The sequence below is a fragment of the Mucilaginibacter sp. genome (assembly GCF_965277465.1).
Classification (GTDB): domain Bacteria; phylum Bacteroidota; class Bacteroidia; order Sphingobacteriales; family Sphingobacteriaceae; genus Mucilaginibacter.
On sequence record NZ_CBDICW010000002.1, the window covers coordinates 1,499,461 to 1,557,131 of the forward strand.

41 protein-coding genes and 3 rRNA genes (2 of these 44 only partly in view) are annotated in these 57,671 nt (G+C 41.0%); 18 read left to right on the forward strand and 26 right to left on the reverse strand.

Going from position 1 to position 57,671, the window contains the following annotated elements:
* Positions 1 to 2,609: the 5' portion of an amino acid adenylation domain-containing protein gene (locus ACQY4U_RS18985; RefSeq protein ID WP_428331034.1), read on the reverse strand. 3,985 nt of this gene lie to the left of the window's left edge; 2,609 of the gene's 6,594 nt are visible here — the first part of the coding sequence; it begins with the start codon at positions 2,607 to 2,609; its stop codon lies off the left edge, out of view.
* A 358-nt stretch (positions 2,610 to 2,967) separates the two neighbouring features.
* On the opposite strand from ACQY4U_RS18985, the gene ACQY4U_RS18990 reads away from it, so the two are divergent.
* Positions 2,968 to 4,449, forward strand: a complete 1,482-nt coding sequence (locus ACQY4U_RS18990; RefSeq protein WP_428331035.1) for a tetratricopeptide repeat protein — start codon at positions 2,968 to 2,970, stop codon at positions 4,447 to 4,449.
* On the opposite strand, the gene ACQY4U_RS18995 is transcribed toward ACQY4U_RS18990, so the two are convergent.
* Genes ACQY4U_RS18995 through ACQY4U_RS19030 form a run of 8 tightly spaced genes read right to left on the reverse strand, consistent with a single transcriptional unit; the run spans position 4,443 to position 10,079 of the window.
* The gene (locus ACQY4U_RS18995) at positions 4,443 to 5,108 is read right to left on the reverse strand and encodes a lysophospholipid acyltransferase family protein (RefSeq protein ID WP_428331036.1); all 666 of its coding nucleotides are present in this window, start codon (positions 5,106 to 5,108) and stop codon (positions 4,443 to 4,445) included. The genes ACQY4U_RS18990 and ACQY4U_RS18995 overlap by 7 nt on opposite strands.
* Positions 5,105 to 5,926 carry an alpha/beta fold hydrolase gene (locus ACQY4U_RS19000; protein WP_428331037.1) on the reverse strand — a complete coding sequence of 274 codons (822 nt, stop codon included), beginning with the start codon at positions 5,924 to 5,926 and terminating at the stop codon, positions 5,105 to 5,107. The genes ACQY4U_RS18995 and ACQY4U_RS19000 overlap by 4 nt, the downstream gene beginning before the upstream one ends.
* 6 nt (positions 5,927 to 5,932) lie before the next feature.
* Complete coding sequence (locus ACQY4U_RS19005; protein ID WP_428331038.1) at positions 5,933 to 6,334, reverse strand: holo-ACP synthase; 402 nt, start codon at positions 6,332 to 6,334, stop codon at positions 5,933 to 5,935.
* A complete protein-coding gene (locus ACQY4U_RS19010; protein ID WP_428331039.1) occupies positions 6,324 to 7,136 on the reverse strand; it encodes an enoyl-ACP reductase FabI in 813 nt (270 codons plus the stop codon). Before ACQY4U_RS19010 ends, ACQY4U_RS19005 begins: the two co-directional genes overlap by 11 nt.
* Positions 7,137 to 8,486 carry a beta-ketoacyl-[acyl-carrier-protein] synthase family protein gene (locus ACQY4U_RS19015; RefSeq protein WP_428331040.1) on the reverse strand — a complete coding sequence of 450 codons (1,350 nt, stop codon included), beginning with the start codon at positions 8,484 to 8,486 and terminating at the stop codon, positions 7,137 to 7,139.
* A 5-nt stretch (positions 8,487 to 8,491) separates the two neighbouring features.
* The gene (locus tag ACQY4U_RS19020) at positions 8,492 to 8,758 is read right to left on the reverse strand and encodes an acyl carrier protein (protein WP_428331041.1); all 267 of its coding nucleotides are present in this window, start codon (positions 8,756 to 8,758) and stop codon (positions 8,492 to 8,494) included.
* Positions 8,759 to 8,760: 2 nt separating this feature from the next.
* Positions 8,761 to 9,354, reverse strand: coding sequence for a hypothetical protein (locus ACQY4U_RS19025; RefSeq protein WP_428331042.1), 594 nt, complete (start codon positions 9,352 to 9,354; stop codon positions 8,761 to 8,763).
* A 2-nt stretch (positions 9,355 to 9,356) separates the two neighbouring features.
* Entirely contained in the window at positions 9,357 to 10,079 is a 723-nt protein-coding gene (locus ACQY4U_RS19030) for an SDR family NAD(P)-dependent oxidoreductase (RefSeq protein WP_428331043.1), read from the reverse strand.
* A 201-nt stretch (positions 10,080 to 10,280) separates the two neighbouring features.
* On the opposite strand from ACQY4U_RS19030, the gene ACQY4U_RS19035 reads away from it, so the two are divergent.
* The 7 genes from ACQY4U_RS19035 to ACQY4U_RS19065 all read left to right on the forward strand — a co-directional run bounded on the left by ACQY4U_RS19035 (position 10,281) and on the right by ACQY4U_RS19065 (position 22,809).
* Positions 10,281 to 11,237, forward strand: a complete 957-nt coding sequence (locus ACQY4U_RS19035) for an MBL fold metallo-hydrolase (RefSeq protein ID WP_428331044.1) — start codon at positions 10,281 to 10,283, stop codon at positions 11,235 to 11,237.
* Positions 11,238 to 11,470: 233 nt separating this feature from the next.
* Positions 11,471 to 12,919 (forward strand): TolC family protein, encoded by a 1,449-nt coding sequence (locus ACQY4U_RS19040; RefSeq protein WP_428331045.1) that lies wholly within the window; start codon positions 11,471 to 11,473, stop codon positions 12,917 to 12,919.
* A gap of 27 nt (positions 12,920 to 12,946) precedes the next feature.
* Positions 12,947 to 14,119, forward strand: coding sequence for an efflux RND transporter periplasmic adaptor subunit (locus tag ACQY4U_RS19045; RefSeq protein WP_428331046.1), 1,173 nt, complete (start codon positions 12,947 to 12,949; stop codon positions 14,117 to 14,119).
* Positions 14,120 to 14,171: 52 nt separating this feature from the next.
* A complete protein-coding gene (locus tag ACQY4U_RS19050; protein WP_428331047.1) occupies positions 14,172 to 17,432 on the forward strand; it encodes an efflux RND transporter permease subunit in 3,261 nt (1,086 codons plus the stop codon).
* Entirely contained in the window at positions 17,429 to 20,719 is a 3,291-nt protein-coding gene (locus tag ACQY4U_RS19055) for an efflux RND transporter permease subunit (RefSeq protein WP_428331048.1), read from the forward strand. The genes ACQY4U_RS19050 and ACQY4U_RS19055 overlap by 4 nt, the downstream gene beginning before the upstream one ends.
* 73 nt (positions 20,720 to 20,792) lie before the next feature.
* Complete coding sequence (locus tag ACQY4U_RS19060; RefSeq protein ID WP_428331049.1) at positions 20,793 to 22,049, forward strand: putative DNA modification/repair radical SAM protein; 1,257 nt, start codon at positions 20,793 to 20,795, stop codon at positions 22,047 to 22,049.
* Position 22,050: 1 nt separating this feature from the next.
* Positions 22,051 to 22,809 carry a TIGR03915 family putative DNA repair protein gene (locus ACQY4U_RS19065; RefSeq protein WP_428331050.1) on the forward strand — a complete coding sequence of 253 codons (759 nt, stop codon included), beginning with the start codon at positions 22,051 to 22,053 and terminating at the stop codon, positions 22,807 to 22,809.
* 10 nt (positions 22,810 to 22,819) lie between these two features.
* Here ACQY4U_RS19065 and ACQY4U_RS19070 read toward each other — a convergent pair whose 3' ends face one another.
* Positions 22,820 to 24,316, reverse strand: a complete 1,497-nt coding sequence (locus ACQY4U_RS19070) for a gluconokinase (protein ID WP_428331051.1) — start codon at positions 24,314 to 24,316, stop codon at positions 22,820 to 22,822.
* A 243-nt stretch (positions 24,317 to 24,559) separates the two neighbouring features.
* Here ACQY4U_RS19070 and ACQY4U_RS19075 point away from each other — a divergent pair, with 243 nt between their 5' ends.
* Positions 24,560 to 25,453 carry a hypothetical protein gene (locus ACQY4U_RS19075; RefSeq protein WP_428331052.1) on the forward strand — a complete coding sequence of 298 codons (894 nt, stop codon included), beginning with the start codon at positions 24,560 to 24,562 and terminating at the stop codon, positions 25,451 to 25,453.
* A 63-nt stretch (positions 25,454 to 25,516) separates the two neighbouring features.
* Here the strand turns inward: ACQY4U_RS19075 and ACQY4U_RS19080 are convergent, their stop codons facing one another.
* On the reverse strand, positions 25,517 to 26,746 hold the full coding sequence (locus ACQY4U_RS19080) for an MFS transporter (RefSeq protein WP_428331053.1): 1,230 nt from the start codon (positions 26,744 to 26,746) through the stop codon (positions 25,517 to 25,519).
* A 257-nt stretch (positions 26,747 to 27,003) separates the two neighbouring features.
* On the opposite strand from ACQY4U_RS19080, the gene ACQY4U_RS19085 reads away from it, so the two are divergent.
* The 7 genes from ACQY4U_RS19085 to ACQY4U_RS19115 all read left to right on the forward strand — a co-directional run bounded on the left by ACQY4U_RS19085 (position 27,004) and on the right by ACQY4U_RS19115 (position 37,564).
* Positions 27,004 to 28,968 (forward strand): sialate O-acetylesterase, encoded by a 1,965-nt coding sequence (locus ACQY4U_RS19085; protein ID WP_428331054.1) that lies wholly within the window; start codon positions 27,004 to 27,006, stop codon positions 28,966 to 28,968.
* Between the two features lie 666 nt (positions 28,969 to 29,634).
* Positions 29,635 to 31,156: ribosomal RNA gene (locus tag ACQY4U_RS19090) — 16S ribosomal RNA — on the forward strand.
* 417 nt (positions 31,157 to 31,573) lie between these two features.
* Positions 31,574 to 34,449, forward strand: a 23S ribosomal RNA gene (locus ACQY4U_RS19095).
* A 249-nt stretch (positions 34,450 to 34,698) separates the two neighbouring features.
* Positions 34,699 to 34,810, forward strand: a 5S ribosomal RNA gene (gene rrf / locus ACQY4U_RS19100).
* Together the 16S, 23S and 5S rRNA genes form the textbook arrangement of a ribosomal RNA operon.
* Before the next feature lie 163 nt (positions 34,811 to 34,973).
* On the forward strand, positions 34,974 to 35,273 hold the full coding sequence (locus ACQY4U_RS19105; protein ID WP_428331055.1) for an RNA recognition motif domain-containing protein: 300 nt from the start codon (positions 34,974 to 34,976) through the stop codon (positions 35,271 to 35,273).
* A 68-nt stretch (positions 35,274 to 35,341) separates the two neighbouring features.
* Positions 35,342 to 37,189, forward strand: a complete 1,848-nt coding sequence (locus tag ACQY4U_RS19110; RefSeq protein WP_428331056.1) for a DNA topoisomerase 3 — start codon at positions 35,342 to 35,344, stop codon at positions 37,187 to 37,189.
* Positions 37,190 to 37,258: 69 nt separating this feature from the next.
* The gene (locus ACQY4U_RS19115) at positions 37,259 to 37,564 is read left to right on the forward strand and encodes an RNA recognition motif domain-containing protein (RefSeq protein WP_428331057.1); all 306 of its coding nucleotides are present in this window, start codon (positions 37,259 to 37,261) and stop codon (positions 37,562 to 37,564) included.
* Between the two features lie 35 nt (positions 37,565 to 37,599).
* Here ACQY4U_RS19115 and ACQY4U_RS19120 read toward each other — a convergent pair whose 3' ends face one another.
* A complete protein-coding gene (locus ACQY4U_RS19120) occupies positions 37,600 to 38,076 on the reverse strand; it encodes an Lrp/AsnC family transcriptional regulator (RefSeq protein ID WP_428331058.1) in 477 nt (158 codons plus the stop codon).
* 145 nt (positions 38,077 to 38,221) lie between these two features.
* On the opposite strand from ACQY4U_RS19120, the gene ACQY4U_RS19125 reads away from it, so the two are divergent.
* Positions 38,222 to 39,214, forward strand: a complete 993-nt coding sequence (locus ACQY4U_RS19125; protein ID WP_428331059.1) for an NAD-dependent epimerase/dehydratase family protein — start codon at positions 38,222 to 38,224, stop codon at positions 39,212 to 39,214.
* A gap of 189 nt (positions 39,215 to 39,403) precedes the next feature.
* Here the strand turns inward: ACQY4U_RS19125 and ACQY4U_RS19130 are convergent, their stop codons facing one another.
* From ACQY4U_RS19130 to ACQY4U_RS19175, 10 genes are all read right to left on the reverse strand, one after another.
* Positions 39,404 to 39,643, reverse strand: a complete 240-nt coding sequence (locus tag ACQY4U_RS19130; protein WP_428331060.1) for a hypothetical protein — start codon at positions 39,641 to 39,643, stop codon at positions 39,404 to 39,406.
* Between the two features lie 3 nt (positions 39,644 to 39,646).
* Positions 39,647 to 40,096, reverse strand: a complete 450-nt coding sequence (locus ACQY4U_RS19135) for a cold-shock protein (protein WP_428331061.1) — start codon at positions 40,094 to 40,096, stop codon at positions 39,647 to 39,649.
* 5 nt (positions 40,097 to 40,101) lie between these two features.
* The gene (locus ACQY4U_RS19140) at positions 40,102 to 40,293 is read right to left on the reverse strand and encodes a cold-shock protein (RefSeq protein ID WP_428331062.1); all 192 of its coding nucleotides are present in this window, start codon (positions 40,291 to 40,293) and stop codon (positions 40,102 to 40,104) included.
* A gap of 217 nt (positions 40,294 to 40,510) precedes the next feature.
* Positions 40,511 to 41,515 (reverse strand): LLM class flavin-dependent oxidoreductase, encoded by a 1,005-nt coding sequence (locus ACQY4U_RS19145; RefSeq protein ID WP_428331063.1) that lies wholly within the window; start codon positions 41,513 to 41,515, stop codon positions 40,511 to 40,513.
* A gap of 117 nt (positions 41,516 to 41,632) precedes the next feature.
* A complete protein-coding gene (locus ACQY4U_RS19150) occupies positions 41,633 to 43,159 on the reverse strand; it encodes a glycoside hydrolase family 32 protein (protein WP_428331064.1) in 1,527 nt (508 codons plus the stop codon).
* Positions 43,160 to 44,689 (reverse strand): glycoside hydrolase family 32 protein, encoded by a 1,530-nt coding sequence (locus ACQY4U_RS19155; RefSeq protein WP_428331065.1) that lies wholly within the window; start codon positions 44,687 to 44,689, stop codon positions 43,160 to 43,162.
* Between the two features lie 93 nt (positions 44,690 to 44,782).
* Positions 44,783 to 46,504, reverse strand: coding sequence for a RagB/SusD family nutrient uptake outer membrane protein (locus ACQY4U_RS19160; protein ID WP_428331066.1), 1,722 nt, complete (start codon positions 46,502 to 46,504; stop codon positions 44,783 to 44,785).
* Between the two features lie 14 nt (positions 46,505 to 46,518).
* Positions 46,519 to 49,605, reverse strand: a complete 3,087-nt coding sequence (locus ACQY4U_RS19165; protein ID WP_428331067.1) for a SusC/RagA family TonB-linked outer membrane protein — start codon at positions 49,603 to 49,605, stop codon at positions 46,519 to 46,521.
* A gap of 25 nt (positions 49,606 to 49,630) precedes the next feature.
* A complete protein-coding gene (locus ACQY4U_RS19170) occupies positions 49,631 to 50,536 on the reverse strand; it encodes a carbohydrate kinase family protein (protein WP_428331068.1) in 906 nt (301 codons plus the stop codon).
* Between the two features lie 7 nt (positions 50,537 to 50,543).
* Complete coding sequence (locus ACQY4U_RS19175) at positions 50,544 to 51,857, reverse strand: sugar porter family MFS transporter (RefSeq protein WP_428331069.1); 1,314 nt, start codon at positions 51,855 to 51,857, stop codon at positions 50,544 to 50,546.
* 370 nt (positions 51,858 to 52,227) lie between these two features.
* On the opposite strand from ACQY4U_RS19175, the gene ACQY4U_RS19180 reads away from it, so the two are divergent.
* On the forward strand, positions 52,228 to 54,978 hold the full coding sequence (locus ACQY4U_RS19180; RefSeq protein ID WP_428331070.1) for a substrate-binding domain-containing protein: 2,751 nt from the start codon (positions 52,228 to 52,230) through the stop codon (positions 54,976 to 54,978).
* A gap of 67 nt (positions 54,979 to 55,045) precedes the next feature.
* On the opposite strand, the gene ACQY4U_RS19185 is transcribed toward ACQY4U_RS19180, so the two are convergent.
* From ACQY4U_RS19185 to ACQY4U_RS19200, 4 genes are all read right to left on the reverse strand, one after another.
* Positions 55,046 to 56,344, reverse strand: coding sequence for a DASH family cryptochrome (locus ACQY4U_RS19185; RefSeq protein ID WP_428331071.1), 1,299 nt, complete (start codon positions 56,342 to 56,344; stop codon positions 55,046 to 55,048).
* Positions 56,345 to 56,487: 143 nt separating this feature from the next.
* Complete coding sequence (locus ACQY4U_RS19190) at positions 56,488 to 56,889, reverse strand: GlcG/HbpS family heme-binding protein (RefSeq protein ID WP_428331072.1); 402 nt, start codon at positions 56,887 to 56,889, stop codon at positions 56,488 to 56,490.
* A gap of 14 nt (positions 56,890 to 56,903) precedes the next feature.
* On the reverse strand, positions 56,904 to 57,197 hold the full coding sequence (locus ACQY4U_RS19195; protein ID WP_428331073.1) for a putative quinol monooxygenase: 294 nt from the start codon (positions 57,195 to 57,197) through the stop codon (positions 56,904 to 56,906).
* Positions 57,198 to 57,282: 85 nt separating this feature from the next.
* A protein-coding gene (locus ACQY4U_RS19200; protein WP_428331074.1) for a helix-turn-helix domain-containing protein crosses the window boundary here: on the reverse strand, positions 57,283 to 57,671 show its 3' portion. Its footprint extends 454 nt past the window's final position; only the last 389 of its 843 coding nucleotides appear in the window; its start codon lies beyond the right edge, outside the window — the gene reads right to left on this strand; the stop codon is at positions 57,283 to 57,285.

Here is a 57,671-nt window from a genome sequence, read left to right on the forward strand (position 1 = left end):
ATGGTATCACCATCGCGCCGGGCATCTTCCAGGTTTTTTAAAAGTACGACCCCTGCGCCATCGCTAAATACAGTACCGGTTGCTTCCGCATCAAACGGCCTGCAATGGCCGTCAATACTCATAATTGAGCCTTCTTCGTAAAAGTGTCCGCTGTTTAAAGGAGATGTTATAGACGCTGCGCCAGCAATGGCAATATCGCATTGCCCAACCCTGATGCTGCTTACCGCCTGTGCAATTGCCAGTAACGATGTTGAGCAGGCAGAATGAACCGCCACAGCCGGCCCTTTAAGGTTTAGCTGGTAGGCAGTGCGGGTAGCTATATAGTCTTTCTCGTTCAGGGTACGGGTATTGAATTGACCGAACCTTTCAACAAGTGCATTATTTGTTAAAACATTGTTGGTGTAATAGGTATTATAACCTGTGCCTGCAAAAACGCCCACTGCCCCTTTATATTTTTGAGGTAGATAGCCGCTGTCTTCCAATACTTCCCAGGCTATTTCTAAAAACACACGTTGCTGCGGATCCATTAATTCGGCAGACCGTGGATTAAAACCAAAAAATTCTGCATCAAATTCATCAGCCTTTTCAATTACACCACGGGCTTTTACATAAGCAGGATCATTTTTTACGCTTTGCGGGATAGAAGGATCAAGTTCGGCATCACTAAAAAAACTGATGGCCTCACGGCCTTCCGAAAGTAGCTCCCAAAACTCAGCAATAGTATTAGCTCCGGGAAAACGGCCGGCCATGCCAATAATGGCCACATCACTATTTTCTTTTTTATCCCTGGATTTTTTAGTTGTAAGGATAGGTGCGGTTTTATTTGATCCGCTTATTAAACCGGCAATGCCGCTAACGGTAGGGAATTGGTACAGTTTGGTGATCGGTATATCATAATTAAACAGGTGTTTTAGCTGAGCAACTGTTTTTAATGCAAGTAATGAATTACCGCCTAACTGAAAAAAGTTATCGTCAACACCAATTTTATCTAAAAGCAATAGTTCCATCCATATACCGGTAATATTTTTTTCGGTAGGAGTGGATGGTGCTTTGTATAATGTACTTAGTTCGGGCCTTTGCAAATCAGGTTTTGGCAGGGCTTTTCTGTCAACCTTTCCGCTGGTGGTTTTAGGTAGTTCTGTCATCCAAACATAGGCAGATGGCAGCATAAAATCAGGCAGTTGCTGCTCTATGCTTTTGCGTACATACTCCGTATCAGGCTTGTTTTTAGCCGATACCAAATAGGCAACCAATCGCTTTTGACCAATCACATCTTCGCGTGCTATTACTATAGCCTGCTGTATATCGTTTAGCTGGTTTATTAAAACTTCAATCTCACCTAATTCAACGCGGTTACCGCGTATTTTTACCTGGGTATCCCTGCGGCCCAGGTATTCAATATTGCCATCGGGCATATAACGGGCAAGGTCGCCGGTGCGGTAAATGCGGGTAGTTTGTGTGTCAGTTTCCTGCCACTCTACAAATTTTTCGGCAGTCATTTCGGGGCGGTTCAGGTAACCATCAGCAAGGCTGATGCCTGCTACACATAATTCACCCGTTTCGCCATAAGGCAGTTTTTTTAATTCTTCATCAAGAATCAATATTTCTGTTTCATCAATAGGTGTACCTATAGATGGTAATGCCGGCCATTTGGAAGCGTCGCCATCCAATATCAATTGGGTAACCACGTGAGTTTCGGTAGGACCGTATTGGTTAATTAATACACAGCCGGGCAGGGCCGAAAAAAAGCGGACAATCTGCGGGGTTATCTTTAGCTGTTCGCCTGCGGTCATCACTTCCTTAAGGCAAGCCGGAAAATATTTTTCGGCATCGGCAGCTTCGGTTAAATACTGAAGTACCACAAAAGGTAAAAAGATCCGGTTAACCACATATTGATCAATATAACGCAGCAAGCGGTATGGGTCAACCCTTAAATTATCATCCACCAAAACCAAAGTACCGCCGGTGGTTAAAGTGGCAAATATTTCCTGGAAGGATACATCAAAACTTAAGGGCGCAAACTGAAGTGTGTTTACACCTATTGCAGATATAGAGTTTTTTTGTTGCCACGATAATAAATTAGCCAAAGCCGCATGCCCCATTGAAACACCTTTTGGTGTACCTGTTGAGCCTGAGGTATACAATACATAAGCGGCTGATCTGCTATCTTGTGATTGTAGTTTTTGCTCCGGATATTCTTTATCTGATGATAAGACTTTTATTGATAATGGTTCAAAAAAATGTTTTTGATCTGTTACGGATAAGCAAAGATCAATGCCCGAATCGGTTATTATTTGTTGTAAACGATCTTGCGGGTAATCAGGATCGAGCGGCATATATGCTTTTCCCGATTTTAGGATAGCCAGCACACTTATAATAGTTTCAACAGAGCGGTAAGTACTTACGCCTGCAATTAAAGTATCTGGGGAGTTTGCAGTTATTTGGGCAGCTAAATTATCAGCTTTTTGACCCAGTTGGCTATAAGTTAGTTTTTGATCTCCAAAAATAATGGCAATTGCATCAGGTGTTTTGCTCTTTTGCAACTCAAACAGTTGATGTATCAGCATACTTTTATATTCTTCTTTATATGATCGGCTTAGGATACCCATTTGTTAATGAGGATAAAATTTATTGCCGTTAACGATAATGAAAACGGAACATCAGTAAAGTAATTTGTTTTTATATTTTGAAATTTTTGCATCAGCTAAATATTCAATTTAATTCAAACTATAGTTTATTATTAAAGCGCTTTATATTTATAACTGTGATAAAGGGGTAAAAAACATTTATGCCTTTTGTACGTTCGGATACTTGTTTAGGTTTTAACTATCGGGATTGATGGGGTTTCAGACCTGATATAGCTAATTGTTAACAAAAACTTTCCATTAAATAAGGCGGTTTTAAAGCCCTTAAATTAGCAAAAGACTTTGTATACCTCATCAATGTTTTCAATATATTTGGCCCGTAATGATCAAAAAACTACTATTTTTCTTTATCTTACTTTTAATCAGTCAGTTAAGTGCTAAGGCGAATTTTAACTATGATGCAAATTGTGTAGCGGCTTATAAGGCTATTATGAGCTTAAAGATGGATGAGGCAAAATTGCTCATCAAAAAGGAAAAACAACTGAATCCTCAAAACGGTATTACTATACTTTTAGATAATTATGTTGATTATTTTAGCCTGTTAGCATCCGAAAATAAAACGGAGTATAACCGGTTAAAGGATAATAAAGGGGCCCGGATCACTGCATTGGAGGGCAATGATAAAAATTCGCCCTATTATCTTTTTTCGCAGGCAGAGATCTATTTGCAATGGTCGTTTTTAAAGGCAAAGTTTGGTGATTACATGTCTTCGGGCTTTGATGCAAAAAAGGCAGGGAGCTTATTGAAAGATAATAGTCAAAAGTATCCTGATTTTTTACCTAACCAAAAAAGCCTGGCTTTGGTAAACGTTATTTTTGGTTCAATACCGGCCAGCTTTAAAAGTGTAACCCGCTTTTTGGGTATGAACGGTAATGTGCAAACCGGCATTAAACAATTAGAGGTTTTACGAACCGAGCTCCCAAAAACAAGCTACAGCTTTTATAATGATGAGGTGATATTTTTTATTTGCAGCATAGATATAAACGTGCTGCATAGCAAAAACAGCTATAACAAGCTGATCTCCTATTTATCGGGTATGGAGAACGGAAGCTTGCTCAAGGTGTATTTGCAGGGCTATGTATCTTCAAAAACGGCCCATAATGATGAAACCATTGCTTACCTGGATACCAGCCCAAAATCAGCACAATACATAGCTTTGCCGGCTATTAACTACATGCTGGGCTGCGCAAAACTAAACCGGATGGAAAATGATGCGCCGCTTTACTTAACCAAATATGTTAATGAATATAAAGGCACAAGCTTTATTAAGGATGCCTATTTAAAGATAGCATACTCATACCTGCTGCAGAATGAGCCTGAAAAGTATGAGTATTATTTATCAATGGCCAAAAACAAAGGGTATGTGATTGACGAAAAGGATAAACAGGCTTTAAAAGAAGCCAGTGATGCCAGGCCTGATGTTGATCTGTTACGGGCGCGCTTTTATTTTGATGGCGGTTATTATGCTAAGGCATTGGCGCAGTTAAGCAATAAGGATGTTAACAGCCTTAAACTGCAAAGAGATAAAATTGAATACTATTACCGTATAGGGCGTATTTATGATAATACGGGTAAGGATTACGAAGCGACGTTGAGCTATCAGAAAGCGATAAACCTGGGTAAGGCAACCAGTTATTATTATGCATCGAGCGCTGCACTGCGGATTGGTAATATTTATGAAGGGATAAAGGATTTTAAAAAGGCGGCTGAATACTATAACCAGGCTTTGGATATGAAAAACCATGAATATCAGACCAGTACTGATAATGATGCCAAAGAGGCTTTGAAAAGGATAGGTCAGTAAGTAAGGTTTCCGGGTTCTTTGGTGAAACGTACGGTTTTGCGCATGGATTGTAAATGGTGTTCGTTTACCTTTTTCTTCAGCGAATCAAAATCAAAATCCTTATTGGTGCCGCAATCTAAAAGGTTAAAATAGGCCGATGGTTTGGTGCTTTCAAAATATTCGGTGATGTTACTGCTCCAGATGAGTTGGCAATTGCCTTTTATCTGATTAACAATTTCAAAAATACCATCCTTAAATTCAATATAACGGATATGGGTCGATTCTAAATTCCCCTGCGGGTAGTAAAGCAATATATTGCCCGGTGTGTTCAACAGTTCAGCTGCGTATTCCAGGCTTTCCTGTACAGATCGCTTGCCCGGGTCAACAGAAAATGAGCCACAATATTTTAACCACCAGTTTTTTTCCATCTGTTTTTTAACCGACATGGTGTATAAGCCGCCTAACTTCTGCTTTTTGTCGATATACTTAAAGCACAAATAATAAGCAAAAAAACCATCCAAAAAACCAAAGTGGTTTGACATTAACAGGTAGGAGTGACCGGGCTTGATCTCTATATCATTAAGGATCATTTTATTGAACCGTTTTCTGAAAAACCAGATCAATAGCAACGCGCCCCATTTAATAAAGGTAATAGGAAGTGGTTTAGCCTTTATTATCATGATAGTAATTTGGTTAAGGTAGCTGCAAAATCCTTTTTGATCATTTCGTGGCCCTCGTTCAGTACAATTACCTGTGCATTATTCAGTTTGGCAATAAATTCAGCGCCGATGCCTGGTGGAAAAGCCTTATCGCGTTTGCCAAATATAAAGATGCTTTTTATGTTTTGATCTTTAAGGGCGTGTAATAAACGCTCCTCGTCGGTTTCAAAAAACCGCAGGTAGGTAAAACAGGCGTAAAAATTAAATCTTAATTCGGCTGTGCCTATCTCGTTGTATAATATTTTATAGCCCTCACTATCAATAAATCTTAAGCGTTTAAATAATTTAAGCAGCCTTATCAAAGCTTTTTCATTAAGCGCCAGTTTCTCTAATATTTTATTCCCCATTCTGTTTTTACTGAAAAATGGGATAAGCCTACCCGGATTTAAAGCAGATGGTGCAGCAATAATAAAAGTATCGATCATTTGCGGTAATTCTTCTGCAACAACGGTAGCATAATGGGTGCCCATTGAATACCCTATCACCGAAAAATGGGTTATCCCTTCGTGCCTGCAAAAATCAAGTATAAAATCGGCGAACTCATTTTTGATGATCCCTTTTTTTATAGTTGGTAAGCTTTGATCTTTTAGTTTGGTTTCTTTATGGAAAAACAGATCAAAGCCGATAAAGGTATATTTTGATCCTAATGATGATTCTAAAAGTTTAAACTGCTTACCATGCATCCCATAACCATGAAAACACAGCATTGTATTTGGCCCGCTACCATATTTATAGTAGTGCAGGTTAATAAATTGGTTTTCAAAATAATGTTCAGTCATTCGGAATTATGAAGGTATTGCTATCATTGCTATGGCCCATACATAATCTCCATCATGCGATAGAGTTAAGCTTATGGTATAGGCTGCGTTTTTTTTATGGAGGATAACAGAAGGCTTACCCGCTGTTTTTTCACGAACGATCTCGATTTTTTTAGGGCCTAATGCCGAAGCATCCAACTGTTTAACAGCCTTATAGACCGCTTCCTTTGCCGCCCAGGTTGATGCATAGCGTAAGGTTGAATTATCAAACTGTTCGCAATAAGTTATTTCTGCCTGATTGTAAGCTTTTTTTATGAAAAGGTCATTCAGCGATTTTTCAAAATCAGGTATAAAAACAAGATCATTTCCGATAGCAAATTTATTTGCTGAAGGGAGTTGAGCAATTGCTTTTAAAATATCATTCTCCATCAACTCCAAGGCCCATAATGTTAAACCCGCCATCAACAAAATGAATATTACCGCTTACCCTCTTTGATAGATCTGAAAAATAGTAAAGAGCGGCATCACCCACATCGCCCGAGTCTATATTGCCCAGCGGAGCAGTAAACTTGCCCATTTTTCTTAACCTGCGTACACCTAAAATCCCACCTGAAGAGGTGGTCATTACCAAGCCTGCTGAGATGGCATTTACCCTTACACCTGCATCTCTGAAATGACTGGCAAGATACATTACTATGTTTTCGAGCGCTGCTTTGCTGATGGCCATGCCTGCATACCCCGGGAAAACCCTTTGTGATGCATTGTAGGTAAGCGTTAATACCGAAGCATTTTTAGCAAAAAACGGCTGTGCCACCCTACATATCCTGAGCAGGGAGTAAGCACTGATATTAAAGGAATCCATCAACTCATCAAAAGGAATATCGATGTAAGATGGTGGTGCTTCGTTACTGCCCGGTATGCTGTAACACATTACGGCCTGGCTGCCAAATGCAACGCCGTGTAAAATATAATCTACAGGGCCGGCCTGGTCATAAACCAATTGCATAAATGCGGTAATAGCTGCCTCGTCCCTAACATCAACTTCGGCGCTCAGGCTGCTATCCATGCCTTTTTGCTGCATAAGGTATAAAACCTCATCCTTAGTATCGGCCATATAACTTAAAGCAACCTTACAACCCGACTGGTGTAACTTTACCGCAATATCATAAGCGATGGAGCTTTCATTCCTCACACCAAATATTACGGCAACTTTATCCTTATTATCTATCATTTAAATATCCCTTGATACCATCATTGCACTGTTGGTGCCACCAAAACCATAGTTAAGGCAGGCAATACGGTTAATTTCTTTAGCAAATGCTTTTTGCGGAACCAGGTGCCTGTAAGCCGCCAATGGCTTATCCGGGCCGTTCCAAATATCGGTTTTTTGAAAACCTTCCAGCTCGGTATTAAGTGTTTCGGAGTTTAAGCAAGGCAATACCTGCTGGTTTTTAAGCATCAGTAAAGCGGTAATAAACTCAACAGAACCTGCACCTCCAAGCATGTGCCCAAATTGTGATTTGGGTGCAGAGATATGGTAACCTTCTTCGCCCAAAGCATCTACCACGCTAAGCAGTTCAACCGAATCACCTACCGGAGTTGATGTTCCGTGCATTTTTACTACATCGGGTCTTAATCCTTTATCGGGCATTAAGCCTTTCCATAGCCTTTGCTGGCCAGCAAACGATGGATAAAACATATCGCCATCACCGTCAGAGTTGTTGAAATACTCATCAATAACACCAATGATATTAGCACCACGGGCCTTTGCCATTTCATACTCTTCAAGGGCCACAATACCGGCACCGAATGAGCATACAAAGCCATTCCGGTTCATATCAAAAGGACGCGAACTTTCGGCAGGGCTAAAGCCCTTGCTCAATATCATCATGCCATCAAAACCTATAAAGGTTTCAAGTGCTGTGCCTTCAACACCACCGGCAATTGCTCTGTCCTGCAAACCGAATTTTATTAAACGGTAGGCATGGCCAATATTACCAAGACCTGTAGCACAGGCAGAGGTAATGGACTCACAAACACCTTTTGTTTTTAACAGGCAGGATATATTAGCCGCCTCGCGGTATGACATGCTGCGGTCAACCGTGTGGGCACCTGCAATACGGGCCTTTTTACCCATCTGGAAAAAGTAATGCCAGGCCACCCTTAATATTTGGTTACCCGCACCACCCGAGCCTACAACAACACCTGTTTGTTCAGATTCGATCTCGCTTTTTGTCCAGCCAGCCATTTTTGCTGATTCCTGTGCGCCAAGCATGGCCCATATACTACCCATATCGGCTGTAGACAGGTTGCCATCAGGTATTCTGCCTAAGGTATCAATATAAGTTTCAGGATATTTTTCGGTGATAGGAGCCCAAACGGCCTCCAAACCCATTTCTTCTTCAGTAATAAACCCAGATACCGTTGATCTGATTTGTTTATTGTACTGTAAGGCCAAATCCCATTCCCTAACCAGGCTCTGGTTATTGAATAATTTTTGGTCAAACTGATCAAGGCTTGAACAGGTGGGGAAAGCTCCGCCCATACCAACAACTGCTACCTTTCGTCCGGCTACCTGCATAAATATTATTTTTCTCCGCGTTCCTTAACCATTATGATCAGGTCAATAATGTCTTTTACTTTTGACCCCATGTGGTCAATGTCATCATCCTCAAACTCAATATCAAACTTGTGCTCAACTTTGGCAGCAATATTTATCAGTTCTGTTGATGGGGTACTCAAATCTGTCAGGAAATCTGTTTCCTCTGTTACACCAACTAATTTTTCAGGATCAATTGTTCTTATAGTTTTTAAAACTTCTAATAACCCATCAAGTATTTCTTGTCTTTCCATTTTTATTCTGTTTTTTTAAAAAGTTCAATTAATATGGCTCTGCCAGTAATATCTGTTAATTGAGCTACTTGTACAAAATCTTTGCTAATATCATACTTTAATAATCTTTCTTCGGTAAAATCTTTAAAGTATTCATCCAGGTCAAGCCCCTTTGGCACTTTATAGATCCTGCCATCGCAAACCATCTGGCGCCATTTATAAAATGTAATGTTTCCGATGCTTATAAAAGTATCGCCAACCTCAAGGTAGTTATGGAAACTTACATTGCCTACGCTAATAAATGCAGGTATAAACTTGTCTTTCAGCTCATCGGGGGTACAGTTCAGCTTTCGGCATTCTAAAAATGTAGCGCACGATACTATAGTAGCCTGTGCAAAAGCCTCTATCTGGTCAACACCGCGGAAGATGCCGAAATGATCCTTAACATCTCTTTCTTTAGGCGAATAGCTTGCAACAATACCTTTTTTAGGCGAATGCCAGTGAAAGGTATCCAGCAATAATTTTGTAGGGCCATGCAGCAAAAGCTGGTCAGGACTTACACCTACCAAATTGCCGTTATGAATAATATCCAGATAGGTTTCTTTGTCTTTTATCATATTTAAATCAGGCCACCGTTAATATGAATATTTGTACCATTAATATACGATGCCTTGTCTGATACCAAAAATGCAATAGTGTCTGCTACGTCATCAACCTTGCCAAACCTTTTTGCAGGTATCATATTCAGATATTTATCTTTGATAGATTCTGGAATGGTGGCTGTCATATCAGTTTCAATAAACCCAGGCGATACACTCAGCACCCTGATAGTATGCTCCTGATTTAGTGCAGCTGCCTCTTGCGCCAATGATCGTGATAATGCAGCCAAACCGGCTTTAGTAGCTGCATAAACAGCCTGAAAAGCGTTCCCGCTTTCGCCAACTACCGAACTTATATTGATAATTACCCCCGTGTTTTTTAAACCGAAGATCTTCATGGCCGTTTTACAGATCATGATGGGTGTGCGCAGGTTTACATTCAGCATGGCATCAATCTCCCGCTCGGGCTGAAAGTTCAGCGGTTTATCATAGGTTACGCCTGCGTTGTTAATAACGGCATACAGATCGTCGCCATGTTCTTTTTTTAACTGCTTGCAAAAGTTAGCTACCTGTTCCGCGTCCGAAAAATCTGCACATAGCAAATGGCTTCCGGGCTCAATATGGGTAAAGCTTTCCTTTTTTGATGCATGTAATATTAACGTGTATTCGCCCGATAGTTTCTTAGAAATGGCCAGTCCTAAACCTTTACTGGCGCCGGTAATCAGTATTTTTCTTTTCTCCATCAGGGTTGATGCTCAATTGTAATAAGTGATTGCAATATAATAAATTAAAATAAACAGTTTAAAATTGACTTTTGTAAGCTATAATGGTAACAATAAAGCTGCAAACATGTTGTTTTATTATTAATAATTTAGGCAGCTTTATTTAAATATTAATTTTACAGCATTAACAATTGCTATATCAGCAAGATAAAATTTAAACGGATGTTTGGTAAACGTATTTTTTTGCCTGTTTTAGTGCTAATATTACCATTTTTAGGCTTCGGCCAACCTGAAAACAAAGCGTTTAGGATTGTACCGCTTGGAGTTATGGGCGGTATTGACGAAAGTAACCTATCGGCCTATATGGTTGCAGCAAAAGGTACCAATAATTATATCTGTTTGGATGCCGGCACCTTGCACTACGGGATTGAAAAAGCCATAACAAATAAGGTGTTCTCCATACCGGCTGAGCGCGTTTTAAGGCAATATATAAAAGGTTATTTTATATCACACGCACACCTTGATCATGTATCAGGTCTCATTATTAACTCGCCCGATGATACTGCCAAAACTATTTATGGGTTATCCAGCTGTTTGCAAACCATCAAAACACATTACTTTACCTGGGAGAGCTGGGCCAATTTTACCGATGAGGGTGACGCTCCGCAGATTAAAAAATACCATTACCAGGTACTTACCCCGGATAGTACCATCAGTATTAAAAACACAGAAATGAAGGTGAGGGCTTTTCCTTTAAGCCATTCAAACCTGCAGAGCACGGCATTTTTAGTAAATAGCGGTGATGCCTATGTTTTGTACTTAGGTGATACCGGCTCCGATAAAATTGAAAAAAGCCATAACCTGCATGCTTTATGGCAGGCCATTGCCCCATTAATAAAAAGTAAAAAGCTAAAGGCAATTATGATTGAAACTTCGTTTCCGGATGAACAGACTGATAAAACCTTATTTGGGCACTTAACACCTAAATGGCTGATGAGGGAAATGGACAACCTGGCCGCTTTAACCGGTAAAGACGCCCTTAAAGGTTTTAATGTTGTGGTTACCCACGTAAAACCGCCATTGGTTAATATAGCCAAACTTAAAAAACAGCTGATAGCCGAAAATGTATTGCAGTTAAATCTCATCTTCCCGCAGCAGGGTAAGGTGATTGAGCTTTAGGTAGGTGCCCTAAGCCTTATAATGCTGGTTATTACGTAACAATATTGTTCGGTTACCTTACTATCTGCCCAATTAACAAAAATGTTACTTTAAATAATAAAGGTTTTTACCACCTTCGTTCACCCTATTAATGCGCCGGAAATTTTCTATATTTCGGGACACCGACTATTGTTATAATTAAAATTATTTTTTAAAAGATCATCCTTATTTTGGATGATGAATGTCTTTCATATATGGATAATATCCGCGTTTATTTATTTGCCTTTTGTTTGTTTTGTTTGCCTTCATTAACTGATGCCCAAACTACCAACCAAAGTAATATGCCGCCTGTTGTACAGCCGGATACCAGTAAAAACACCCTGATGATGCCTTTAAATCCGCAGGATACGGGCAAAAATGGTTCGGGCCAATTTTTAACCTTGCAGCAGTGTATTGAATATGCCATGCAACATCAGCCGGCATTAAATAAGGCATTGATCAATGTAAATATTACTAAGGAAACCAATTCGGTTAATTTATCGGGTTTACTTCCGCAGGCAAGCGCCTCAGGCGATTTTATTCATTACTTGCAACAATCAAATAATAATTCCAGCTCGGTTAGCACAGGTACTCCAACAGGAACAGGAACCACCTCAACAAGCACTACAAGATCGGGGTATACCAACACTTTTATACCGGGCGTGTCTGTTACGCAATCCATATTTAACCCCAGCCTTTTATATGCTTATAAAAGTGCACCACTGTACCTGAAACAGGCACAACAGGTTACAGATAGTACTAAGATCTTCCTGGTTTCATCAGTAAGTAAATCCTTTTATAATGTACTCCTTACACTCGAGCAGATCAACGTTTTTAAAGAAGACACCACCCGTCTCGGTAAAAACCTGCGCGATGCCTATCATCAATACAAAGGTGGTATTGTTGATGAAACAGATTACGAAGAAGCAGCCATCACCCTCAATAACTCAAAAGCGCAGCTAAAGCAGGCTACAGAAAATGTGGTTCCGCAATATGCCGCATTGAAGCAATTAATGGGCTATCCTGTAGAGAAGGAATTTAACGTAAGCTTTGATACCGTGCAAATGATAAAAGGTATTTATATTGATACCACCCAGCAGCTGCAGTACGAAAAGCGGATAGAGTTTCAACAGATTAAAACCAGTAAGGATCTGCAAACCCAATTGGTAAATTATTACCGAACATCGTACTTGCCTACCTTATCAGCATTTTATAACTATAATCTGGCTTTTGAAAACAATAAGTTTTCGGATATTTTATCAAACTCTTACCCAAGTCAGTTAGTAGGGCTGTCATTCAGTATTCCGATTTTTACAGGCTTTTCAAGGATCCATAACCTGAAAAAGGCAAAACTGCAACAGCAAATTATAGGCTGGGATGAAACCGATCTGAAACTACAGATCAATAAGGAGTATAGAACGGCTTTAGCAAATTATAAAGGCAACTATTATAATTTACAATTGTTGCAAAAGAACGTAGCTATGGCAAAGCGTGTTTATTTTGTAGTTACCCTGCAATATAAACAAGGTATTGTGCCTTACTTAAACGTAATTACAGCCGAATCAAACTTAATAACTTCCGAAATAAGCTATCTGAATGCCTTGTTCCAAGTACTGTCAAACAAAATTGACCTGGAAAAAGCAATGGGAAGTATTAATTATTAATATCTAAAAACAAACAAACTTGTCTCCATGAAGAGAGTTATCTTAAATACCGTTTTAATAAGCTGCCTGGCTATTTCGGCCTGTAAAAAAAAGCAACCCCCGGTAAATCCCGAAGTACCTGTTAATTTGTTGAAGGTGAAAACCGAAAACGTTTTATACTTTGATAAATACCCCTCAACAACAGCGGCGCTGAGCCAGGTTAACCTGCTTCCGCAGGTACAGGGTGCCATTACCGGTATATTTTTTACCGAAGGCAGCCATGTTAAAAAAGGGCAAAAATTATATGAAATAGATCAGCGTATTTACCAGGATAACTATGATGCTGCGGTAGCCAACTTAAAAGTAGCAGAGGGCACGCTCATACAATCGCAACAGGATGCAGATAGGTACGAGTATCTGAATAAATATAATGCCGTGGCTAAACAACAGTATGACCATGCCATTATTACGCTTCAAAATGCAAAAAACTCTGTAAAGGCATCAGAGCAGGCTGTTAAATCGGCTAAAACCAATTTAACTTATGCCATTGTAACCGCACCTTTTGATGGTACAATTGGTTTTAGCCAGGTTAAGTTAGGTAATGTGGTTTCTGCAGGTTCAACAGTGTTAAATACTATCTCAACTGATAATCCGATCGCTGTAGATTTTATCATCAATGAAAAACAGCTGCCTCATTTTGAAAAACTTCAAAACAGTAAGCCGGTAACTGATTCGTTATTTACCATTTTACTGCCCGATAATTCTCTATATACATCCACCGGAAAAATCTCTGTAATTGACCGTGCGGTTGATTCACAAACTGGATCAATACGGGTAAGGCTTGTGTTCCCAAACCCTAAAGGTATTTTAAGGGTAGGGATGAGTTGCGTTGTAAGGGTGCATAATGAAGAAACATCGCCACAAATGATATTGCCAAGCAAAGCTGTTGTTGAGCAAATGGGTGAGTACTTTGTGTTTGTTGCCAAGGATAGCCTGATGACCGCACCAAAAGACCAGCCGGATACAGTGAAAAACAAGCATAAACTGGTAGCTGCACAGAAAAAGGTACAGGTAGGACAAACCATTGGGCCAAACGTAATTATAAAGAGCGGTGTTAGCCCTGGCGACAGGATTGTTACCGATGGTGTACAATCATTGCATGATGGTTCACAAATAACCACTGCTAACAAAGTTGCTCCGGCGCAAGGTAAAGGCCACTAACAATAAATGATTTACGCAGACTCGTCTGTATTTTTAGATGAATGATTAATCTATGATTGCTAATACCTTCATTAAAAGACCCGTAACGGCTATTGTTATATCTATTGTACTGGTAATAACCGGTACCGTATGTATACTGCTTTTACCTATAGATCAGTACCCCGATATTACACCTCCTATTGTGCAGGTTACCGGCCAGTTTACCGGTGCCGATGCACAAACGGTTGAGCAAACAGTTGCCACACCCATTGAAGAACAGGTAAACGGTACCCCCGGCATGGAATACATGCAGAGCAACAGTACCAACAATGGTTTAATGACCATGAATGTTACCTTTAAAATAGGTACCGATATTGATGTTGCTGCATTAGATGTTCAAAACAGGGTAAGTATTGCCACACCACTGCTGCCTGCTGTTGTAAGCAGGCTGGGATTAACGGTACGTGCTGTAAACCCGAGTATGCTGATGATGGTTGCCCTTTATGCACCAAAAAATACGCACAACATTACTTTTTTAGATAACTACACCAATATTTTTATCCAGGATGCGCTGTCGCGGGTACCCGGAGTTGGTTCAATTAGCCGTTTTACGGATGATTTCAGTATGCGTATTTGGATGAATCCGGAAAAGATGGCGGCTTACAGCTTAACGCCAGCTGATGTTATTGCTGCACTTAATGCACAAAACGTACAGGTAGCAGCCGGAACAGCCGGTGTGCCCCCGCAATCTTCCAGTCAAACTTATGAGTTAGGTATATTGGTTAACGGAAGGTTAAGCAAGGTGTCAGAATTTGAAAATATCATTGTTAAAACCATCCCTACAACAGGTGCCTTGGTTTATATGAAAGATGTTGCGAGGGTTGAACTGGGTAAATTTACATTTTCAAGTAACTCCTTTGTTGACGGGCATCGGGCATCATACCTGCAAATTTACCAGGCCCCGGGTAGTAATGCATTAGCAACGGCCAAAGGTATTTATGAAGCATTGGATAAGCTGAAACAAACTTTCCCTGCCGATGTGAACTATAGTGTTCCGTTCGAATCTGTTACGGTAGTTAAGGTATCCATGCAGGATGTTGTAGGCACGCTCTTAAAAACACTCGGCCTTGTTGCCGTAGTGGTGTTCTTGTTCCTGCAAAACTGGCGGTCAACTTTGATCCCTGTACTTGCAATCCCGGTTTCAATATTCGGTACATTCTGTTTCTTTATCCCATTAGGCTTTACCATCAATACTTTAACCATGTTTGGTTTTGTATTGGCCATAGGTATAGTGGTGGATGATGCCATTATTGTGGTAGAGGCGGTGCAGCATTATATCGATCACGATAAAATGTCGCCTAAAGAAGCAACCTACCAGGCCATGAAGGATATATCAGCACCGGTTGTGGCAATCGCGCTCATCCTGGCAGCGGTATTCGTTCCCGTAGGTTTTATACCGGGCATAGTAGGGCGTTTATACCAGCAGTTTGCAATTACCATTGCTATATCGGTAATGATCTCTGCATTTATAGCCTTGTCACTTACACCGGCGCTTTGTACATTACTTTTAAAACCTACAGATACCAGCAAAAAAGCATCTTGGCTAACCAGGCAGTTTAATAAATTTAATATCTGGTTTGATAAGGTTACAGCCAGGTACACCAATGGTGTAAAAAAGAGCATCCAGGGATCAAGGTATATCATCATCTTATTACTTTGTATATGTGCCGGTACTTATTTTATGTTCCAGGAAAAACCTTCGGGTTTTATTCCTTCAGAGGATGATGGAAACCTGTATGTTACCTTTCAGTTGCCTCCGGCAGCATCAACAGCAGCATCGGTTGATGCCATGTCAAAGCTGATGCATGTAATTGGTACAACGCCGGGCGTAGCACACTATGCAGCGCTTTCAGGCTTAAACGTGGTAACCAATGCAAGTAATTCAAACAGCGGTACCATTTATTGTCAGCTGGCACCCTGGGATGAACGTTCCGAATCGAGCCAGCAGGTACCCGGAATTATTGGTGTGTTGAAGAAACGTATTGCCGATGCAGGTATTAATAATGCTAATGTTCAGGTAGTGCAGCCATCGCCACTGCCAGGGGTTGGTACAACGGTAGGTTTCAGTATGCAAATTGAACAGCGCAGCACAACTGATGATATACATGCCTTTGAAACCGTTGTAAATAACTTTGTTAAAGAAGCCAATAAAACACCCGGAATAACCAAGGCTTACAGTTATTTTACAGCACATACCCCAAATGTAAACTTAACGGTAGATAGGGAAAAGTGCGAGAAACTGGGTGTAAATATATCTGATGTGTTTACTACCATACAGGCCTATATGGGTAGTTTATATATTAATGATTTTACTACATATAACCGTACCTTCCACGTAGTGGTACAGGCTGATACGGCGTTCAGAACCGAGGTGTCGGACATGGATAAGTACTATGTACGTAACCAGGCCGGTACTATGGTGCCCTTAGGAACACTGATAAGCTATAAGCCGACAGAAGCTGCCCCGTTAATATCGCACTTTAACATTTTCCGTACTGCCGAAATAGACGGCTCAAATGCGGATGGTTACAGCAGCAGCCAGGCCTTGGCTGCTTTACAAAAGCTGGCAACCGAAAAATTACCCGAAGGCTATACCTTCGAGTTTTCAGGATTGAGCTATGAAGAGCAAAAGGCGGGTTCAACCACTATTTATATCTTCATGTTCTCCATAACCTTTGTGTTTTTATTCCTTGCTGCCTTGTACGAGAGTTGGTCGGTGCCGTTTTCGGTATTGCTTGCGGTACCAATCGGTGCTTTTGGTGCCATTGCTGCATTGCTGTTTGTGCCAAACCTTACTAACAACGTTTATGCGCAAATTGGTTTAATAACACTGATAGGGCTTGCGGCCAAAAATGCCATCCTGATTGTGGAGTTTGCCAAGGTGCGGGTTGACAGGGGAGAAGACCTGATCAAATCAACACTTGATGCAGTGAGCCTGCGTTTACGGCCAATCATCATGACCTCACTTGCCTTTATTTTAGGGGTACTGCCGCTTGTTTTAGCAACAGGGGCGGGCGCCGTTGCACGTAGAACCATTGGATTTACCGTATTAGGCGGGATGTTTGCAGCATCAACCATTGCCATATTTGTGGTTCCGGTGCTGTATGTAGTAATTACCCGCTTATCCTATGGTAAAGAAAGACTGGATTATTTGAAAGAACATCACGAAGACCTGATGGAGAAAGCCCGTAAGGTTGAAGCACAGAATATAGACCCTGAATTAGAGTACGAGATCCAAAAATCACGCGAACTAAGTAACCCCGATCATATATGATTGCGAATACATTTATCAAAAGACCGGTAACTGCAATCGTTATATCAATTGTTTTAATGATTTCTGGTACTATCTGTCTTTTTAATCTTGCTGTAGATCAATACCCCAATATATCGCCACCCAGTGTTTCGGTTAACGGATCATATACAGGTGCGGATGCAGAAACGGTGGAGCAAACTGTTGCCATCCCGGTGGAGGAACAGGTAAACGGTACGCCCGGCATGGAATATATGCAGAGCACCAGTACCAACAGTGGCGGTATTGGTATCAGGGTAACTTTTAATATTGGCACCAATGTGCAAATTGCCGCGCTAAACGTACAGAACAGGGTAGGTATAGCTAAACCTATATTACCATCCGTGGTAAGTAAATTAGGGTTAACGGTAAGGGCAAGTAACCCTGACCAATTAATGCTGATTGCTATATACTCGCCAAAAAAGACGCATAACATTACTTTTCTTGATAATTACACAAGTACATTTATTCAGGATGCTATATTACGTGTACCCGGCGTAGGCGACGTAAGTGCACGTACCGATCAGTTTAGTATGAGGATCTGGATGAATCCGGATAAAATGGCATCCTACGGTTTAACACCTGCCGATGTTGTAGCCGCTTTAGATGCCCAAAACGTATATGTCGCAGCAGGTTCAGCAGGTGCTCCGCCACAGCAAACTTCACAATCCAATGAGGTAGGGATATTGGTTAACGGGATGATCAGCAAGGTCCCGCAGTATGAAAAAGTGGTAGTAAAAACTATCCCATCAACGGGCGCGCTTGTTTATCTGAAAGATGTAGCCAGGATTGAGTTAGGAAAATTCACTTTCTCCAGCAATGCCTTTGCTGATGGTAACAGGTGTTCAACCATACAGGTTTATCAATCGCCGGGCAGCAATGCGCTCCAAACAGCCGAAAATGTTTATGCCGAATTAGCTAAGCTCAAAAAATCATTTCCTTCGGATGTTGACTATACCGTTCCTTTTGAATCGGTAACCATCATCAAAGTTTCCATGCAGGAAGTGATCGGAACTTTATTAAAGGCCTTAGGTTTGGTGGCTATAGTGGTGTTTTTGTTTTTGCAAAACTGGCGTTCAACACTGATACCTATAATGGCAATCCCGGTATCTATACTGGCAACATTTTGTTTCTTTATACCATTAGGGTTCACCATAAATACGCTTACCATGTTCGGTTTTGTGCTGGCTATTGGTATTGTGGTTGATGATGCCATTATTGTGGTGGAGGCTGTGCAGCATTATATTGATGAGCAGCACATGTCGCCCAAGGAAGCAACTTACCATGCCATGAAAGAGATTTCGGCCCCGGTAATTGCTATTGCATTGATTCTGGCGTCGGTATTTGTTCCGGTAGGTTTTATTCCCGGTATTGTGGGGCGTTTGTACCAGCAGTTTGCCATTACTATAGCCATATCGGTTATCGTATCGGCTTTTATCGCCTTATCATTAACACCGGCCTTGTGTACGCTATTGTTAAGACCCAGCCATATCAATAAAAAATCAAAAAACTGGTTAGATAAATTTTTTAACTTTTTTAATACCTGGTTTGATAGGGTAACCTTCAAGTACTCAAACGGCGTAAAGCGCAGTATAAAGCATTCAAAATTTGTAGTAGTAATACTTGTGTGTATTTGTGCCGGTACTATCCTATTATTTAAAACCAAACCATCGGGCTTTGTTCCATCCGAGGATGGCGGTCGTCTTTTCGTCACTTATCAATTGCCCGAGGCATCGTCCACCACACAATCAGTAAATGTGATGGAAAAACTGATGAAGATTGTTGGTTCAACGCCCGGAATACTACATTATACAGCCATATCAGGCTTTAATATATTAAATGGTGGTGCCAACTCTAATAACGGCTCCATGTTTTGTATGCTTACACCCTGGGACGACCGTACAACCCCTGCAACGCAAATTGCTGGCATAACTGCCGCTATTAAAAAGCGGATAGCCAAAGCTGGGATAAAAAATGCTAATGTGGTCGTTATTCAACCGCCGCCCATCAGGGGGATTGGTTTAGCCGCAGGTTTCAGCATGCAGATTGAACAGGGAAGCTCTACCGATGATATACATGCGTTTGAAAAAGCAGTTCAGAAATTTGTGGCCGAAGCGAAGAAGATCCCGGCTATATCAACTTCTTTCAGTTATTTTTCCGCACATACGCCAAGTTATGACCTGACGGTAGACCGGGAAAAATGCTCCAAATTAGGTGTCAATATTTCAGATGTTTTCTCAACCATGCAAGCCTATATGGGCAGTTTGTTTGTAAATAACTTTACTTTGTATAACAGAACATATCACGTAGTTGTACAAGCTGATACAGCATACCGTGCGTTAATATCAAACATTAATAAATATTATGTGCGTAATTCGGTGGGTAATATGGTGCCGCTTAGCGCAGTAATCAGCTATAAGCCTACAATTGCCGCCCCGCTTATTTCACACTTTAACATTTTCCGCTCTGCCGAGGTTGATGGCGCCATCCCTGATGGTTACAGCAGCGGCCAGAGTATTGAAGCCTTAAAGGAATTAGCAGCCAAGACATTGCCGCGCGGTTATACCTATGAGTTTTCGGGATTGAGTTATGAGGAAATAAAGGCGGGTTCAATAACTGTATATATTTTCCTTTTCTGTATTGTATTTGTATTCCTGTTCCTTGCTGCATTGTACGAAAGCTGGTCGGTACCATTTTCTGTGATGTTAGCCGTTCCTATCAGTGCCTTTGGTGCCATCCTTGCACTTACTTGTGTGCCATCGCTCACTAATAATGTTTATGCGCAGATCGGATTGATCACGCTGATCGGACTGTCCGCAAAAAATGCGATCCTGATTGTGGAGTTTGCCAAAATAAGGGTTGATCGCGGCGAAGAACTGATGAAATCAACCATTGAAGCGGTTAAGCTTCGTTTAAGGCCAATTATCATGACCTCGTTAGCATTTATATTGGGCGTATTGCCATTGGCTTTAGCAACAGGAGCAGGTGCAGCATCCAGAAACACAATAGGGGTAACCGTATTAGGCGGAATGATTGCCTCATCAACCATATCTATATTTATTGTACCGGTACTGTTTGTATTATTCACCCGGGTATCTTACGGTAAAAAACAATTGAAATGGCTGCAGGCCCATCATGACGAACTGATGGAAAAGGCTAAAAAGGTTGAAGAGCAAAATATTGATCCTGAACTGGAATACGATATTGCTATGTCTCATGCTGAAAACAAATCATCAAGAGAGGCGCATGAAAACGGTGATAAAAAGCCTTAATTACAAGTTAAATAAATTCCAATAATTTTAATAATCCATCAAAAATACTAAAATTATTAGTATTTTTGATGGTATGAATGCGGATAGGATAACAGAGAAATTGAATATTTTGGCTGATGCAGCCAAGTATGATGTATCATGTGCATCAAGCGGAAGCAAAAGAAAAAATGAAAATAAAGGCTTGGGCAATGCCAGTAATGGGATTTGCCATAGCTATACCGAGGATGGACGCTGCGTTTCGCTTCTTAAAATTTTACTCACCAATCATTGTATCTTTGATTGTGCTTACTGTGTGTCCCGCAAAAGTAATGATGTAACTCGTGCCGCATTTACTGTTCAGGAAGTGGTTGATCTGACCATTAATTTTTACCGTCGTAATTACATTGAAGGGTTATTTTTAAGCTCAGGTATTTTTAAAAATGCTGATTATACGATGGAGCGCCTGGTTACCATTGCCAAAAAGCTGCGAACCGAGCATAACTTTAATGGGTATATCCATTTAAAATCAATCCCGGGTGCAAGCGATGAATTAATGCGGGAGGCTGGTTTATACGCTGATAGGTTAAGTGTGAACCTGGAGATGCCTACCGAAGAGGGTTTAAAGCTTTTGGCGCCCGATAAAAACAGGCAGGATATGATAGACCCAATGACTTTTTTAAAAAAGGAGATCATACAGCGTACCGAAGAAAAAAAGCAATTTAAAAAAGCGCCCTTATTTGCACCTGCCGGGCAAAGCACACAGGTAATAATTGGTGCATCGCCCGAGAATGACCAGCAGATTTTACAAACAGCCAATCATTTTTATAAAAATTTTAATTTAAAACGGGTTTATTATTCTGGCTATGTACCCGTACTTGCGGATAAACGCCTGCCAGCTTTAAATACCGCCGTACCAATGGTAAGGGAAAACCGCCTTTACCAGGCCGATTGGCTGATGCGTTTTTATGGTTTCAACGTAAACGAAATTGTGAACACCCAGCAGCCCCTCCTCGATTTAGATATTGACCCTAAGTTAGGCTGGGCAATCCGCAACATGCAGGCTTTCCCTATTGATATTAATAAGGCTGATGTGCAAATGATATTGCGGGTACCGGGGATAGGCGTGTTATCGGCACAAAAAATTATAAGTGCCCGCAAATTTGCCAAGTTAAATTGGGAGCAATTAAAAAAGATAGGGGTGGCTATTAACCGGGCCAAGTATTTTATTATTTGCAAAAGTAATGAGTTTGAGCGGAGAGATTTATCAGGTACTAATATAAAGCAGTTTATTTTGGCCGAATCGCAAAGTAAATATTTAAAGAACACAAGTACCCAGCTTAGTATTTTTTGACATGACGAGGCTAATATATGATGGTACTTTTGAAGGCTTGCTGACTGCCGTTTTTGAAATTTACGAGCGGAAGCTCACAATCGTCAATCTGCAAAAACAGGATAATTGCAGCAGTGCATTATTTGAAGAGGTTTTACAAGTTATTACAGATGCCGATAGGTTAAGCCGGGTATTAAAAGGTTTACAGAAAAAACTATCGGCAGGTGGCATACAGCGATTATATATAGCACATTTGGCTGCCATTGAAAACGAGGATAATACAATTATAAGTTATATAAGATATGTGTTTGACTCGGATAAGAATATAGAAGATGATTACGGCAATAAACATGTGCTGCGGGTTTCAGAAATAGTAAGTATGATGCGCCGAGAAAAACACAGGATGGAGGCTTTTGTCAGGTTTCAAAAACTTAAAGACGAAACCTTTTATGCCGTAATTGAGCCTGATTTTAATGTTTTGCCTTTAATAATCAAGCATTTTAAAAGCAGATATGCTGATCAGAAATGGATTATTTATGATAAGATACGTAATTACGGGATCCATTATGACTTGCATGATGTTGAATTTATCTCTTTAGCGTTTTCAGAAATAAATAAACCCGGCGATGTAAGTACTGCTTTTAGTGAAGACGAAGGGATTTATCAGCATTTATGGAAAAATTACTTTACCAGTGTAAATATTGTATCCCGTAAAAATACAAAGCTGCATTTGCGGCATATCCCCAAAAGATACTGGAAACACCTTACAGAAAAGTTTTAGCAGCCGCCCGTTAAAGGCCTATATCATGTACCCAATGCATGGTTACTTTTAAATCGGTATATAATTTTTTAAACACCAAAAAACTTTGAATATAGGTTTGATGATTTACCTCATCAGCTACAATATTTTGTGCGGAACTAACCGGGCTTTGCTGGTCAATTGGTTTTAAACCCAATGCGTCCATCGCTAAAAATACAGCACCAATAGCCGAGGCATCGTCCTGCTGAACAATGGCCAGTTTTTTCCCTGTAATATCAGCCAGCATTTGTGTCCATACTTTCGAGGTAATAAAGCCACCGCTGATGTTTAACTGCTTAACTGGGGTAGATGTTTTTTCGATAGTTTGTAAAACATCATTTAATGCAAAGCAGATCCCTTCTAATCCTGCCCTTAAAAAATGTGCCTGTGTGTGTTGGGGTTTAATGTTAAAGAACATACCGCAGCTTTTTGTATCCCACAGGGGTGCGCGTTCACCATATAAATATGGCAAAAAGATCAGGCCATCACTTCCTGCGGGGATAGTTGCTATCGATTTAAAAGCCTCATCATAATCTGTATGTGCTAATAAATTTTTATTTAAAAAGGTTTTTAAAAGCCAGTTTAACGCAATGCCTCCATTATTTACTGCCCCGCCGCAAATAAATGTGCTTGCATTAAGCAGGTAATTAAATATCATAGCTTCATAATTGTATACAGGCTGCATACTGGTTACACGGATAGCGCCGCTTGTGCCAATAGTTAATGAGGCTACATCGGCAGTGGTAACAAAACTGCCTAAATTGGCACAGCAACCATCGCTGGCGCCAATTATAAAATGGGTATCGGTATTGAGTTGTAATATTGCTGCAATAGTTGGCTTTAAATCTGCCCGTTTATAGGTTGTATTTACTGGCGTTGAAAGTTTATCGGCTGTTATCCCGGCTAAAACACAGGCTTCTGTATTCCAGTCGAGTTTTATAATATCAAACAACCCCGTTGCCGAAGCTATTGCATAATCTACCTGAAACTCATTAAACAGGTAATACCATATATATTCCTTTATAGATATAAACTTATGTGTTAAGAAGAACAGTTCGTTTTCGTTTTCATTGAGCCACATCAGCTTGCAAAGCGGTGTCATGGCGTGGATGGGCGTACCTGATGTTTTATAAATATCTTGTCCCGCTGCCGAATTCCTTAATTTTTGGGCAATATTTTCGCTTCGTGCATCGGCCCAGGTCATCATATCTGCCAATGCTTTACCATTACTATCAACCGGGATAACGCTGTGCATGGCGCTGCTAAAGCTAATTGCAAACGGCGCTTGCTCCATTTTTTTTACCATATCTGTTATACAGCTGATAAAGGCCTGTAGTATCAGTTCAGGGTCTTGCTCATTATAACCGGGTTGCGGGGTTTTTACAGGGTAGTAATGTTGTGATATACCTGTTGCGTTCCCGTTTAAATCAACAGCTACAGCTTTGGTACTTCCGGTGCCAATATCAATTCCCAATAAGTATGGTTGCATCAATGTTATTATTTAGGGCCTAATTTAGCAGTTTATAAAAACTCTTATAGGTATTTATTAGTAACCTTGTCATTTTATAAATGGTTTACCCAGCTATTTTTCAGATTCAGCCTTTTTAATCCGGCTGTTATATTTTTTTTTATGGCAGCTTTACTTAACAAATTAAAAGCAGTCAAAAACGGAATAACACATCAAATAATATTAATTAACCGTACAAGGTAACCTTAACACCCTAAAAACAACATGAAATCAAAAAAAACTATTGTCATTTGTATGTTCGCTGTAGCTTTCGGGCTATTTCTTAATGCCTGTAAAAAGGATAGCAGCTCAACAACATCAACCACAGCTAATGAAGCTGCCGGTGTAAGTGTTTCCACATCAGCAACAGCATCAGAAATGATGTATGATGATGCCTTTGATATTGTAAACCAAAGCAGCGAGCAAAATAGTCTTACCGTTAGCTCAATAGGTAATACCCCAACGTTAGATGCTATAAATACAAATGCTACCGGGAGTTATACCACTACCGCCGGGGCAACTATTACCGTAGTGCCGGCAAATTCTTCTGTTTTTCCAAAAACTATCACTGTCGACTTTGGTACAGGTGTAACATCTGCCACCGGCATCACACGCAAAGGACAAATCATCATAACCCTAACCGGGAAAATAAGGGTTGCAGGTACTGTTATAACTGCAACTTATAATAACTACACTGTAAACGGCTATAAAATAACCGGTACTTACAGCTTGACACCGCACATTGTTGCCAATGCAGGCGTAAACTATAATGTAACGGTAAGTAATGGTAGTATAACTTTCCCAAGCGGCGATGTTGCCACCTATAGCGGAACAGAAACATTTACCCAAACTGCGGGCATTGGTACGGCATCAATAACCGATGATACTTATGAAATTACCGGTAATTTTAGCTACAGCAATACCAACGGTGCCAGCATCAGCGGAACCATTACAACGCCTTTAGTGAAATCAGCCGATTGCAAGGATATTACCAGCGGTATTATAGCCTTTACTTATAAAAGCATTAACGGTACATTGGATTTTGGAGCGGGCACTTGCGATAACCTGGCCACTGTTAAATTTGGCTTAACCACCAAAACAATCACCCTGCCAAGATAATTTAACAAACACTTTAAAAAATAGGAAAGGATATACCTGATGAAGGTATATCCTTTTGTTTTTTTACGCTAAGGAAATGCTTGTTTTCCTTTTACGCAGGCGAAAAACGGCAAGCATTATTAATCCTGATAATAAAATAAGAATCAGGTAACTGTAGCTCAGATTGTGTTCGTCCTTTGCGGGGATAAAAGCAATGATCACATAACTTAAAAACGATACCACTATATAATTAACACCACCCATAAGTCCGCCGGCTATCCCGGCGTTATTAGGGAATTTACTCATGCTGTAAGTAAAATAGTTATTAAAAGTAAACCCTGCCGAAGCATGAATGATAAAGGCGAAAAATATAAGCGTGTAAAGGTTAACCTTAATGTTAAGGCTTGCTATCATTATAAAAACAAACAAAAGCTGTAACCCTAAATTAATTGCCAGTTTATTATAAAACGGGCGATTTATAGTGGCCTTGCCAATAAAGCCGCCAACCATCCACGCAAAACCTAATATAAGCGAACAATAACCGGCTACAATGGGCGTTAAATGCATTTGGTGCTCTATAATATATGGCCCCGTCATGTTATAAACCATTACCATTGAATAGGCCAGCCCCAGCATAATAATGCCAAGGGTAAAGCTGGTGGTCTTTATCATCTGCACATAAATATTAGTGATTTTTGACAGATGAAAGGCTGATGGCTGTTTTAAAGTTTCGCCGCTGTATATAAATTCTAAAATGGCTATGATCAGGGCAAATGCCGCTAAAAAGTAAAAGTTTGATTCCCAGCCAAAAATGGTTTGTAAATAACCCCCAACAAAGGGCGCTACAATTGGCCCGGTTGACCAAATGATGGTGAAGATACTAAGATAGCTTTTTAGTTTATCGCCGGTAAATACATCAACAAAATAGGCACGTTTTGCTACAATAATAGCCGCAACGGTAAGGCCGTGAATACCGCGCATCAGGTATATTAAGTATATATTATGGGTTTCAGCAATTACAATACTTGCTGCCGCGAAGATGAGCAATGATACCAGGCTTATTTTATAACGGCCAAAACTATCTAATACGCTGCCAATAAACAGCTGCCCTACACCATAACTGATCAGAAAGATACTTATAGTTAACTGTACCTGTATGCTGCTAACATGCAATGCTGTGCCCATAGTAGGTAACGATGGCAGATAAATATCTATGGCAAAGCCCGATAAGGGAATAAGTGCTAAAGCCAGTATAGTTGCTATGCCCTGATGTTTTTCCTTTATGCGTTTGGTATTTTGAGCGTTGGTTATCATGATTACTTTCAGGATGATAAATCGGGATGAAAAATCACCTGTTTTGAATTTTGCGCAAATGTATAATAACAAATGGTTCGATTTAGCAATTGCTACAATACCTTACATTGGGTTGATGGGTATTTTACAATATGTTTATAAAGCAGTATCAGGTCAATGCGATGATTGTGCTGTTTTGATAATGGGTATAAACCTGAATTAAAATTTATTATATAAATTTAGCCTTTGATCTGCCTTAATAACCAATACCGATCTGCATGAAGTCTTTTTTGATAACCCTTTCTCTGGCCTGCCTCTTTTTACAGGTTAGCGCACAACTTACAACTGCAAAGCTTTTTGATAACCACGCCGTTTTACAACGCAACCAGGATTTACCCGTTTGGGGATGGAGCACAAAAAATACCAAAGTTACCGTAAGCCTTAACGGGCAACAGATAAGCACCCATACCGATGAATTGGGCAATTGGAAGCTGGTGTTAAAACCAATGAAAGAGGGTGGACCTTACGTAATGAAAATTACCGCAGGCAAAAATGAACTGATTTATAGCGATATAATGATTGGCGAGGTATGGATCTGCTCCGGCCAATCCAATATGGAACTCCGGCTAAAAAATGCCAATGGTTACAAAGGGGAGCAGCAAACGGCTACACAAACGGGCATCCGACAGTTTACAGTTCCCGATAAAATGAGTTTGAAGCCTGAAAAAGATCTTTCGGGTCGGCAATGGGTAAAAGCAGACACCAATACCGTTGGCGATTTTACAGCGGTAGGTTACTTCTTTGCTAAAAAACTTGCGCAAAATTTACATGTTACCATCGGTTTAATTTACAGCAACTGGGGTGGTACGCAGGTTGAAGACTGGATAAGTAAGGAGGCCATGCTTGCCTCGCCCGAATTAAATGCGGTTGCCAAAACCATGCCCGATAATTACGACGACCTGAAGCTACGGGTTGATAAGCAGTTAAAAGCTTATGCCTATCATAACCAGCCGGTGGTTTATTACACGCCTGATCAATTAGCAAGTGAGCCAGCCACTTTTTTTGATGCGTGGCAAAAAGGCAGTGCACCCGGATCATGGCAATGGATGGGTAAATTATATTCGTACAGCGGCCAGGGGTTTATGCAAAAAACTATTAAGCTTGATAGTGCGAGCAGTAAACACGCATCAGTTATCCGTTTAGGTATAACCGATGCCGATATGGCTATTTATATTAACGGGAAGCTGATAAACAAGGGCCAGCTGCCGGCTAACTTTCAGCTCAACCTGCCTGCCGGTACCTGGGCGGCGGGTAATAATAGTTTAATGATCGATCTGTTATCGCAGCAAAAAAATCCATCCTATTTCGGTACAGGCATTAATGCCGCAGGTAATGATCTGTACGTGCAGTTTCCGGATACCACGGTTAACCTGGCCGATGGTAACTGGCATACCATGCCCGATCTGAGTAAACCATATCATTTTGATTTTTTACCTAACAACACAGCATCTGCGCTATATAATTCAATGATCAATCCGCTGATACCTTACGCCATTGCAGGTGTTATATGGTATCAGGGCGAATCAAACACCGAGCGCGCCTTTCAATACCGTACTACCTTCCCCATGATGATCACCGATTGGCGCAGCAGGTGGCATAGAGAGTTTCCATTTTTATTTGTTCAGATCTCATCTTTTGGTGGTTTCCAAAACAGTAATTATGGCAGCGCCTGGGCCGAACTAAGGGAAGCGCAAAACCTCACCCTTAAATTGCCCAATACAGGCGAAGCAGTAACTACCGATATTGGCGAAGCTTTTAATATTCACCCTAAAAATAAAGCCGATGTTGGCTTTAGGCTGGCGGCAAAAGCATTAAGCCTTACCTACCATTTTCCCGGGTTTTCTGAAAGCCCGATGTTCAACGCTGCCGATTTTAGTAACGGTGCCGCTACTGTAAGTTTTACTCATGCCGAAAACGGCTTATTAGCCAGGGATAAATATGGCTATATAAAAGGATTTGAAATTGCCGGGGCCGATCACAAATTTTTTTATGCGCAGGCAGTTATTATTAATGATAATAAGGTAAAGGTGTGGTGCAGCCAGGTAGCCCAGCCGGTAGCGGTTCGTTATGCCTGGACAGATGCACCTGTTGATGCAAATCTATTTAACAAAGAGGGCTTCCCGGTGAGCTCTTTCAGGTCTGATAACTGGAAAGGCATAACAGAGGATAAAAAGTTTGAATAAAGGGGCATTGTTTAGGCATAGTTGCGCTTTGGTTACACTTAATTTTAAATGTTTTTCCTTTTAAAACAGTATATATAGTATATGTACAGCCGTTGATAAATTTATAGGTATATAAATAACTATGATTTTATACTGTATACATCAGGCTTTTTAGTAAAACCATTACAAAAACCCATAATTACATGTTGGATTAAGGCATTTTAACTGCTTTTAAAAATTAATTGCGCATTTAATTCAGTTCTTAAATATTTGTTATTTGGGTACCCGCTTATTCATTTTATTGTACATCAGTCAGTTAACATTTCAAGTGGTTAAGAGATGAAAGGCTATATGTAGAAATGACACTATCTCCCTTGAAAATAATTAAACTTTTATTTTTTTTTATAGAAAACATTTCTACCTTTGCACTCCCAAACAAGGGGAGTATGATTGATCAAATGATCGAAAATGCAGGTTTGAAATCGCAATGATGGAAAGCAAAAGAGCCCAACCGTGAGGAAAGGCAAAAAGTTCTTTGTTTTAAGATATAACATGTAACGTAGCAGGAAGAAAATTTTATTATTTTCAAATCAAACGAATTGATGAAACCTGCAGGATACTGTATAAAGATATATAATACAGATTCTATTAATTAATAATAGGGTCAGAGAATAAACTAGACATTTTACAATGGAGAGTTTGATCCTGGCTCAGGATGAACGCTAGCGGCAGGCCTAATACATGCAAGTCGGACGGGATTCGGGAGCTTGCTTCCGATGAGAGTGGCGCACGGGTGCGTAACACGTATGTAACCTACCCTTATCAGGGGGATAGCCTCTCGAAAGAGAGATTAAGCCCGCATAATATCACGGGATAGCATTGTTTTGTGATCAAATATTTATAGGATAAGGATGGGCATGCGGAACATTAGCTAGTTGGTAAGGTAATGGCTTACCAAGGCTACGATGTTTAGGGGATCTGAGAGGATGACCCCCCACACTGGTACTGAGACACGGACCAGACTCCTACGGGAGGCAGCAGTAAGGAATATTGGTCAATGGGCGGAAGCCTGAACCAGCCATGCCGCGTGCAGGAAGACGGCCCTACGGGTTGTAAACTGCTTTTGTACCGGAATAAACCTTGATTCGTGAATCAAGCTGAATGTACGGTAAGAATAAGGATCGGCTAACTCCGTGCCAGCAGCCGCGGTAATACGGAGGATCCAAGCGTTATCCGGATTTATTGGGTTTAAAGGGTGCGTAGGCGGCCAGTTAAGTCAGGGGTGAAAGACGGTAGCTCAACTATCGCAGTGCCTTTGATACTGACTGGCTTGAATGTACTTGAGGTAGGCGGAATGTGACAAGTAGCGGTGAAATGCATAGATATGTCACAGAACACCAATTGCGAAGGCAGCTTACTAAAGTATGATTGACGCTGAGGCACGAAAGCGTGGGGATCAAACAGGATTAGATACCCTGGTAGTCCACGCCCTAAACGATGAATACTCGATGTTGGCGATATACAGTCAGCGTCAAAGCGAAAGCGTTAAGTATTCCACCTGGGGAGTACGCCCGCAAGGGTGAAACTCAAAGGAATTGACGGGGGCCCGCACAAGCGGAGGAGCATGTGGTTTAATTCGATGATACGCGAGGAACCTTACCCGGGCTTGAAAGTTAGTGAATTGAGCAGAGACGCTCAAGTCCTTCGGGACACGAAACTAGGTGCTGCATGGCTGTCGTCAGCTCGTGCCGTGAGGTGTTGGGTTAAGTCCCGCAACGAGCGCAACCCCTATGTTTAGTTGCCAGCACGTTAAGGTGGGGACTCTAAACAGACTGCCTATGCAAATAGAGAGGAAGGAGGGGACGACGTCAAGTCATCATGGCCCTTACGTCCGGGGCTACACACGTGCTACAATGGTCAGTACAGAGGGCCGCTACCTGGCAACAGGATGCCAATCTCAAAAAGCTGATCACAGTTCGGATCGGGGTCTGCAACTCGACCCCGTGAAGTTGGATTCGCTAGTAATCGCAGATCAGCAATGCTGCGGTGAATACGTTCCCGGGCCTTGTACACACCGCCCGTCAAGCCATGGAAGCTGGAAGTGCCTGAAGTGCGTCACCGCAAGGAGCGTCCTAGGGTAAAGTCGGTAACTGGGGCTAAGTCGTAACAAGGTAGCCGTACCGGAAGGTGTGGCTGGAATACCTCCTTTCTGGAGCAGTATCCAAAGCGGTCTCAACAGCGTGAGATAAAAGCTACGTTGCATGTTATTCTTAAGATAAAATAAGGAAATCAGCCATAATTGGGGCTGGGATCTCCGGTAAACGCCGGAAATATCAACGGTTCGAATCCGTTATTCTCCACACACCCTCCGTTTCCTGAAAGGGATAGGATATAGAGCAAGATGACGTAATGTTATCGGGGTAACGTTCTTTGACATATTGGAAGAAGTAATAAAAAGAGAAGACAACAGTATAGAGGACTGTTGAGGCTTTGAAGGATTACGGTAAAGAGGGAAAGTGGGACAATCGTCGCAAGATGATTGGAGAACTGGACTGATGCGCATGTAAGCTGGAGAACGCAACAAGAATCAAAAAGCATACATATCGAGCAAAAGGCGATATAGTAGAAGAAAGTAAGAAAGGGTACACGGGGGATGCCTTGGCTCTCAGAGGCGATGAAGGACGTGATAAGCTGCGATAAGCTCCGGGGATTAGCAAATATAAATTAATCCGGAGATTTCCGAATGGGGAAACCTAACTATTTGAAGAATAGTTGCATAAATGCGCAAACCTGCTGAACTGAAACATCTAAGTAAGCAGAGGAAGAGAAAACAACAGTGATTTCCTGAGTAGTGGCGAGCGAAAGGGAAGAAGCCCAAACCCATTATGTTACGGCATAATGGGGGTTATAGGACCACAACATGAATATTAAAGAAAACCGGAACGGGGTGGGAAACCCGGCCATAGAGCATGAGAGCTGCGTACGGGTAATTGATAATAGGATAGTGGTATCCTGAGTACCGCGAGGTCGGAGACGCCTTGTGGGAATTTGCCGGCACCATCCGGTAAGGCTAAATACTCCTGAGAGACCGATAGTGAACCAGTACCGTGAGGGAAAGGTGAAAAGAACCCCGAACAGGGGAGTGAAATAGAACCTGAAACCGTGTACTTACAAGCGGTCGGAGCAGACAAGTTCTGTGACGGCGTGCCTTTTGCATAATGAGCCTACGAGTTACTCTTTCCTGGCAAGGTTAAGTGTTTAAGACACGGATCCGAAGCGAAAGCGAGTCTGAATAGGGCGTATAGTCAGGGGAGGTAGACGCGAAACCTTGTGATCTACCCATGGACAGGTTGAAGGTGCCGTAACAGGTACTGGAGGACCGAACCGATAAACGTTGAAAAGTTTCCGGATGATTTGTGGGTAGGGGTGAAAGGCTAATCAAACTGGGAAATAGCTCGTACTCCCCGAAATGTTTTTAGGAACAGCCTGGCGGTTGAGTTAATAAGAGGTAGAGCTACTAATTGGGTGCGGGGGAGTCAAATCCTACCAAATCCAGATAAACTCCGAATGCTTATTAATATACGCTGGAGTGAGGCTCTGGGTGCTAAGGTCCAGGGCCGAGAGGGAAAGAACCCAGACCATCAGCTAAGGTCCCCAAATTACCACTAAGTTGAACTAACGAGGTCCGATTGCACAGACAGCTAGGATGTTGGCTTGGAAGCAGCCATTCATTTAAAGAGTGCGTAACAGCTCACTAGTCGAGCGATCGGGCATGGATAATAAACGGGCATCAAGTGGTATACCGAAGCTATGGATTTGCAGCAATGCATCTGGTAGGGGAGCATTCTATCGACCGGTGAAGCAGGAATGTAAATGACTGTGGAGGAAATAGAAAAGCAAATGTAGGCATAAGTAACGATAAGGCGGGAGAGAAACCCGCCCACCGAAAGACTAAGGTTTCCTGATCAACGCTAATCGGATCAGGGTTAGTCGGGGCCTAAGGTGAAGCCGAAGGGCGTAGCCGATGGACAACTGGTTAATATTCCAGTACTTTTTATAACTGCGATGCGGTGACGGAGTAGTGACACTGACGCGAACTGACGGAATAGTTCGTTAAAGGCCGTAGGTATAGGGAAGGTAGTAAAGTACGCCATTCCTGCTGAAAGCTGATAGTACACAGAACCTTCGGGGGATGTGATAGTTCAGGTAATCAGACTTCCAAGAAAACCCGCTAAGCTTCAGGTTATAAAAACCCGTACCGTAAACCGACACAGGTAGTCGAGGAGAGAATCCTAAGGTGCTCGAGTGAATCATGGCTAAGGAACTCGGCAAAATGGCCCTGTAACTTCGGGAGAAGGGGCGCTTCAGCAATGAAGCCGCAGTGAAAAGGCCCAGGCGACTGTTTAACAAAAACACATGGCTATGCAAAATCGAAAGATGACGTATATGGCCTGACACCTGCCCGGTGCCGGAAGGTTAAGAGGGGATGTTAGGAGCAATTCGAAGCATTGAATCGAAGCCCCGGTAAACGGCGGCCGTAACTATAACGGTCCTAAGGTAGCGAAATTCCTTGTCGGGTAAGTTCCGACCTGCACGAATGGTGTAACGATCTGGGCGCTGTCTCAGCCATGAGCTCGGTGAAATTGTGGTATCGGTGAAGACGCCGGTTACCCGCAACGGGACGGAAAGACCCCATGCACCTTCACTACAACTTAACATTGAAATCGGCTACAGGATGTGTAGGATAGGTGGGAGACTGTGATCTGGCTTCGCTAGGAGTCAGTTAGTCAACGTTGAAATACCACCCTTTCTGTATCTGGTGTCTAACCCTGGCAACGGGGGACATTGTTTGGCGGGTAGTTTGACTGGGGTGGTCGCCTCCAAAAAGGTAACGGAGGCTTTCAAAGGTAAGCTCAGTACGCTTGGTAACCGTACGTGGAGTGCAATAGCATAAGCTTGCTTGACTGTGAGGCAGACAAGCCGAGCAGGGTCGAAAGACGGATATAGTGATCCGGTGGTTCTGCATGGAAGGGCCATCGCTCAAAGGATAAAAGGTACGCTGGGGATAACAGGCTGATCTCCCCCAAGAGCTCATATCGACGGGGAGGTTTGGCACCTCGATGTCGGCTCGTCACATCCTGGGGCTGGAGAAGGTCCCAAGGGTTGAGCTGTTCGCTCATTAAAGTGGCACGCGAGCTGGGTTCAGAACGTCGCGAGACAGTTCGGTCCCTATCTGTTGTGGGCGCAGGAAGTTTGAGTGGGGCTGACCTTAGTACGAGAGGACCGGGTTGGACTAACCTCTGGTGAATCTGTTATGGCGCCAGCTGTATTGCAGAGTAGCTACGTTGGGAATAGATAAGCGCTGAAAGCATCTAAGTGCGAAACTAGCCACAAGATGAGACTTCCATTGAGGGTCGTAGCAGACTACTACGTTGATAGGTTACAGGTATAAAGGTGGTGACATCATAGCCAAGTAATACTAATCGCCCGAAGCTTTCTCATAGCAGGTAATAATGGGTCATGTGCTCCGGCATATGACCCGACAAAAACTAATACTGTTGTTTTCTCAATTCATTGCTTCTTTCAATAATATGTCATTGTTTAGTTAATCAGAAACAAATCATCAGTCACTGTACTGAAGATAAGCTCTGATCAGCACAAACAAATAAAATACCGGTCAAAGCAGGTAAGTATACCGTTCATCACAGAATAATGAACAAGTAAACTATCAGCCGATGAACCAAAAGAAATTCAGGTGCCTATATCGGCGGTGTCCACCTCTTCCCATTCCGAACAGAGAAGTTAAGCCCGCCAGAGCCGATGGTACTGCAGTAAAATGTGGGAGAGTAGGTCGGTGCCAAATCTTATAGATAAGCCTTGTATCTTAACGATACAAGGCTTTCTTGTTTAATATAGGCTACGTTAGAAGGGAACGCCCTATCCATTTAAAACATAATTACTTAGTAATAAATATCATATTCTTCATTATTCTGTTAATTCTTATCTTTGTTTCAAAATAAAGCACAATGGTCAAGTTATTTATTGTAGGCCTTCCCCGTGATATGGAAGAAACAGAGCTTCTTGAAATTTTCACAGTTTACGGACAGGTGGGCATTATTACCATAGTTACCGATCAAAATACAGGCGAAAGCAAAGGATATGGCTTTGTACACATGGAAGATCAGGCTGGTGCCGACAGGGCCATCGCTGCTTTGAATGGTGCTGAAATTGATGATCGTACGATCAGCGTTAGAATTGCTGAACCTAAACAACCTGAAGTTGTTGCTCCTCCCGTTAGAAAAAAGCGCCAGCGAATAGGTAATTAATCAGAATAAAGCCCTTCTTTTTCCACAAGGGTTGCAGTGCAGTTTCTTATTATCTACTTTCGCCGGGTATGAAAGTGATCATTGCCGAAAAACCATCCGTCGCCCGTGAGATTGCAAAAGTGTTTGGCGCGACAACCAAAAAAGATGGTTATATTGAAGGTAAAGGATACACATTTACCTGGGCCTTTGGCCACCTGTTGCAGTTGGCTGCCCCTCAAGAATATGGTTTTTATGGCTGGAATGTGCAAAACCTGCCCATGCTGCCGCAAAAATTCAAGCTTTCAATCCGTAAAGTAAAAACTAAAGATGGTATGGTTGATGATCCTGGTGTGCGCAAGCAGCTGGATATTATCAAATCCCTGTTTGAGGAAGCTACCGAAATCATTGTTGCAACGGATGCCGGGCGCGAAGGGGAGCTTATCTTCCGATATATCTACTACTATTTAAAATGCAAAAAACCATTTAAACGCCTTTGGATCTCATCACAAACAGATGAAGCTATAAAAGATGGTTTCCGTAATTTGAAACCAGGGTCTGATTACGATACTTTATTCAATTCGGCCCATTGCAGGTCGCAATCTGATTGGCTGGTAGGGATGAATGCTACGCAAGCCCTAAGTTTATCATCTGGAACAAGATCGGTATTATCACTGGGACGTGTACAAACCCCAACACTTGCCATGATTTGCTCCCGTTACCAGGAGAATAAAAACTTTATACCCGAACCCTTTTACCAGGTAAGTATCATGGTTGATAAGGATGGGCATGTTTTTAAAGCAGTAACAGACGAGAAATATAAAACCAAAGAAGCTGCCCAATTAATAATAGACCAGGTGCAGGACGTTGCATCGGGTATTCCAAATGGTGGGCACATTTTAAGTGTGGAAGCCAAGCCACGTAAAGAACCGCCGCCATTATTACACGATTTGAGCAGCCTGCAGCAGGAAGCTAACAAACGCAAAGGCTTTACTGCTGATCAAACCCTTACATTATTGCAAAATTTGTATGAAAGTAAGCTGGTTACCTATCCCAGGACGGGGAGCCGCTACATTGGCGATGATGTGTTTGCTGGTGTATCGCTGCTTATTGATAAATTTAAAGATCATCCCGAATTTGGGAAACAGGCAACGTTACTTACCGGTGCTAAACTGAATAAACGCAGTGTTAATGCTAAAAAGGTAACAGATCACCATGCCATATTGCCTACAGGAGAGGTGCCTTACCAATTATCGCCTGATAAACAGGTAATTTATGATTTGGTTGTTGGGCGGATGTTAGAAGCTTTTCACCAGGAATGTATAAAAGAGGTAACCAAAATAACAGTACGATCTGGCAGTGATTTTTTTGCGAGTGGTACTGTAATTGGAGTTGCAGGCTGGCGTGCTGTTTTTAATGATCCGGATGAGGAAAAAAAGGAAGAGGAAAATGCTTCGCTGCCAAAAGTGAAACAAGGCGAAGACCTTCCGGTGGTTGACAAAACCCTGTTAGAGAAACAAACCAAGCCCAAACCACTCTATAACGAAGCATCCCTATTAAAAGCATTAGAAACCGCAGGGAAGGAAATTGACGATGAAGAATTACGCTATGCCATGAAAGATAGCGGATTGGGTACACCCGCAACCCGCGCAGCAATGATTGAAACGCTTATAAAGCGGGATTATATTATGCGCGAAAAAAAGAACCTTATACCTACACCCACGGGAATGGCCGTTTATAATGTAGTTAAGGATTATCGGATAGCACAAGCTGAATTAACAGGTAACTGGGAAAAACGATTAGAAGAGATCCGTTCTGGTGCATCGGTTGATGGTTTTCAGCAGGAGATTAAGGAATATACCCGTACAATTACGCAGGAGCTTTTAAAAGCAGGCAAGGGGATGGTGATTAAAAAGCCGGAATTAGCGAAGGTAAATTAGATGTATCAGTAAAGTGTCTTTCATACAAAATCTTAATTGATATATTTACAGTCTTAATGTGTTTATAAAATGGTCAAACTTTTTGTTGGTGGTTTTCCGCTTGATTTTGTTGAACTTGATATTGTTATGCTGGTGGCACCGCATGGCGATGTTGTTACCATAAAGGTAGTTCGGGATAAAAAAACGAAAATTTGTAAGGGATATGCCTTTTTAGAGATGGAAAGCCGTGAAGCAGCTGAGCGCGCCATTGAAGCACTTGACGGAACCAAAGTTAAAGGCCGTTTATTAAATGTTAAAATAAGGGAAGAAGAACCCGTAGCCGCAGTACCGGTTAAAGCTTTTGAAAAAAAGAAAAGGCCCCGGAAACAGTTCTAATTAAAAAAATACACCTGAATTATTAGTAATCTCTCTTATTTTCCTATTTCAACCGGAAATGCGCTCATCCCTTTAGCTTCTTTCATTACAAAAGTACTTTGTACCGATCCCATCGGGATGGTTTCAAACAAATGGTTCATCAAAAATTCGTGGTAAGCATTCAGATCGGCCACGGCTACACGGAGGATAAAATCATACTGGCCCGACATGTGGTAACAATCTAACACTTGCGGAAATTTGATGATCTCGTTTTCAAAATGGCTCAGGCTTTCTTTACTATGATCGCGGATCTTTACATGGGTAAAGGCCATTAAACCGCAATTGATTTTTTGGGGGTCTAAAATGGCGGCATATTTTTTAATATAACCCTCGTCCTCCAATCTTTTTATTCGTTCTCCAATTGTACTGGCTGATTTATGTAGCTTTTCGCCTAATTCTTTATTGGTAAGTCGGGCATTATCCTGCAAAAACTTCAGGATCCTGATGTCGGTTGCGTCAAGTTTGTTAAGCATAAAATGTTGTAGTAACGGAAATTGTAATCAATGCGAAGCAAAAATACCCGAATATTCGGTAAATAGTATATAAATCTGTGTATGTAACGGAATTTATTAGATAATACCATAGTATAATGGGTTTATCCGCAAATTTGTATATATTATGGATGATATTATTAAAGAAACCACCGGGCCGGTAATTTTAGTTACAGGTGCCTGCGGACAAATTGGTACTGAACTTGTAACTGCCTTACGTGCTAAATATGGTAAGGAAGCTGTTGTAGCATCTGATATTCATGCAGCTACACCCACGCTTCAGGAAAAAGGACCTTATGCAAAGCTTAATGTATTAGATAAGGGAGCTTTGGTAAAATTAGTGAATGATTTTGGTATCACCCAGATCTACCATTTAGCAGCTGTACTATCAGCCAGTGGCGAAAAAAATCCATTGGTTGCCTGGGAACTTAATATGGCAGGTTTGCTGAATGTATTAGAAACAGCACGACTGCATAAACTTGATAAAATATTTTGGCCAAGCAGTATAGCTGTTTTTGGCCCTTCATCACCACATAATGAATGTCCGCAGGATGCCCTTACTGATCCTACAACTGTTTATGGTATCAGTAAATGCGCTGGAGAAAACTGGTGTGCTTACTATCACCGTCAGTATGGTTTGGATGTACGCAGTATCCGGTACCCGGGATTGATCAGCTATTCGGCAAATGCAGGTGGCGGAACAACCGATTATGCGGTTGAAATTTTTCATGAGGCTATTAAAAATGGTAGTTATACCTGCTTTTTAAAAGAAGATACTGGTTTGCCAATGATGTATATGGAAGATGCTGTTAATGCAACTATTCAATTAATGGAAGCTCCGGAGCATACAATCACCGTGCGTAACTCGTACAATATTGCAGGGATGAGCTTTACACCGGCAGAACTGATTAAAGCAATTAAAAAGCACATCCCGGAGTTAGAGGTAATGTTTAAACCTGATTCTCGACAACAAATTGCAGATAGCTGGCCTGCTTCAATTAATGATGAGCCTGCTAAAAAGGATTGGGGATTGCATGCAAAGTATGATCTGGCTGCTATGGTAGCCGATATGTTGCTGCATTTAAATCCTGCGACAAAGGAAAAACTTTTATTCAATTAAAGTATTAAGCTTTAAATTAAATTTAAGCAATGCAGAAAAAAAGAAACTCTTGATTGGGTATAATTAATAATTGGGAGAGGTTGGCAAATATGCCAGCCTTTTTTATTAGCTGTTAATGAGATAAAAGACAATAAAATTATTGAGAATACTACAAAAAAAATTATCCGATTTTAGTTCGGATAATTTTTCTTAGTTCTGCCATGAGCTTTTCAATATTTTATACTTTTCAGCCTCATCAATGGTGAGACTTGATAAAACATTGATGGATTTTCCATCACGCCCTGAAAAACTGTAGTTGCTTTTTTGTGCTGTTTCAAAAAACTGGATAGAATACTGATCTTTCAACTTTGTATTCTCTTTAATGATTTCAGCAAACTTTGTTTTAAAGTTTTCTTTTTGAAGTGTTGATGCAATTGTTTTAGCAACCATTGGTTATTTCTTTTTTACGTTAACTGCAGATAATCCTTTTTGACCCTGCTCAGTTTCAAAAGTTACCATGTTGTTTTCCTTTAAAGGTTCGGTCAGGGCATTGATATGCACAAAAATACTTTCTTGTGTTTGCAGATCTTTGATAAAGCCATATCCTTTTGATTCGTTAAAAAAGCTTACAACGCCGTTTCTAACAGTATCATGAGGGATGTCTTCCTGTTTTGCAACACCAATCTGAATGTCCTCTAAATTAACATGTATTTTTCTGGATGGATCAGGGGGAGTTGATGTAATGTTTCCATATTCATCAGTGTAAGCCATCATGTCCTCCAGGCTCTTGCCTTTTCCAGCATTCGCCCTTCGGTCATCGGCCTTTTCCTTCTTCTCTTTAGACTTTTTTAAACGAGCCTTCTCTTTCTCCTTTTTACTAAATGTTTCTGTCGACCTTGCCAATAGAGTTATGCTATTTTAACATTAACTGCACTTGGGCCTTTTTTGCCTTCTTCTACATCGTAACTAACTGAGTCGTTCTCACGGATTTGATCGATAAGACCTGTAACGTGAACAAACACCTCTTTGCCACCACTTGTAGGTGTAATAAAGCCGAAGCCTTTTGATTCATTGAAAAATTTTACTGTACCTGTTGCCATTATATATTGAATAAGCCATGAAGGTACGGTTAATTATCGGCATATCAGGTATTTTAATTATAACCTTTAATTAAAATACCTGTTTTAAGCAAAAAAATTATTGTTCTATGATATTATTGATTGATCATATCAAGCTGAAAAATACACTCCTGCCATAAAACGAATTACTTTTTTGATTTTACTTTTAAGCATTGGTTTACCATATTTTACCTATAGCTTATTGCATTGCCCCGGCAAATAGCTGGTATGATTTTAACCTGGCCTGGTGGTCAAATATATGCGAGGTCGCCATCACCTCGTCAATTTGGGTTTCTTCTGCAAAATCGGTCATCATTGCCTTTATTTTTTCTTTGCTACCAATAAATGAGTAGGCCAGCATCTGCATAACGGCTTCCTCCTCATAAATATTCCAGATGGTTTCCATGTTTTCAACAGGTGCTTGAAGCAATTGTCGCTTACCGGTTATAACCCCCATAAAAAATTGCTTAACAGAAGTAGCCAGGTACTCGGCTTCTTTATCAGTATCGGCTGCTATTACATTAACACATGCTATAATATAAGGCTTTTGTAAATAAGCAGAGGGTTTAAAATTAGCACGGTACAGTTCAATTGCCTCGCGGAAGTGAGCCGGTGCAAAGTGACTTGCAAAGGCATAAGGCAATCCTTTTGCGGCAGCTAACCTTGCACTATCCGTACTTGAACCTAATATCCATATCGGAATATCAATCCCCTCGCCAGGTATAGCACGTACTTTGCCGTTTATATTTTGTGGTGAAAAATAAATTTGTAAAGCTTCAACATCCTGCGGGAAATGAAAAGAAGAATTCATATTTTCTCCCCTAATAGCCATGGCTGTTGCCTGGTCAGTGCCTGGTGCTCGGCCAAGTCCAAGATCTATTCTTTTGGGATATAATGTAGCTAATGTGCCAAACTGTTCCGCCACAATCAGCGGGGCATGATTAGGCAGCATAATACCACCAGAGCCTACGCGGATGGTGTTGGTATTACCGGCTATATAACCAATAAGCAGGGCAGTGGCCGAGCTGGCCACATTCATCATATTATGGTGCTCTGCAAACCAGTAACGTTTGTATCCCAGCTGCTCAGCCTGCCGGGCATTTTCAAGACTATTATGGTAGGTTTCAGCTATGGAATGACCCTCTACAACCGTTGCAAGATCAAGTACAGAGTAGGCTATTTCGCTTAAACGCTTTGAATTCATTCTCAAAATTAGCCCTAATCTATTAAAATGTTAGATCAGCATCAGTGATATGACGCTGATCAAACAAAGTGATTTGGCAAAAATGGTATTTCAATCAGGATGTATCCTTAATAAGCTTTATTTATTCCATATTGATTTCAACGCTGAAATTTGCACGTTGTACAGGTTCAAATTGCCAGCACTACTTATGGTTAAATTATTATAGGGCGAATCGGGAAAAAATATACAGGTCATTACCGTTAGGCCACCGTCAGCAAATACTTCAACCGACGCTTTATCAACTACCAAGGTAAGGTTACTGGCTTTAGCCGTTGCTAAACGGGGTGCGGTAAATCTCCCGGAAAAATCTTTTTGAAAATCTGTTTTACCCGATTTTGTACGATCAATAAAATACTGTTCCTTTTGCTGGTCGTAACCAATCAATAGTTCTTCTCCTTTTTTGTTGGACAGCCTGATCGTATAATCCTTTAATTGAACCATATTTAATTTTAAGGTATACTGGCTGTTAAAGCCATTTATTTTGGTTGATAGGTCGACAACCTTATTTACAGATATACTTTTTAGCTGAATGGTTTTGGCGACAATATTTTTTAGCTCAGGAATAGGAGCTGATGCCAATACAATACCTTTTTTGCTTTCTTTCAAGCTTAATTCGCGGGGGATGGTCATTGCATTGCGCCATTTTTCGGTAGGTACCTGGTTGGCGTATTCCCAGTTGCTCATCCAGCCCAAAAATATCCTGCGCGTACCTGTATTGTTCCAGGTAATGCCGGCATATTCATCAGGCCCATAATCAAGCCACCGGGTTTGTGTATCCATCGCCGTGAATTTTTCGCCATCAAAATTGCCCACAAAGTATTGTGTTGCCGAGCCTCCGTTAGGCCCGCCAGGGTTTAAATTAACTATTAAAACCCAATAGGTTTTACCGTTTAATTTTAGTGGAAACAGATCCGGACATTCCCAAACGCCGCCATGAGCGCCCTGGGTTAAACCAAATTCACTTTCTTTTTTCCAGGTTTTTAAGTCGGGAGCGGAGTAAAAGGTAATATGATCTTTAGTGGCCAGCGTCATTACCCATTTCTTTTCTTTTGCATACCACATTACTTTAGGGTCGCGAAAATCACGGATGCCGGGGTTTTTCAGCACCGGGTTACCTTTATATTTAGTCCAGGTAGTGCCATTGTCAAGGCTGTAGGCCAGGCTTTCATTCTGAAAATTATCTTTTCCTTCTTTTTCTCCTTTAGGGTCGTGATGGGTAAATATGGCTACCAAGGGTATTTTACCATTTTTACCAAAGCCCGAAGTATTATTTGAATCTATGACGGCACTGCCCGAAAATATATAACCCAGGCTATCCGGAAATAAGGCCGTTGGTAACTGTTTCCAGTGGATAAGATCAGTGCTTTCTGCATGGCCCCAATGCATAGGCCCCCAAACAGTAGCGTTTGGATAATACTGAAAAAACAGGTGGTAAGTATGGTTGTAATACACCATACCGTTAGGGTCGTTCATCCAATGCGCTTGTGGCGAAAAATGGAACTGCGGCCTGTATTGATCTGTGTAAACGGAACTTTTATCCTGTGCTTTAAGGCCAATGACCAAAAAAAGACAGCAAGCTATTAAAAGTGCTTTTTTAATATTCATTTATTTATGGTTTAAATCCCAAACTTTTAAATTTTTAATCGTTGTTTTTCCATCCGAAAAAACAGAAAACCCGGTGGCACCGGCCTCGGGATATATCATTGTTGAAATTACCTTCTCGCCATTATTACCAATCACCTCAATCGACGATTTATCCAGCAATACCTGTATCTTAATAATCCCTTTCACTGGTTTCATTGGGGCAGTCTGCATTAAATTATCCGGCGATTTATTTTCTCTTTCTGCTGCTGTACAATCTACATAAAGCTCTTGTTTCTGCACATTATATCCAACAGTTATGCGTTTTGTAGATCCATTTTTTTCTGTAAGATAAAAACCTGCTTTAGTGGCATTCTTCAAGTCAAACTGCGCATCAATCCAGTTGGCATTACCATTAAATTGTGTTGGTGTTGAAAGTTTGATGTTTTGATTATTGAGGTGGATGTCTTTTTTTGAAAGGACTGCACCCTTTGCATATTGCGACAACGAGTTGCTAACAATAGCCGATGGTGTTTGAAAAAGTCTGAGCCCGTTTGCCGTAGTTTTTAGCGAAAGATCTCTCGGAATTGACATTTGCCCTTTCCACGGATAGGTTTCCGGTTTACCCGATTGCATCCAGCCCAACAAAATGGTTTTATTACCCGGGGCATTTCGCCAGGCTATTGCAGCATAAAAAGCATCGCCATAATCAACGGTTAGTTGCAGGCTTTCGGGATTGCTGTTTTTAAATGTAGTGCCATCAAAGTCACCTACAAAGTATTGCATCAATGGGCCATGATCTCCGCCGGATGATACCAAAAGCACCCATTTTATATGCTTTGGATCATTATCAACCACCAATGGTAATAATGAGGGGCATTCCCAGCCATTTTTTGTATAGCCTGCCGGACCAAAATCACTTAACTTATTCCAGTCTTTTAGATTTTTAGAACCATAAAACCTTATCATATGATCATCAACCATTGAAACGGCCATGATCCACTGCTTTGAGGGCGCGTACCAAAATACATTAGGATCGCGAAAATCCCTTTTGTTCAGATCAATTACAGGGTTGTTGCTATATTGTTTAAAAGACAAGCCATTATCATTGCTGTAGCCAATAAACTGTGATTCTTTTTTTTGCTTTGGCTGATCGGCAGTAAAAATGGCTACCAATGGTGCTTTTCCGTTTACACCAAAACCGCTGGTATTGTTTGTATCCAATACAGCCGATCCGGAATAGATCCATGTTGTAGTATCTTTAGTTATTACCTCGGGGATAGCAACGGGCAGGTTTTTCCAGTGTATTAAATCAACACTTGTTGCGTGGCCCCAGCTCATGTGCCCCCATTTATTTTCAAAAGGATTATGCTGATAGTATAACTGGAACGTCCCGTTCAAAAAAATCAATCCGTTTGGATCGTTTGTCCAGTTGGTTGGCGGGGTAAAATGATAGGCAGGGCGCCATTGTGGGGTGGCTACCTCTTTTTGCTGGCTAAATACTTTTACCGAAGGCATTAAAAGTAGCAGGAATAAGATTTTTTTACTCAACATTATTTTTGCTTTTAGGTATGATGAAACACGGAGAGCAGCAATATATAAAATAATGAACTGTTCGGTTAAGAACAGTTCATTATTAATTAGCCGTTACCAGCCGGTGTTTTGTTTATACAAGCCCTTGCTAAAGTTTATCTGGTTTAGTGGGATAGGTAAATATTCGTCGCGGTTTTTGGTGAAGTTGGCATCGGTTAGGTGTGAGGTACGGCCTTTTTCAACTGCAAAGTAGCTGTTTAAATAATCGGCAGCAATTCCCCAGCGCACAAGGTCAAAAAACCGGTAACCTTCCATTGCAAATTCAAGCCGGCGCTCAAACATCAGTGCCTGCATAGCGTAAGCATTTGTCCAGGTACAGTTTATGCCCGGTTTGTAAACATCCATATGATAGTTTGATGTGGTAGCTCCGTTTGCCTGTACCAATAAGGCGGTACTGTTTATGGCCCTTTGGCGTACCATATTTATTAAGGGAAGTGCCTGTGTTTCCTGCCCCATTTGTATCAGCGCTTCAGCCTTCATTAACAGCACATCCGAATAACGGATAACCTCCCAGTCTTTTGAACTCGACATAAAAGGAGGGAACCTTTTAAAGGTTGGATCGGTGTATGCAACCACTTCTTTCATACTTAACAAATTACCGTATGATTGTGGTGCGCGCGCCCATGATGCATTGTAAACAAGCCCTGTTTGGTATTTATAAGGATGGCCGGGTATGGCTACTGTGTGATCCAGGCGAGGATCAAAAGTTCCGGAGGTATAATCGCCTGATGGAACAACATCTGTATTATTAAAAGTAGTAAACTCAGGTAAGCCTGATGCATCTGTTTTAAAGGCATTTACCATATTGTCACTTGGTGAGTGAAAGCCGCAGCATCCGTACTCAACATCCATAGGGTAATTAAGGCAATGGCCAAAGTCAACACGGCCTGTTGGCGTACCATCATTTATAGAATACTCTATAGAAAACACTGATTCTTTGGAGTTACCGTATTGTGGTAAAAAGTTATCGGCATAATCAGCATTAAGACTATACTTTCCGGAGTTTATAACGCTGTCGCAATAAGTGTTTACCAGCGCAATTTTAGTTTTATCAACACCGGTTACATTGTTTTTGTCGTCTTGGGTATAAGCCTGGTATAAAAGTGTTTTAGCCAGGTAGGCCTGTGCCGATCCTTTGGTAGCCCTGCCGGCATCTGTTTGGTTTACCGGTAAGTTTGCTGCAGCAAAGCGGAAGTCGTTAGCAATGTTTGTCCACAACTGGTCGCTGGTTAAAGCTACGTTTGATATGGTATTGTATTTTGCTTTGGCTACTGTTTCATCAATCCAGGGCATTTGTTTAAAAAGTATTTTCAAAAGAAAATAAAAGTGTGCCCTTAAAAACCTTGCTTCAGCTTCCCGTTCAACTTTATTGGGATATTGCGCAACCGTTAATTGATTTATTAAGCCCAGCGCTGTATTTGCACGGCCAACACCTACATACAGGTTGTACCAGGTTGCATCCGAGTTTCCGTTATCAACCCTGTTTAATGAAAAAGTTTCATATTGATTAAACTCAGCAACATCACCGGGGCCACCACCGCCTTTGTAAGCATCGCCGCTGCGGATACTGCCATAAGCCCACATGCTGCTGTAAGGATAAGTATAATGATCATTACCCAATGATGAATATGCCGCAATTACCATTGCATCGGTATTGGCTGGTGTGTTAAGATCTGAAGTAGATATAACCCCCTGTGGTGTTGTATCCAGGTATTTTTTACAGGATGCTGCAAATACACAAAGTATTAATACCGCTATATATTTTAGATTTTTCATGTTGTTATTTTAAATTAGTAAGAAAAATTAACCCCTACAGTAGTAATTACAGGTATAGGATATGCATTTGCCGGGTTCTCCGGATCAGGTGCTGTATATGATGAGCTTTTGAACCTTAGCAGGTTGCTTGCCTGTATATATACAGTTGCACGCTGAAGTTTGATCTTTTTAAATGCATTTTTCAAATCATATGCTAATTGTATGTTCCTTAATTTAAGGTATGATCCGCTTTCAAGGAAATAGCTTGAATACCGGCCTTCGTTATTACGATCAACTAATGTAAGCGCCGGGATAGTTGAGTTTGGGTTTTGAGGTGTCCAGGCGTTTAAAACCCTGTTGCCCCAGTTTGAACCCGGTGCCAGCGAAGTAAAATCTGTAAGGTACTTGTAGTTATTATAAACTAAGCCACCCTGTACACCTTGAAAGAAGAATGTTAACGTGATGTCTTTATAGCCAATAGCTGTATTTAAGCCATAAGTAAAATTAGGATCAGAAGTCCCCAGGAATTTACGATCCTGATCATCAATTACCCCATCATTATTTAAATCGGCATACCTTATACGGCCTAAGCCTTTGCCCGGCTGCGTGGCCGAGTTATTAACCTCGGCCTGTGTGGTAAATAAACCCTGCGCTACATAACCAAATTCCGAATTGATGGAACGGCCTAAAATAGTTTGGGTAGTGCCGTTACCCGGATAACCGGTTAACACATTTTCGGGCAAATAGGTAACCTTATTGCGGTATGATGCAATGTTGCCGGTTACATTTAAGCTGATATCTTTAGTAATGGTTGAGTTGTAAGATAATAAAACTTCAAAGCCTTTATTTTTCATAGAGGCACCGTTAAACGTTTCGTTTCCACCTTCGCCCAATACAGCTATGTATGGCGGGGCATATAAAATGTTAGTGGTGTTTTTAAGGAAGTAATCAAACGAGCCGGTAAGCTTGTTATTAAACAAGCCGAAATCCAAACCATAGTTTGATTGGGTGGTAGTTTCCCACTTAACAGATGTATTGCCTGTTTGGATAGAGGTAAAACCTGATGGAAGTGTGCCTGAACCTTTGCCGCCAATGTCATAAGCGCTGCCGCTATCGCCGCTAAAAGGCTGGGCATTACCGTAAATTGATTGATAAAGCGAGTAATTGGCATTATTAGGAATGGTTTGATTTCCTGTTTTTCCCCATCCGTAACGTACTTTAAGATCTGAAATAAAAGGTAGGCTTTTTATAAAGTCTTCCTGGCTTATGCGCCAGCCTAATGATGCTGCCGGGAATACCGCATAACGGTTGTTTGAACCAAATTTTGATGATCCATCACGACGAACGGTTACCGATGCTAAATATTTATTATTGTAAGCATAGTTTACTTTACCAAAGTAGGATAGGAGGGCATCATTGCTGCCTGCACCGTTGGCCAGTATATTGGTGGTACCTGCACTTAAATAAGCATAGTCATAATTACTAAGTGCCAGTCCCTGGGCGCTTGCATTAAAGTTTTGATACTTATCCTTAATGTTTTCCTCGCCTAATAAAACATTGATCTTGTTTTTGCCGTAGGTAAGATCATAGGTTAACTGGTTTTGCCATCTTAAGGTTACGGCATAGTCAGATGACTGGCCTACCATATTGGCCGGATTTGATAAAAAGCCGGCTACATAAGGCAATTGAAGCGATCTGAAATAATTGCCTGCAAAATCTGCCGAAAAGGTGGTTCTGAAATGCAGCGTTGGCAATATGGTCAGATCAGCAAATGCATTACCGAATACCCTGCCAAAAGCATTAACATTTTGCTTGTTATCGTGTATTAAGCGTACAGGGTTGTCGCGGTCGTCCATACCGGCAACAGGGCCTCCCCATCCGCCGGTAACAGTATGTACCGGTATTATTGGGTTTTCAATTATTGATAATATGGTTATGCTGCTTGTGGGTAAAATAGGATCACGCATGTAGGTTGCAGAAATATTTTCGCCAATTTTAAGTTTACCGTTAAACAGGTTATAATCGCTGTTAAAACGGGCCGTATACTTGGTGTCTCTTGATTCTTTAATGATTCCCTTATTATCAAAGTAACCTAATGAAAAGAACGAACTTCCCTTTTCGCTCCCGTTAGAGATACTTAAATTGTACGATTGTAATAATGATGATTGTGATACCTCATTAAACCAGTTGGTATTTGCTGCCTTCATGGTATGTGCAGCATCTATATATTCAGGAATTATAACGTTGTTTAAAACCGGGTTGGTAAAGTTTTTATTCCAGTTGTAAGTATAGATTCCATTATTATTGGGGTCTGCACCATCATTTACGGCAGCGCGCCAATATGCTGCTCCATGCTGCTGGGTATTAAGCGGTGTTAATTTACTGGTATAATATTGCAGCGACGATGAAGCATCAAAATCAATGCGTTGCATGCCTTTTTTACCTCTTTTAGTGGTAACAATAATAACCCCTGCTGCTGCCCTTGTACCATAAATTGATGCTGAAGAAGCATCCCTTAATACCTGGATAGATTCAATGTCACTCTGGTTAATTTCCTGGAGCCCACGGGTTGAGGGTATACCATCAATAACATATAAAGGATCGTTATTACCTAAGGTAGTGGTACCACGTAGCCTTACAGTTACCGATCCGTTTGGAGATCCGTCTGATAAAATGGTTAAGCCCGGCACCCTGCCTTGTAAGGCTTTAATGGCGTTACCTTCCGGAATATCCTTTATATCATTTACATTAACTACTGTAACGGCGCCTGTAAGGTCCTTTTTGCGTTCAGAAGTGTAACCTGTTACAACAACTTCATTCAGTGCCGTGTTTTCAAGATCTAACTGCACATTTAATTTTAAGGTTGAGGCATTTACGGTTACGGTGTAAGGTTTTGCACCTATATAGGTAAACCTAATGGTTTGTCCGTCAAGCGCCTGCAGGCTAAACTTGCCTTTTTTATCAGTCGAAACAGCATTTTGTGTTTCAACTACAGCTACGGTTACTGCTTCGAGCGGGTTGTTGGCCTTATCAGTAACGGTGCCGGTAATTACCCGTGATTGGGCGTAGCCCCTTGCCGCCATTAGTAGCAGTAAGGAACAGATTAGTAATAGTTTTCTCATAATTTATAATGGTTGGTATATTGGTTTAAAATATTTGGTTTTTGAAATTGGTATATTCTGTTAAGTCATATTCGGGGCATCCTCCTTTCTTTGTAGCGATGAATGCACCCATAGCAACCGAATTTTTGATCGTGGTTTGCGGGTCATTCTTTAAATAATGATTGGCTATAAAGGCAGCTAAAAATGAATCGCCGCTGCCTATTGTGTCTTTAACTTTTACTTCGCTGCCCCAGGCATTATAAACCTTATCATCCTTATAGTACGAAGCACCAAACTCGCCTTTGGTAACAATAATTTCAGCAACTTTAAAATGCTGCTGGATAAACTTTATCTGCGCCGCTTCATTACTAAATGAGCCGCCAAATAACAATTGGGCCATTTCTAATTCGGCCTGGTTAAACTTTACAATGTCGGCCTTAAATAACAGGGCTTCCAGCAGGTCTTTTTTAACAAATGGCGGCCTCAGGTTAATGTCAAAAACTTTAATGGCATCATGTTCAAGCAATTCGAACAAAGTATCCCGCGAGGTATCGTTTCTGGATGAAAGGCTTCCATAAATTAAATAGTTAGCTGCACTAAGCTGGTCTGAAACATTTTTTGAATAGGTAATAAAATCCCAGGCAACAGGAAAAATAATATCGTAAGATACCTCGTTGCCATTATTCATTTTAGCAATAACCTCGCTGGTTGGATGCTCATTATCTGTTTGCAGCATATTGGGGTCAATACCCCAGCTATTGATTAATCTTGCCAGCTCTTCGCCATTCTGATCATTACCAATCCTGCTCATTATACTTGTACCTATGCCCAATTTATTAAGGTGATAGGCTACATTTAAAGGCGCACCACCTGGTTGCGGCCCATCTGGAAGCATATCCCAAAGTACTTCGCCGTAACATATTGCTGGTTTTGTAATTTCATTCGTCATCATAGTGGTATTAATGCATTACTATATTAGTTTCTATCTGCTCTAATGATCGGCCTTTGGTTTCAGGCATAAAGCGCCAAACAAAAATTAATTGCAGCACCATCATGGTACCGAAAAAGGAGAAGGTAACGGCCCCGCCAAGTGTTTCGGCCAGGTAAGGAAAGCTGAAAGCAATGATGGCCGCCATAACCCAATGGGTCGAACTGCCTAATGTTTGTCCTTTTGCCCTAACTTGGTTTGGGAATATTTCGGAGATAAACACCCAGATAACCGCGCCCTGCGAAAAGGCAAAGAATGCGATAAACACCATCATGTAGATAGGAATGGCAAAACCATTAAAATTGCCCGAGTAAAAAGTATAGGCAACCAAAAAAAGCGAAACTATTAACCCAAAAGAACCTATAAGCATTAAAACTCTTCTGCCAACTTTGTCAATTACGTTAATAGCTAAAAGCGTAAAAACAAAGTTTATAGTGCCTATACCTACGGTTGATAAAAGTGAAGAGTGCGCACCAAGCCCGGCCATTTCAAATATGCGGGGTGCATAATAAATTATTGCGTTTATACCCGATACCTGGTTAAAAAATGCAAACATCATTGCTAAAACAACAGGCGTTTTATACTGGCCCGAAAATAAACTTTCGTTGTTTACAGTTTTGCTGCTTTCCAGCTTTGAGTTTTGGATAGACACCAGCTCGTCTTTATAGTTTAAGGGGTTGATGATCTGTAATATATCAAGCGCACGCTTGGTTTCTCCTTTTTTGAGGATAAGCCAGCGGGGGCTTTCAGGGATAAAACGGATAAGAATCAAAAAGATAAGGGCCGGTACGGCTTGCACACCCAACATAAGTCGCCATGAGGTATCTCCTAACTGGCTGATAAGGTAATTGGATAGATAAGAGATAAGTATACCCAATACTACGTTGAACTGAAACAATCCAACAAGCCTTCCACGGCGGTCGGCAGGTGATACTTCTGATATATAGATAGGGGCGGTAACTGATGATGCGCCAACGCCAAGGCCTCCTAAAAAGCGGAAGGCTAAAAAGAAATACCAGTTATCGGCAAATGCTGTTCCTAACGAAGATAGGAGGTAAGCTATAGCTACAAAGTAAAGGGTGTTTTTTCTGCCGAACCTGTCTGAAGGGCGTGAACCAAGTATGGAACCCACCACAGTTCCTATTAAAGCAATAGAAATGGTTAGGCCATGTTCAAAAACTGAAAGCTGCCAGAATTGTTGGATAGATTTTTCGGCGCCTGATATTACGGCGGTATCAAAGCCAAACAGAAAGCCACCCAGGGCTACAACCATGGACCAGGCCATGACAGAATTTTTTCTCATAAAAAGGAATTGGTAATAATTGGTTTACTGATCGCAAAGTATCCCTTATTAGCAGGCAGGGGTTATTGATTTTATTTCAATTTCCTCTAAAATTTAAACATTTTATAAGTACTTGTATATCAGTATTTTAACATTTAATATTAATTGTACTTAAAGTCGATCTATAATTATGTTACCACAAATCTTTGATCAGGTTACATTTAATCATTCACTTGATAAGGCCTCCGAGGTTGCAAATTTGTATAAATGGAATCTTTATGCATAAATTTGAGTTGTAAGCCTTTTTTACCAATTATATTCCGGCTAAAAACAAAATCCAGATACCAGAAGTATGCGTTATCGTGCATTTTTATTGAGTAAATTTTTAATTGTCTTTTTAATTGCGATAGTTGCAAGCAGTTGCAAGGAAGCAAAAAGAAAAACAGCCTTTACTATCGGTTTTTCGCAATGCACAGGTTCAGATCTGTGGCGTAAAACCATGCTGGATGAAATGAGGACAGAATTATCACTCAATCCTGGTGCTACTTTTATATATAAAGATGCCGGTGGAAACAGTAACGTGCAAAAAAGCCAGGTTACACAAATGCTTAATGATGGTATTGATATTTTGATCATATCGCCCAATGAAGCGCAGCCACTCACCTCAATTGTTGAGGATGCCTATAATAAAGGTATCCCTGTTATAGTAATTGACAGGAAAACAGCATCGCCTTTATATACAGCCTACGTTGGGGCCAATAATTACGAATTAGGTAAAATGGCCGGCCAGTACGTAGGTTCATTAACTAATAAACCGATTAATATTTTAGAAGTAATGGGCCTTCCCGGCTCCTCGCCGGCCATTGAACGCGATCGTGGGTTTAATGAAGGAGTAAGTAAGTTTACCAACGCACATATCACCACAAAAATATATGGCGACTGGCTGAAACAAAATGCCGAAAATGAGCTGTTGAAAGTAAAAGATCAGCTAAAAACTACCGATATAATATTTGCGCATAATGATGTAATGGCATCCGGTGTGCGGGAGGTGCTTAAAAAGCTGAATATTAGTAAAAATATAAAAATAATTGGGGTTGATGCTTTGCCGGGTGCCAATGGTGGTTTGCAAATGGTTAATGATAAAGTAATATATGCCAGCCTTGTATATCCTACCGGCGGAAAGGAAGCTATTACTACCGCGTTCAGGATCCTTAATAAAGAGTCGTTTTCGCGAGAAAATATCCTGCAATCATTAGTTATTGATTCAACCAATGTACAGTTAATGAAGATGCAGTGGAACAGGATCAATAGCCAGCAGGGTGATATTCTAAAACAACAAGCATTGCTGGAGGAGCAGCATTCAATTTATAAAAGCCAGCAGATTATATTAAACATCATTGTTATATCGTTGGTTTTGGCAGTGGTATTTGGTGGTTTAGCTTTTTATTCGTTAATGGATAACAGGAAGATCAATAAGAGCCTTGAAACCAAAAATGATGAAATATTGCTGCAGCGTAATCAGCTGATAGAGATGTCTGCAAAAGCAGAAGTAGCAACCGAAGCCCGTTTAAACTTCTTCACCAATGTATCTCACGAGTTCCGAACACCATTAACACTCATGTTATCTCCTTTGCAGGATATGATCAACAATGATAAAGTAATGGGTACCGCAGGCCGCAATATCAATATGGTGCATCAAAATGCTTACAGACTGCTTAAATTGGTTAACCAGTTAATTGACTATCGTAAAATAGAATTTGATAAACAAACCCTTAAAGCCTCCGAAAATAATTTGGTAGCATTTGTAAGGGATATTATGGAGAGTTTCCGTTTATATGCACAGAAACTGAATATACAACTTTTGTTAACTACCACTGATAAAGAAATAAAGGTTTGGTTTGATGCAGATATGCTTGATAAGGTGTTTTTCAACCTGCTATCAAATGCCATTAAGTTTAGTACGGAGCAGGGAAAGATAAAAATTCATATCCATCAGGAAGATAATAATTACGTCCATATTGATATTGAGGATAATGGGATAGGTATGTCGCAGGAGGATACAGCCCTGGTGTTTGATCAGTTTTACCAGGCCGATAATGCACCTATTATGGGCTCGGGCATTGGCCTTTCGCTATCAAAGGAGATTGTATTGCTTCATCACGGCCATATTGAAGTTAAGAGCCAGAAATGGAAGGGTACAACATTCTCAGTTTCATTACCGCTTGGAGAAAAGCATTTGGACGTTACAGAAAAAACAGGCCATAAAAATGACTGGCCCGATATGAAGGAAAGATCGAAAATATACCTATCAGATTTTGCCAATATAAACCAGGAGAGCCAGAAAGATGTTTTTGTACAGCCTAAAGAGTATTCTATATTAATAGTAGAAGACAATGCTGATCTTTTGCATTATTTAATTGAAAAATTCAGTACTGAGTTTGAAGTACACTCAGCAAGCAATGGTGATACCGCAATAGTAAAAGCTTATGAGTGTGTGCCTGACCTGATTCTTTCAGACGTGGTTTTGCCGGGCATATCGGGCAAAACGTTATCCGAAAAATTAAAGTCTGACGTGAAAACTTCTCATATCCCTATCATTCTGCTTACAGCACAGGGAAGCATTGAGCACCAGATTTCGGGTGTTAAAGCCATGGCCGATCTTTACATTACCAAGCCCTTTAACTTTGATTACCTGATGGCCAGTGTGCAAAACCTGATCAAAAACAGATCACTTTTAAAAGAACACTTTACAAGCGATATAAGCACAGCCGAAAAGCTGCCGCTGTCAAAATCACTGGATAAAAAATTTCTGAATGATTTTGCCGGTATAGTAGAACAGAATTTATCAAATGATAAATTTAATGTGGATGATATTTGTAAAATTATAGGGGTATCAAGAGTGCAGCTTTACCGAAAGGTGAAGGCATTACTGGGCTGCAGTATTACTGATTATATATTAAACAGGCGGTTAAAAAAAGCTACCTACCTGTTAAATAATGAAAGCCTTACCATTGCAGAAATTACCTATCAGGTTGGATTCTCAAACCCTAATTATTTCTCAACCGTATTTAAAGCTAAATATGCCTGCACCCCAAGCGAATTTAAACGGAAACAACATCTGTAAATTAAAAGCCCCAGGGCAGCACCTCTTCTAAAAAGCTTAGTATATGGCCATACGGATTGGATATATATTAATTAAGCCAAAGCCGTTGAAAGCTGCCATCAGCATCATAATTGGCTGCCTGTTTGGTAATATTGAAGTAGCGGTTAGCCCGCGGGTCATTTCCTACTCCGGCAAGGTAGGCCCAGTTCCCCCAGTTATTGCAAACATCATAATCAACTAATTGCTGCTCAAAATAGGCCGCACCGTAACGCCAGTCCAGTTTTAAATCATTACATAAATAACTGGCCACATTTTGCCTGCCCCTGTTGCTCATAAAGCCGGTGAGTTTAAGTTCAATCATATTTGCATCAATAAATGGTATCCCTGTTTGGCCGTTGATCCATTTATTTAATTCTGCGTCAAACTTTTCAGGATTGGTTGCTTTAGGTTGTTGGGTAGCTGACCTTGAAAAATAGCGCACCCCATTTTTTTCCATGCAAAAACCAAAATAGTCCCTCCAAAGCAATTCGAAGATCAGCCAGTAAGTAGAGTCATTAGCTCCGTATAAAGCTTCATAGGCTTTTACTTCAGTATATATCTCTTTTGCAGAAATGCAGCCCAAAGCCAGCCATGCAGAAAATTTGGAAGAATATCCTTCGCCAACCATCCCATTGCGCGTTTCTTTATAGGTTGACAGCCCTTTAGTTTGGTAAAAATAATGCTGTAAACGCTGGTGGGCCGCTTCCGCGCCACCTTTAAACTGAATAGCAGCGCGCGAATCGATCATTATATCTCCTGAAATTAATTCATCTAAAAGAGTTAAATTTAGTGCTGCAACCGGTGGTGATGCGATGGTGGATGGCTTCGGGAATACCGGCCTTATAATAACGGTTTTTTCTGTTCGTTTTCTAAACTCGGTAAATACATCCGGTAACTGGCTGATTGTAAACGGGATGTCGGACGAGTGCAAAAGATTCCGGCATTCAAAATTCAAAAGAGGGCAATTCAGTTTTAACAGTTCCGCCTCAACTTTTAGGGCTGTGCTCAATTCCTCAGGTGCTACTTCTTTTTCAGCATAAACGCTTTGCGCGCCTTGCTCTTTCGCGAGGCGGAATATTTCCTTTTCAGGTATTCCATTTAATAATAACAATCCCGATCCTGCTTTGCGCAGATCAGTATCCAGCTGCTGCAAGCTTTCTTTCAGAAATTTCAGTCTGAAGCCCCCTGCTTTTTTAAACCCGAGCTTTGTTGTTTGAAAAAGATGATCGTCGAGGCAGTAAAATGGGATCACTTCATCATTCTCTGCAATCGCCCTAAACAAACATTCGTTATCGCTCAGGCGGAGGTTTGTTTTAAACCATATTAAGGCAATTTTTTTTGTTTGCATAGTGTATAAATTAGTGAAAATATTTATTGCGCAGGTATGCTGACTACTTCCTGTTAAACACAAAGCGTATGGGAATAAATCCCACACGCTTATCAAAAATGGATTGGCTATTAAATAGTTTTAAATTTACAGCGTAACTACTATTATTTTACAACCGTAGCGCCGGCTACAGCTACCTCGTGATCGTCTTCAACTGTACTACCAGAAACGCCGATAGCACCGATAACATCACCTTCGGTATTCTTAATTACTACACCACCGGGGAAAGTAATGAGGCCACCGTTTGAATGCTCAATATTATATAGCGGCTTGCCTGGCTGTACCAGCGGGCTTAATGCGGCGGTGTCCATAGTAAACCAGGCGGCGGTTTTTGCCTTTTTGAAAGAAATATCAACCGAGCCTAACCAGGCTCCGTCCATTCGTGCAAATGCCACCAGGTTACTACCTGCATCTACTATGCAAATATCCATCTTCGTGTTAATCTCGGCTGCTTTAATTTTGGCTGCGTTTATTGCCGCTTCTGCTTGTGCTAATGTTATGTTCATCTGTGTTTTAATGATTATTTAATAGCTAAAAGGTCTACTTTTTCAATGATAGGATCTTTGGCTAAAAGTTCTGATGCGTTGGCCATTAAGGCTTCAGCAATTTTGCCATCCAAATGGGCTTGCCTGCCTTCTTCAGTTTCAAAGGTGTCGAATATGCCAAAGGTTGACGGGCCTAATTGCAGGGCGTACCATCTAACGGTATCCGGTTCTGCTTCAGCTAATGGTAAGGCGCTTTTTAAAAATGCCAGTACTTCCTGTTCTTTTCCGGGTTTGGCTTCTACCCGTGCTAATAATGCGAATTTTTCCATAATGATGTTTTTTTTGGTATTGCAAAGTAAACATCATCACATCATAACGGTGTTAAAACGAGGTTCAAAAACTTACGAAAAAGGTTCAATTTTCCGTCACCTTACTTGGGCTTTTGCCAAATTGCGCCTTGTAAGCGGTACTGAAATGAGAAAGATTCTTATATCCGGAGCTGTTTACCAGTTCGGAGGGTTTCATTTTTCCTGATTCTAATAATTGCTTTGACCGCTCAAGTCTTTTAGTTTTAAACCAGTTACCCGGCGTTTTTCCATAAACTTCTACAAAATGCCTTTTAAATGTAGATAAACTCATGTTACATAAAAAGGCAAGTTCTTCGGTACGGAGGTTAGTGTATCTATTAGCCTCGATTGTATTCTTAAACGATAGGTCGCTATCATTTTGAAGCGTGTTTAATAAGAACGGAAGCATTGTTTCCTTATACCTGTCAAGCAGATAGATCATGATCTCCTCAAATT

What these genes read in the sequence shown, in the direction of transcription:
- ACQY4U_RS19105 (WP_428331055.1), top strand. Translation starts at nt 34,974, where the DNA reads ATGGTCAAGTTATTTATTGTAGGCCTTCCCCGTGATATGGAAGAAACA.
- ACQY4U_RS19050 (WP_428331047.1), top strand. Translation starts at nt 14,172, where the DNA reads ATGATTGCTAATACCTTCATTAAAAGACCCGTAACGGCTATTGTTATA.
- ACQY4U_RS19120 (WP_428331058.1), bottom strand. Translation starts at nt 38,076, where the DNA reads ATGCTTAACAAACTTGACGCAACCGACATCAGGATCCTGAAGTTTTTG.
- ACQY4U_RS19000 (WP_428331037.1), bottom strand. Translation starts at nt 5,926, where the DNA reads ATGACTGAACATTATTTTGAAAACCAATTTATTAACCTGCACTACTAT.
- ACQY4U_RS19010 (WP_428331039.1), bottom strand. Translation starts at nt 7,136, where the DNA reads ATGATAGATAATAAGGATAAAGTTGCCGTAATATTTGGTGTGAGGAAT.
- ACQY4U_RS19110 (WP_428331056.1), top strand. Translation starts at nt 35,342, where the DNA reads ATGAAAGTGATCATTGCCGAAAAACCATCCGTCGCCCGTGAGATTGCA.
- ACQY4U_RS19160 (WP_428331066.1), bottom strand. Translation starts at nt 46,504, where the DNA reads ATGAAAAATCTAAAATATATAGCGGTATTAATACTTTGTGTATTTGCA.
- ACQY4U_RS19070 (WP_428331051.1), bottom strand. Translation starts at nt 24,316, where the DNA reads ATGCAACCATACTTATTGGGAATTGATATTGGCACCGGAAGTACCAAA.
- ACQY4U_RS18995 (WP_428331036.1), bottom strand. Translation starts at nt 5,108, where the DNA reads ATGATAATAAAGGCTAAACCACTTCCTATTACCTTTATTAAATGGGGC.
- ACQY4U_RS19080 (WP_428331053.1), bottom strand. Translation starts at nt 26,746, where the DNA reads ATGATAACCAACGCTCAAAATACCAAACGCATAAAGGAAAAACATCAG.
- ACQY4U_RS19195 (WP_428331073.1), bottom strand. Translation starts at nt 57,197, where the DNA reads ATGGAAAAATTCGCATTATTAGCACGGGTAGAAGCCAAACCCGGAAAA.
- ACQY4U_RS19155 (WP_428331065.1), bottom strand. Translation starts at nt 44,689, where the DNA reads ATGTTGAGTAAAAAAATCTTATTCCTGCTACTTTTAATGCCTTCGGTA.
- ACQY4U_RS19035 (WP_428331044.1), top strand. Translation starts at nt 10,281, where the DNA reads ATGTTTGGTAAACGTATTTTTTTGCCTGTTTTAGTGCTAATATTACCA.
- ACQY4U_RS19130 (WP_428331060.1), bottom strand. Translation starts at nt 39,643, where the DNA reads ATGGTTGCTAAAACAATTGCATCAACACTTCAAAAAGAAAACTTTAAA.
- ACQY4U_RS19055 (WP_428331048.1), top strand. Translation starts at nt 17,429, where the DNA reads ATGATTGCGAATACATTTATCAAAAGACCGGTAACTGCAATCGTTATA.
- ACQY4U_RS19165 (WP_428331067.1), bottom strand. Translation starts at nt 49,605, where the DNA reads ATGAGAAAACTATTACTAATCTGTTCCTTACTGCTACTAATGGCGGCA.
- ACQY4U_RS19065 (WP_428331050.1), top strand. Translation starts at nt 22,051, where the DNA reads ATGACGAGGCTAATATATGATGGTACTTTTGAAGGCTTGCTGACTGCC.
- ACQY4U_RS19020 (WP_428331041.1), bottom strand. Translation starts at nt 8,758, where the DNA reads ATGGAAAGACAAGAAATACTTGATGGGTTATTAGAAGTTTTAAAAACT.
- ACQY4U_RS19025 (WP_428331042.1), bottom strand. Translation starts at nt 9,354, where the DNA reads ATGATAAAAGACAAAGAAACCTATCTGGATATTATTCATAACGGCAAT.
- ACQY4U_RS19145 (WP_428331063.1), bottom strand. Translation starts at nt 41,515, where the DNA reads ATGAATTCAAAGCGTTTAAGCGAAATAGCCTACTCTGTACTTGATCTT.
- ACQY4U_RS18990 (WP_428331035.1), top strand. Translation starts at nt 2,968, where the DNA reads ATGATCAAAAAACTACTATTTTTCTTTATCTTACTTTTAATCAGTCAG.
- ACQY4U_RS19045 (WP_428331046.1), top strand. Translation starts at nt 12,947, where the DNA reads ATGAAGAGAGTTATCTTAAATACCGTTTTAATAAGCTGCCTGGCTATT.
- ACQY4U_RS19175 (WP_428331069.1), bottom strand. Translation starts at nt 51,857, where the DNA reads ATGGCCTGGTCCATGGTTGTAGCCCTGGGTGGCTTTCTGTTTGGCTTT.
- ACQY4U_RS19185 (WP_428331071.1), bottom strand. Translation starts at nt 56,344, where the DNA reads ATGCAAACAAAAAAAATTGCCTTAATATGGTTTAAAACAAACCTCCGC.
- ACQY4U_RS19015 (WP_428331040.1), bottom strand. Translation starts at nt 8,486, where the DNA reads ATGCAGGTAGCCGGACGAAAGGTAGCAGTTGTTGGTATGGGCGGAGCT.
- ACQY4U_RS19115 (WP_428331057.1), top strand. Translation starts at nt 37,259, where the DNA reads ATGGTCAAACTTTTTGTTGGTGGTTTTCCGCTTGATTTTGTTGAACTT.
- ACQY4U_RS19170 (WP_428331068.1), bottom strand. Translation starts at nt 50,536, where the DNA reads ATGATGACGAATGAAATTACAAAACCAGCAATATGTTACGGCGAAGTA.
- ACQY4U_RS19085 (WP_428331054.1), top strand. Translation starts at nt 27,004, where the DNA reads ATGAAGTCTTTTTTGATAACCCTTTCTCTGGCCTGCCTCTTTTTACAG.
- ACQY4U_RS19140 (WP_428331062.1), bottom strand. Translation starts at nt 40,293, where the DNA reads ATGGCAACAGGTACAGTAAAATTTTTCAATGAATCAAAAGGCTTCGGC.
- ACQY4U_RS19125 (WP_428331059.1), top strand. Translation starts at nt 38,222, where the DNA reads ATGGATGATATTATTAAAGAAACCACCGGGCCGGTAATTTTAGTTACA.
- ACQY4U_RS19030 (WP_428331043.1), bottom strand. Translation starts at nt 10,079, where the DNA reads ATGGAGAAAAGAAAAATACTGATTACCGGCGCCAGTAAAGGTTTAGGA.
- ACQY4U_RS19060 (WP_428331049.1), top strand. Translation starts at nt 20,793, where the DNA reads ATGAATGCGGATAGGATAACAGAGAAATTGAATATTTTGGCTGATGCA.
- ACQY4U_RS19040 (WP_428331045.1), top strand. Translation starts at nt 11,471, where the DNA reads ATGGATAATATCCGCGTTTATTTATTTGCCTTTTGTTTGTTTTGTTTG.
- ACQY4U_RS19150 (WP_428331064.1), bottom strand. Translation starts at nt 43,159, where the DNA reads ATGAATATTAAAAAAGCACTTTTAATAGCTTGCTGTCTTTTTTTGGTC.
- ACQY4U_RS19190 (WP_428331072.1), bottom strand. Translation starts at nt 56,889, where the DNA reads ATGAACATAACATTAGCACAAGCAGAAGCGGCAATAAACGCAGCCAAA.
- ACQY4U_RS19075 (WP_428331052.1), top strand. Translation starts at nt 24,560, where the DNA reads ATGAAATCAAAAAAAACTATTGTCATTTGTATGTTCGCTGTAGCTTTC.
- ACQY4U_RS19005 (WP_428331038.1), bottom strand. Translation starts at nt 6,334, where the DNA reads ATGGAGAATGATATTTTAAAAGCAATTGCTCAACTCCCTTCAGCAAAT.